This is a genomic window from Luteimonas lutimaris (assembly GCF_039537065.1).
In the GTDB taxonomy this organism is placed as follows: Bacteria; Pseudomonadota; Gammaproteobacteria; order Xanthomonadales; family Xanthomonadaceae; genus Luteimonas; species Luteimonas lutimaris.
The window spans coordinates 51,433-107,018 of sequence record NZ_BAAAZU010000029.1; the positions used below are offsets into that span (position 1 = coordinate 51,433).

53 protein-coding genes (1 of these 53 running past the window's edge) are annotated in these 55,586 nt (G+C 70.2%); 28 read left to right on the top strand and 25 right to left on the bottom strand.

Going from position 1 to position 55,586, the window contains the following annotated elements:
• Positions 1-27 precede the first annotated feature (27 nt).
• From phbB (ABD679_RS12795) to epmB, 6 genes are all read right to left on the bottom strand, one after another.
• A complete protein-coding gene (gene phbB / locus ABD679_RS12795) occupies positions 28-768 on the bottom strand; it encodes an acetoacetyl-CoA reductase (RefSeq protein WP_344760378.1) in 741 nt (246 codons plus the stop codon).
• A gap of 13 nt (positions 769-781) precedes the next feature.
• Complete coding sequence (gene phaR / locus ABD679_RS12800; protein ID WP_344760379.1) at positions 782-1,294, bottom strand: polyhydroxyalkanoate synthesis repressor PhaR; 513 nt, start codon at positions 1,292-1,294, stop codon at positions 782-784.
• A gap of 309 nt (positions 1,295-1,603) precedes the next feature.
• Positions 1,604-2,344 carry a beta-ketoacyl-ACP reductase gene (phbB, locus tag ABD679_RS12805; RefSeq protein WP_344760380.1) on the bottom strand — a complete coding sequence of 247 codons (741 nt, stop codon included), beginning with the start codon at positions 2,342-2,344 and terminating at the stop codon, positions 1,604-1,606.
• A gap of 54 nt (positions 2,345-2,398) precedes the next feature.
• Positions 2,399-3,304 (bottom strand): tRNA glutamyl-Q(34) synthetase GluQRS, encoded by a 906-nt coding sequence (gluQRS, locus tag ABD679_RS12810; protein WP_344760381.1) that lies wholly within the window; start codon positions 3,302-3,304, stop codon positions 2,399-2,401.
• A gap of 138 nt (positions 3,305-3,442) precedes the next feature.
• Entirely contained in the window at positions 3,443-5,527 is a 2,085-nt protein-coding gene (locus tag ABD679_RS12815; RefSeq protein ID WP_344760382.1) for an EAL domain-containing response regulator, read from the bottom strand.
• A 47-nt stretch (positions 5,528-5,574) separates the two neighbouring features.
• Entirely contained in the window at positions 5,575-6,609 is a 1,035-nt protein-coding gene (gene epmB / locus ABD679_RS12820) for an EF-P beta-lysylation protein EpmB (protein WP_344760384.1), read from the bottom strand.
• Positions 6,610-6,735: 126 nt separating this feature from the next.
• Between epmB and efp the strand changes: the two genes are divergently transcribed.
• The 7 genes from efp (at position 6,736) to folE2 (ending at position 12,707) form a co-directional block, all read left to right on the top strand.
• Positions 6,736-7,302: an elongation factor P gene (gene efp, locus ABD679_RS12825; RefSeq protein WP_344760385.1), complete on the top strand. Its 567-nt coding sequence runs from the start codon at positions 6,736-6,738 to the stop codon at positions 7,300-7,302.
• Between the two features lie 73 nt (positions 7,303-7,375).
• Complete coding sequence (locus ABD679_RS12830) at positions 7,376-8,158, top strand: PA3715 family protein (RefSeq protein WP_344760386.1); 783 nt, start codon at positions 7,376-7,378, stop codon at positions 8,156-8,158.
• A complete protein-coding gene (locus tag ABD679_RS12835; RefSeq protein ID WP_344760387.1) occupies positions 8,155-9,501 on the top strand; it encodes a TRZ/ATZ family hydrolase in 1,347 nt (448 codons plus the stop codon). Before ABD679_RS12830 ends, ABD679_RS12835 begins: the two co-directional genes overlap by 4 nt.
• A 64-nt stretch (positions 9,502-9,565) precedes the next feature.
• A complete protein-coding gene (ubiG, locus tag ABD679_RS12840) occupies positions 9,566-10,306 on the top strand; it encodes a bifunctional 2-polyprenyl-6-hydroxyphenol methylase/3-demethylubiquinol 3-O-methyltransferase UbiG (protein ID WP_344760388.1) in 741 nt (246 codons plus the stop codon).
• On the top strand, positions 10,296-11,018 hold the full coding sequence (locus ABD679_RS12845) for a phosphoglycolate phosphatase (RefSeq protein WP_344760389.1): 723 nt from the start codon (positions 10,296-10,298) through the stop codon (positions 11,016-11,018). The genes ubiG and ABD679_RS12845 overlap by 11 nt, the downstream gene beginning before the upstream one ends.
• Entirely contained in the window at positions 11,015-11,677 is a 663-nt protein-coding gene (locus ABD679_RS12850; protein WP_344760390.1) for an isoprenoid biosynthesis enzyme family protein, read from the top strand. The genes ABD679_RS12845 and ABD679_RS12850 overlap by 4 nt, the downstream gene beginning before the upstream one ends.
• A gap of 115 nt (positions 11,678-11,792) precedes the next feature.
• A complete protein-coding gene (gene folE2 / locus ABD679_RS12855) occupies positions 11,793-12,707 on the top strand; it encodes a GTP cyclohydrolase FolE2 (RefSeq protein ID WP_344760391.1) in 915 nt (304 codons plus the stop codon).
• Positions 12,708-12,863: 156 nt separating this feature from the next.
• On the opposite strand, the gene ABD679_RS12860 is transcribed toward folE2, so the two are convergent.
• Genes ABD679_RS12860 through yidD form a run of 3 tightly spaced genes read right to left on the bottom strand, consistent with a single transcriptional unit; the run spans position 12,864 to position 15,274 of the window.
• Positions 12,864-13,694 carry a M23 family metallopeptidase gene (locus tag ABD679_RS12860; RefSeq protein WP_344760392.1) on the bottom strand — a complete coding sequence of 277 codons (831 nt, stop codon included), beginning with the start codon at positions 13,692-13,694 and terminating at the stop codon, positions 12,864-12,866.
• The gene (locus ABD679_RS12865) at positions 13,694-15,040 is read right to left on the bottom strand and encodes a dihydroorotase (RefSeq protein WP_344760393.1); all 1,347 of its coding nucleotides are present in this window, start codon (positions 15,038-15,040) and stop codon (positions 13,694-13,696) included. Before ABD679_RS12865 ends, ABD679_RS12860 begins: the two co-directional genes overlap by 1 nt.
• Before the next feature lie 9 nt (positions 15,041-15,049).
• Positions 15,050-15,274 carry a membrane protein insertion efficiency factor YidD gene (yidD, locus tag ABD679_RS12870; RefSeq protein WP_344760394.1) on the bottom strand — a complete coding sequence of 75 codons (225 nt, stop codon included), beginning with the start codon at positions 15,272-15,274 and terminating at the stop codon, positions 15,050-15,052.
• A 132-nt stretch (positions 15,275-15,406) separates the two neighbouring features.
• Between yidD and dksA the strand changes: the two genes are divergently transcribed.
• Both dksA and ABD679_RS12880 read left to right on the top strand, forming a co-directional pair.
• Positions 15,407-16,420 (top strand): RNA polymerase-binding protein DksA, encoded by a 1,014-nt coding sequence (gene dksA, locus ABD679_RS12875; protein ID WP_344760395.1) that lies wholly within the window; start codon positions 15,407-15,409, stop codon positions 16,418-16,420.
• Between the two features lie 169 nt (positions 16,421-16,589).
• A complete protein-coding gene (locus tag ABD679_RS12880) occupies positions 16,590-16,946 on the top strand; it encodes a hypothetical protein (RefSeq protein WP_344760396.1) in 357 nt (118 codons plus the stop codon).
• 26 nt (positions 16,947-16,972) lie between these two features.
• On the opposite strand, the gene ABD679_RS12885 is transcribed toward ABD679_RS12880, so the two are convergent.
• A complete protein-coding gene (locus tag ABD679_RS12885; protein WP_344760397.1) occupies positions 16,973-18,226 on the bottom strand; it encodes an MFS transporter in 1,254 nt (417 codons plus the stop codon).
• Positions 18,223-18,660: a SufE family protein gene (locus ABD679_RS12890; protein ID WP_344760398.1), complete on the bottom strand. Its 438-nt coding sequence runs from the start codon at positions 18,658-18,660 to the stop codon at positions 18,223-18,225. Before ABD679_RS12890 ends, ABD679_RS12885 begins: the two co-directional genes overlap by 4 nt.
• 150 nt (positions 18,661-18,810) lie before the next feature.
• Between ABD679_RS12890 and panD the strand changes: the two genes are divergently transcribed.
• Entirely contained in the window at positions 18,811-19,191 is a 381-nt protein-coding gene (panD, locus tag ABD679_RS12895) for an aspartate 1-decarboxylase (RefSeq protein WP_344760399.1), read from the top strand.
• A 15-nt stretch (positions 19,192-19,206) separates the two neighbouring features.
• Here panD and ABD679_RS12900 read toward each other — a convergent pair whose 3' ends face one another.
• A complete protein-coding gene (locus tag ABD679_RS12900; RefSeq protein ID WP_344760400.1) occupies positions 19,207-21,225 on the bottom strand; it encodes a DEAD/DEAH box helicase in 2,019 nt (672 codons plus the stop codon).
• 180 nt (positions 21,226-21,405) lie between these two features.
• Between ABD679_RS12900 and ABD679_RS12905 the strand changes: the two genes are divergently transcribed.
• The 3 genes from ABD679_RS12905 to ABD679_RS12915 all read left to right on the top strand — a co-directional run bounded on the left by ABD679_RS12905 (position 21,406) and on the right by ABD679_RS12915 (position 26,583).
• Complete coding sequence (locus ABD679_RS12905; RefSeq protein ID WP_344760442.1) at positions 21,406-23,010, top strand: protein adenylyltransferase SelO; 1,605 nt, start codon at positions 21,406-21,408, stop codon at positions 23,008-23,010.
• 443 nt (positions 23,011-23,453) lie between these two features.
• Positions 23,454-25,343, top strand: a complete 1,890-nt coding sequence (locus ABD679_RS12910; RefSeq protein WP_344760401.1) for an ATP-binding cassette domain-containing protein — start codon at positions 23,454-23,456, stop codon at positions 25,341-25,343.
• A gap of 247 nt (positions 25,344-25,590) precedes the next feature.
• Positions 25,591-26,583, top strand: a complete 993-nt coding sequence (locus tag ABD679_RS12915) for a sensor domain-containing diguanylate cyclase (RefSeq protein WP_344760402.1) — start codon at positions 25,591-25,593, stop codon at positions 26,581-26,583.
• On the opposite strand, the gene ABD679_RS12920 is transcribed toward ABD679_RS12915, so the two are convergent.
• Positions 26,570-27,454, bottom strand: coding sequence for an endonuclease/exonuclease/phosphatase family protein (locus ABD679_RS12920; protein ID WP_344760403.1), 885 nt, complete (start codon positions 27,452-27,454; stop codon positions 26,570-26,572). The two genes, ABD679_RS12915 and ABD679_RS12920, sit on opposite strands and share 14 nt — an antisense overlap.
• 227 nt (positions 27,455-27,681) lie before the next feature.
• Between ABD679_RS12920 and ABD679_RS12925 the strand changes: the two genes are divergently transcribed.
• The 3 genes from ABD679_RS12925 (at position 27,682) to ABD679_RS12935 (ending at position 30,660) form a co-directional block, all read left to right on the top strand.
• On the top strand, positions 27,682-28,281 hold the full coding sequence (locus ABD679_RS12925) for a hypothetical protein (protein WP_344760404.1): 600 nt from the start codon (positions 27,682-27,684) through the stop codon (positions 28,279-28,281).
• Positions 28,282-28,450: 169 nt separating this feature from the next.
• The gene (locus ABD679_RS12930; RefSeq protein ID WP_344760405.1) at positions 28,451-30,040 is read left to right on the top strand and encodes a POT-type proton-dependent oligopeptide transporter; all 1,590 of its coding nucleotides are present in this window, start codon (positions 28,451-28,453) and stop codon (positions 30,038-30,040) included.
• Positions 30,040-30,660 carry a rhomboid family intramembrane serine protease gene (locus ABD679_RS12935; RefSeq protein ID WP_344760406.1) on the top strand — a complete coding sequence of 207 codons (621 nt, stop codon included), beginning with the start codon at positions 30,040-30,042 and terminating at the stop codon, positions 30,658-30,660. Before ABD679_RS12930 ends, ABD679_RS12935 begins: the two co-directional genes overlap by 1 nt.
• A 52-nt stretch (positions 30,661-30,712) precedes the next feature.
• On the opposite strand, the gene ABD679_RS12940 is transcribed toward ABD679_RS12935, so the two are convergent.
• The gene (locus ABD679_RS12940) at positions 30,713-30,910 is read right to left on the bottom strand and encodes a hypothetical protein (protein ID WP_344760407.1); all 198 of its coding nucleotides are present in this window, start codon (positions 30,908-30,910) and stop codon (positions 30,713-30,715) included.
• Between the two features lie 210 nt (positions 30,911-31,120).
• Here ABD679_RS12940 and ABD679_RS12945 point away from each other — a divergent pair, with 210 nt between their 5' ends.
• Positions 31,121-31,996, top strand: coding sequence for a histone H1-like repetitive region-containing protein (locus ABD679_RS12945; RefSeq protein WP_344760408.1), 876 nt, complete (start codon positions 31,121-31,123; stop codon positions 31,994-31,996).
• A gap of 23 nt (positions 31,997-32,019) precedes the next feature.
• On the top strand, positions 32,020-32,304 hold the full coding sequence (locus ABD679_RS12950; protein ID WP_344760409.1) for a GNAT family N-acetyltransferase: 285 nt from the start codon (positions 32,020-32,022) through the stop codon (positions 32,302-32,304).
• A gap of 51 nt (positions 32,305-32,355) precedes the next feature.
• Here ABD679_RS12950 and ABD679_RS12955 read toward each other — a convergent pair whose 3' ends face one another.
• Genes ABD679_RS12955 through ABD679_RS12965 form a run of 3 tightly spaced genes read right to left on the bottom strand, consistent with a single transcriptional unit; the run spans position 32,356 to position 34,379 of the window.
• The gene (locus ABD679_RS12955; RefSeq protein WP_344760410.1) at positions 32,356-33,408 is read right to left on the bottom strand and encodes a M23 family metallopeptidase; all 1,053 of its coding nucleotides are present in this window, start codon (positions 33,406-33,408) and stop codon (positions 32,356-32,358) included.
• A gap of 12 nt (positions 33,409-33,420) precedes the next feature.
• Positions 33,421-33,750 (bottom strand): transcriptional regulator, encoded by a 330-nt coding sequence (locus ABD679_RS12960; RefSeq protein ID WP_344760411.1) that lies wholly within the window; start codon positions 33,748-33,750, stop codon positions 33,421-33,423.
• Positions 33,747-34,379 (bottom strand): hypothetical protein, encoded by a 633-nt coding sequence (locus ABD679_RS12965; protein ID WP_344760412.1) that lies wholly within the window; start codon positions 34,377-34,379, stop codon positions 33,747-33,749. The genes ABD679_RS12960 and ABD679_RS12965 overlap by 4 nt, the downstream gene beginning before the upstream one ends.
• Positions 34,380-34,536: 157 nt before the next feature.
• Here ABD679_RS12965 and ABD679_RS12970 point away from each other — a divergent pair, with 157 nt between their 5' ends.
• The 8 genes from ABD679_RS12970 to ABD679_RS13005 all read left to right on the top strand — a co-directional run bounded on the left by ABD679_RS12970 (position 34,537) and on the right by ABD679_RS13005 (position 42,322).
• Positions 34,537-35,250, top strand: coding sequence for a pseudouridine synthase (locus ABD679_RS12970; RefSeq protein ID WP_344760413.1), 714 nt, complete (start codon positions 34,537-34,539; stop codon positions 35,248-35,250).
• 308 nt (positions 35,251-35,558) lie between these two features.
• Entirely contained in the window at positions 35,559-35,768 is a 210-nt protein-coding gene (locus ABD679_RS12975; RefSeq protein WP_344760414.1) for a cold-shock protein, read from the top strand.
• A gap of 349 nt (positions 35,769-36,117) precedes the next feature.
• The gene (locus ABD679_RS12980) at positions 36,118-36,957 is read left to right on the top strand and encodes a DUF3298 and DUF4163 domain-containing protein (RefSeq protein WP_344760415.1); all 840 of its coding nucleotides are present in this window, start codon (positions 36,118-36,120) and stop codon (positions 36,955-36,957) included.
• Positions 36,958-37,047: 90 nt separating this feature from the next.
• On the top strand, positions 37,048-38,169 hold the full coding sequence (gene cfa / locus ABD679_RS12985) for a cyclopropane fatty acyl phospholipid synthase (protein ID WP_344760416.1): 1,122 nt from the start codon (positions 37,048-37,050) through the stop codon (positions 38,167-38,169).
• An 81-nt stretch (positions 38,170-38,250) separates the two neighbouring features.
• Positions 38,251-39,009 carry an S-methyl-5'-thioinosine phosphorylase gene (locus tag ABD679_RS12990; protein ID WP_344760417.1) on the top strand — a complete coding sequence of 253 codons (759 nt, stop codon included), beginning with the start codon at positions 38,251-38,253 and terminating at the stop codon, positions 39,007-39,009.
• Between the two features lie 96 nt (positions 39,010-39,105).
• Positions 39,106-39,315, top strand: a complete 210-nt coding sequence (locus ABD679_RS12995) for a cold-shock protein (protein WP_344760419.1) — start codon at positions 39,106-39,108, stop codon at positions 39,313-39,315.
• Positions 39,316-39,415: 100 nt separating this feature from the next.
• On the top strand, positions 39,416-40,645 hold the full coding sequence (locus ABD679_RS13000) for an FAD-dependent oxidoreductase (RefSeq protein ID WP_344760420.1): 1,230 nt from the start codon (positions 39,416-39,418) through the stop codon (positions 40,643-40,645).
• 54 nt (positions 40,646-40,699) lie between these two features.
• A complete protein-coding gene (locus ABD679_RS13005; protein ID WP_344760421.1) occupies positions 40,700-42,322 on the top strand; it encodes an isovaleryl-CoA dehydrogenase in 1,623 nt (540 codons plus the stop codon).
• A 14-nt stretch (positions 42,323-42,336) separates the two neighbouring features.
• Here the strand turns inward: ABD679_RS13005 and ABD679_RS13010 are convergent, their stop codons facing one another.
• From ABD679_RS13010 to ABD679_RS13030, 5 genes are all read right to left on the bottom strand, one after another.
• The gene (locus tag ABD679_RS13010; RefSeq protein WP_344760422.1) at positions 42,337-42,819 is read right to left on the bottom strand and encodes a GFA family protein; all 483 of its coding nucleotides are present in this window, start codon (positions 42,817-42,819) and stop codon (positions 42,337-42,339) included.
• 70 nt (positions 42,820-42,889) lie between these two features.
• Positions 42,890-44,689, bottom strand: coding sequence for an ABC transporter transmembrane domain-containing protein (locus tag ABD679_RS13015; RefSeq protein WP_344760423.1), 1,800 nt, complete (start codon positions 44,687-44,689; stop codon positions 42,890-42,892).
• On the bottom strand, positions 44,689-45,279 hold the full coding sequence (locus tag ABD679_RS13020; RefSeq protein WP_344760424.1) for an IMPACT family protein: 591 nt from the start codon (positions 45,277-45,279) through the stop codon (positions 44,689-44,691). The genes ABD679_RS13015 and ABD679_RS13020 overlap by 1 nt, the downstream gene beginning before the upstream one ends.
• A gap of 9 nt (positions 45,280-45,288) precedes the next feature.
• Positions 45,289-46,434, bottom strand: coding sequence for an outer membrane protein assembly factor BamD (locus ABD679_RS13025; RefSeq protein WP_344760425.1), 1,146 nt, complete (start codon positions 46,432-46,434; stop codon positions 45,289-45,291).
• Entirely contained in the window at positions 46,431-47,015 is a 585-nt protein-coding gene (locus ABD679_RS13030; protein WP_344760426.1) for an RNA polymerase sigma factor, read from the bottom strand. Before ABD679_RS13030 ends, ABD679_RS13025 begins: the two co-directional genes overlap by 4 nt.
• A gap of 208 nt (positions 47,016-47,223) precedes the next feature.
• Between ABD679_RS13030 and ABD679_RS13035 the strand changes: the two genes are divergently transcribed.
• Complete coding sequence (locus ABD679_RS13035) at positions 47,224-50,106, top strand: EAL domain-containing protein (RefSeq protein ID WP_344760427.1); 2,883 nt, start codon at positions 47,224-47,226, stop codon at positions 50,104-50,106.
• A 529-nt stretch (positions 50,107-50,635) separates the two neighbouring features.
• Here ABD679_RS13035 and ABD679_RS13040 read toward each other — a convergent pair.
• Positions 50,636-52,330, bottom strand: a complete 1,695-nt coding sequence (locus ABD679_RS13040; RefSeq protein WP_344760428.1) for a vWA domain-containing protein — start codon at positions 52,328-52,330, stop codon at positions 50,636-50,638.
• A 150-nt stretch (positions 52,331-52,480) separates the two neighbouring features.
• Between ABD679_RS13040 and ABD679_RS13045 the strand changes: the two genes are divergently transcribed.
• A complete protein-coding gene (locus ABD679_RS13045; protein ID WP_344760429.1) occupies positions 52,481-53,014 on the top strand; it encodes a hypothetical protein in 534 nt (177 codons plus the stop codon).
• A gap of 16 nt (positions 53,015-53,030) precedes the next feature.
• On the opposite strand, the gene ABD679_RS13050 is transcribed toward ABD679_RS13045, so the two are convergent.
• Both ABD679_RS13050 and xseA read right to left on the bottom strand, forming a co-directional pair.
• Positions 53,031-54,461: an aldehyde dehydrogenase family protein gene (locus ABD679_RS13050; protein ID WP_344760430.1), complete on the bottom strand. Its 1,431-nt coding sequence runs from the start codon at positions 54,459-54,461 to the stop codon at positions 53,031-53,033.
• A gap of 179 nt (positions 54,462-54,640) precedes the next feature.
• Positions 54,641-55,586, bottom strand: the 3' portion of a protein-coding gene (gene xseA, locus ABD679_RS13055; protein WP_344760443.1) for an exodeoxyribonuclease VII large subunit. Its footprint extends 398 nt past the window's final position; 946 of the gene's 1,344 nt are visible here — the last part of the coding sequence; its start codon lies off the right edge, out of view; the stop codon is at positions 54,641-54,643.

The window sequence follows — 55,586 nt, forward strand, 5'->3', positions numbered from 1 at the left end:
TACCAGGGCCGGGTATGCCGGGCCGCCTCAGAACGACATGAACATCCCGCCGTTGACCGGGATGTTGGCGCCGGTGATGAAGCCGGCGTCGTCCGCGGTGAGGAACGCCACGGTGCGTGCGATCTCCCCGGGTTGGCCGAGCCGGCCGACCGGCACGTCGGCGACGATGCGGTCGCGGATCTCCTGCGACATCGCCATCACCAGCGCGGTTTCGCAGTAGCCGGGCGATATTGAGTTGACGGTGACGCCCTTGCGCGCGACCTCGCGCGCCAGCGCCATGGTGAAGCCGTGCATGCCGGCCTTGGCCGCGGCGTAGTTGGTCTGCCCGAACTGCCCGGTCTGGCCGTTCACCGAGCTGATGTTGACGATCCGCCCGAAGCCGCGCGTGGCCATGCCATCGACCACGTGCCGGCACAGGTTGAACACGCCGTCCAGGTTGATCCGCAGCACCGCGTCCCACTGTTCGCGCTGCATCTTGCGCAGGGTGGTGTCGCGGGTGATGCCGGCGGCGTTGACCAGCACGTCGAGGCTGCCGTGCGCGGCGACGATGTCGTCGACCAGCCGGCCGCAGGCGTCGAAATCGGAGACGTCGCCAGCGGCGAAATGGATGTCCAGGCCGTCGGTCTCGCGCGCGAACGCCTCGATGCGTTCGGCGCGGTCGCCCAGGTCGATCGCGACCACGGTGCGGCCCTGCGCGGCCAGTGATTTGCAGATCGCGGTGCCGAGCCCGCCAATGCCGCCGGTGACGGCAGCGATGCGCTTGTCCAAGATGATCCCCCTGCTACTTGCCGCGCCTGGCGGTGTCCTTGTCCTTCGCGGCGGCCTTGTCGGGATCGGCCTGCTGCGTGCGGCCCATGCCGGCGACCAGGTTTTCCTGGAAGTCCTTCCAAATTTCCATGTTGCGCTCGGTGAGCTGGTTCATCATCGACCAGGGCGTGGTCTGCCCGAGCACGTCGCCCATCTGCTTGCGGAACTGCGCCTGCTGATCCATGAAGGTCTGCATGGAGCGGTCCAGGTAGCTGCCCATGAAACCCTGCAGCGAATCGCCGTAAAGGCGGATGATCTGGCTCAGCATCTTCGTCGAGAGCATCGGCTGCCCGTTCTGCTCGTGTTCGGCGATGATCTGCAGCAGTACCTGCCGGGTCAGGTCCTCGCCGCTCTTGGCGTCGCGGACCTCGAAATCCTCGCCATCGACGATCAGCTGGCGGACGTCCTCGATGGTGATGTAGCTCGAAATGTCGGTGTCGTAGAGGCGACGGTTCGGATACTTCTTGATGACGCGCGTCTTGGTCATGGAGCAAAGGCTCTAACAATGCGTCCCTGCAGCATGGCGCAGTGCAGCACGGGTTGCAAGAAGGCCGGGTGTGGCTGGGACTGCGGTGGGGCGGGACCGGCTGAGACTGCGGCTGGTGACTGGGGGCTGGGCTGGCGAAGCACCAGCCAACCGCATTGTCATTCCGAGCGCAGCGAGGGATCTGCTTCATGCGCCTGCCGGAAAAGCAGATCCCTCGCTGCGCTCGGGATGACAGCTCAAGAGACCGGCGTGCACGCTTTCCCGAGTCCCGAGTCCCGAGACCCGGGTCCCGGGTCCCCGGCCCCAGCCCTACCACCCCATGTACTGTCCGCCATTCGCCGCCAGGTTCGCCCCGGTGATCCAGCTCGCCTCGTCGGGCAGGAAGAACGACACCGCGTAGGCGATTTCATCCGGCGTGCCCAGGCGGCCCGTGGGAATCTGGGCGACGATCTTGTTGCGCACCTCTTCGGGTACGGCCATCACCATGTCGGTGCCGATGTAGCCCGGCGAAACGGTGTTGACGGTGATGCCGAACTTCGCGTTCTCCTGCGCCAGCGAGATCGTGAAGCCGTGCATGCCGGCCTTGGCCGCGGCGTAGTTGGCCTGGCCGTACTGGCCTTTCTGGCCGTTGATCGAGCTGATCTGGATGATCCGCCCCCACTTGCGCGCGCGCATGCCCTCGATCACCGGGCGGGTGACGTTGAATACCGAGTTGAGGTTGGTGTTGATGACCTCCTGCCACTGCTGCGCGTGCATCTTGTGGAAGGTGCCGTCGCGGGTGATGCCGGCGTTGTTGACCAGGATGTCGACCGGACCGAGCTGCCGTTCGACCTCGCGCACCATCGACTCGGCGTCCTCGGGGGTGGAGACGTCGCCCTTCGCGAGCGCCACGTCGAAGCCGTCGGCCTGCATCCGATCCTGCCACGCGCGCGCCTTGTCCTCGTTCCGGTAGTTGGTGGCGACCCGGTGGCCGCCCGCGGCCAGCCGCTTGCAGATTGCCGTGCCGATCCCGCCCGTCCCGCCCGTTACCAACGCCACGCGTGCGCCCATGTCCAAGTCTCCTGTCGAACTCCGACGGGGAGCCATTTCCCCATCACGGTGATTCTAGGCACCGTCGATGACGGGAGCGTTGTGCAGCGCGGCGAGGGGCGGCAGGGTGCGCGGGATGCGCGACGGTTCGAAGGCGGCTGCGGCGGCAGCCAGCCGGCGGTGCAGCGCGCCCGAATCCAGCCAGCCTTCGGGTGCCTGGCCCAGCGCAAGCCACGCCGCGCGCAGCGCCGGCAGCGGGTCGCCGTCGTCCACGGGCAGCGCCGCCAATGACTTCGACAGCTTGCGGCCGTCGCCATCGACCACCAGCGGCAGGTGCGCATGGCCGGGCGTCGGCAGGCCGAGCCGGCGCTGCAGGAACACCTGGCGCGCGGTGGAGTCGAGCAGGTCGGCGCCGCGCACGACTTCGGTGATGCCCTGCGCGGCGTCGTCGACGACCACCGCCAGCTGGTAGGCCCACGGGCCATCCGCGCGCCGGAGGACGAAGTCGCCGACCTCGCGTGCGACGTCCTGTTCGACCGCGCCCTGCACGCGGTCGTCGAAGGCGACGACGGTGCCGTCGGGTACGCGCAGCCGGATCGCGGGATCGGGCCGCCGCGCGCCCGCCACGCAGGCGCGGTGCACGCCGCCGCTGCCGGCCAGGTCGGCGCGGCTGCAGTGACATTCGAAGGCGTCGCCGCTGGCGAGCAGGCGGTCGAGCGCCGCGCGGTACGCGGCGTCGCGTTCGCTCTGGCGCAGCACCGGGCCGTCGGGCATGAGGCCGTACCGCTCCAGCGTGCGCAGTTGCGTGTCGGCCGCGCCGGGTACTTCGCGCGGCGGGTCGATGTCCTCGATCCGCACCCGCCATTCGCCGCCGGCGTGGCGCGCCATCAGCCAGCTGCCGAACGCCGCCAGCAGCGAGCCGAAGTGCAGCGGCCCGGTGGGCGAAGGAGCGAAGCGGCCGCGGTAGGGCGAAGGAAGCATGGTGGGATTGTCATCCCGAGCGTAGCGGGGGATCTGCTTCATGGGATCTGCCAAGCAAAGCAGATCCCTCGCTGCGCTCGGGATGACAATTCAAGGTCTGGCGCACACGCTTTCCCGAATCCAGAATCCCCAACCCCGTCACTCGAAGTCGTAGTTCATCTCCGGCCCGGACCCTGCCAGGAACTCGCCCTCGACATAGTCCACGCCCGCCGAGAACAGGATCGACATGCTGGCCGCGTCGCTGACGAATTCGGCGATCGTGCGGATGCCCAGTTCGCGCGCCTTGGTGGCGATTTCGCGGATGCGATCCTGGTTGGCAGCATTCTTCGGCAGGTCTTCCATGAAGCTGCGGTCGATCTTGAGCAGGTTCGGCTTCAGGTGGGTCAGCAGCTGGAACGAGTCCAGGCCGGCGCCGAACTGCTCCAGCGCGATCCGGCAATCGAGCTTGCCGATCGCCGCGGCGAAGTCCTGCGCGGCCTTGAGGTGGGTGAACACCTTGGCCTCGGGCAACTGCAGCACCAGGTACTCGCCCGGCACGCCGTGCGCGTTGAGCTGCTCGCCGATGTAGCGCACCAGGCTGTCGTCGTCGAGCGAGGCCTGGCTGACCTTGACCAGCAGCGCGGTCGGCTTGCCGGCGCTGATGCGCTGGCCAATCGCGGCGATGGTGTGGCCGACCACGTAGCGGTCGATCTCCCACAGCAGGCCGTGCTCCTCGGCGATCTGCAGGAAGCTCAGGGGCTTGACCAGTTCGCCGTCGCCGGCGTCCAGGCGCAGGAAGGTCTCGTAGACCGCGCCGGTGTCGCCCTGCAGGCTGATCACCGGCTGGTAGTGCAGCACGAAGCCCTCCTGGTCGAGCGCGTCGCGCAGCCGGGTGACCCAGGCCTGGACGTGCTCTTCCTCGGCGCGGTCGACCGCGCTGGGGTCGAAGATCTCGAAGCGGTTGCCGCCGACGCCGATGGACGACTGCACGCCCTGGTTGGCCTTGGCCAGCACCTGGGTGACGCTGGCGATCTTCTCGCCGATCTGCACGCCACCGATGCTGGCGGTGATCACGCTGGAACGGTTGCCGATCTGGAACACGTGCGAGGCGAAGGCCTCGCGGATGCGCTCGGCCAGCGCGGTGGTCCGGGCATAGTCGCTGCCGCGCATCAGCACGGCGAGGCTGTGCTCGGCGAAGCGCGCGGCCACCGCGTCCTCGCCGATCGCCGCCTGCAGGCGTTCGGCCATCGCGGCCAGCATGGCGTCGGCCGCGTCCAGGCCGATTTCGTGCAGCAGGCGCTGGTAATGGTCCGGTTCGAGCAGCAGCAGGCCGTGCTGGGCCTTGTTCTGCGCCGCGTCGGCGACCGTGTCCTCCAGCATGTGCAGGAAGGTGGGGCGGTTGAGCAGCCCGGTGACCTGGTCGCGCTGGCGCAGTTCCTCCAGCTCCTGCGCCAGGTCGGCGTCGATTTCGTGCTCCTGGCGGCGGAAGATCACCTGCTGGCAGGCCTCGCCCTCGTACATCGCCGGCGCGAATTCCATCGACGCAGGGAAGCCGGTGCCGTCGGCATCGCGCGCTTCGAGGTCGTAGCGGGCGGGCGGCGGTTCGCCCTTCGCCAGGTCCTTGAGCAGCTCGCGGAAACCGTTGACGTGCTGCGGCGCGACCAGGTCGAGCAGCGACATGCCCTCCAGGTCCTCGAACGACTCGTAGCCGAACATTTCAAGGTACGCGCTGTTGGCGCGGATATGCATGCCCTGGTGCACGTAGGCGATCGGGTCGCGCGAGGATTCGATCAGCGTGTCGCAGCGGCGCTCGGTCTCGCGCACGCGGGCCTCCAGCCGGCGCAGGGCGCGGCGGCCCTCGAGGTCCTCCCATTCGCGTTTCACCGTCGCCAGCAGTTGCTGCGGCTTGTGGCGCAGGGCGATATTGCGTGCGCCGGCGCTCTGGACTTCGTGCAGGCCGGCATCGTCGATGCCATTGCTGACCGCCACCACCGGGATGTCCTTGCCGCTGGCGGCGACCGCCTGCATCGCGTCGGCGAAGGGGATGTCCCGGGCCTGCTGCGCGGCGAGGACCAGGTCGATCTTCTGCTCGCCGAGCATGCCCGCCAGCTCCTGGGCGGAGGCCGGGCGCAGCGGTCGCACGGCCACCCCGGAGTTGCGCAGGGCGCTGACGATGGCCTCGGCATCCTCGACGCTGTCGTCGACGATCATCAGGCGCAGGGCTTGTTCCGGGTTCTTCGACATGCGGGCGTTTATGCCACGGGGCGAGGGGCTAGTCTACGTCGACGCGGTCACAGCGCACGCTTGGAAGCATCCCCGGCGACCTCGCGCACCAGCTTCGGCACGAGGTAGCCCGACAGCCGCGCGACCAGCGCCGCGTGCAGTTCCAGCGCGCGCGCATCGGACACCTCGAAGTGCGCGGCGCCGGCCACGCGGTCGAGTTGGTGCAGGTAGTAGGGCAGCACGCCGGCGGCGAAGCTGCGCTCGGACAGCGCGGCAAGGGCGTCGACCGAATCGTTGACCCCGCGCAGCAGCACGGCCTGGTTGAGCACCGTGGCGCCGGCGTCGCGCAGGCGCGCCATGGCTGCGTCGATGGCATCGTCGAACTCGCGCGCGTGGTTGGCATGCACCACCACCGCGACCGGCCACGGCAGCGAACGCAGCCAGCCGGTGAACTCGTCGTCCACGCGCTCGGGCAGCACCACCGGCAGGCGGGTGTGGATGCGCAGGCGGCGCAGCTGCGGCAGGCCGCCCAGCAGGCCGGTGAGCTCGGCCAGCTTCGGGGTAGCCAGCGACAGCGGGTCGCCGCCGGACAGGATCACCTCGTGGATCGAGGCATCGGCGCGGATCGTCGCCACCGCCTCGCGCCAGCCGCCGGCCGCCGCGGTCTCCTCGGCATAGGGGAAGTGGCGGCGGAAGCAGTAGCGGCAGTTCACCGCGCAGCTGCCGGTGGCGACCAGCAGCGCCCGGCCTGCGTACTTGTGGATCACCCCGTGCCCGGCGCGTGCGGCGCCGTCGCCCACCGCGTCCAGCGAGAAGCCCGGCACCGGCTGCAGCTCCTCGTCCAGCGGCAGCACCTGGCGCAGCAGTGGGTCGTGCGGGTCGCCATGGCGCATGCGGGCGACGAACCCGCGCGGCACCCGCAGCGGGAACTGCGCCGCTGCGGCGACGGACAGCCCCGGCACCCGGCCTTCGAGGCCGAGCAGGGCCAGCAGCTCGCGCGGATCGCGCACGGCCTCGCGCCACAGGCGCTTCCAGCCGGCGGCGTCGCGGAGGCCCGCGCCGGCCGGGGCAGGCTGCAGGGCAGGGGAGGCAGCAGGTATCATTCCGGATCTGTTCCCGGGCTCTGTTCCGGGGCCGTCCCGGCCGCGCCGGAGCCCAATCCCTTCCATTCTAGCCGCTGCCGCGGCTCGACCCGCCCAACGCGATCCACAGCGATCACAGGAGTACCGATGGCCAGCTACGGCATGAACGACGTCAAGAACGGGATGAAGATCCTCGTCAACGCGGAACCCGCGATCATCACCGACACCGAGTACGTCAAGCCGGGCAAGGGCCAGGCCTTCACCCGCGTCAAGTACCGCCTGATCAAGTCCGGCCGGGTGCAGGAAGTCACCATGAAGAGCACCGACTCGCTCGACGCCGCGGACGTGGTCGACACCGACATGCAGTACCTGTATGCCGACGGCGAGTACTGGCACTTCATGAACCCGGAAAGCTTCGAGCAGGTGCAGGCCGACAAGACCGGCATGGGTGGCGCCGAGAAGTGGCTCAAGGGCGAGGAAGAGTGCGTGGTCACGCTGTGGAACGGCACCCCGATCGCCGTGCAGCCGCCGAACTTCGTCGAACTCAAGATCGTCGAGACCGACCCCGGCGTGAAGGGCGACACCGCCGGCACCGGCGGCAAGCCGGCCACGCTGGAAACCGGCGCGGTGGTGCGCGTGCCGCTGTTCGTCGGCCAGGACGAGGTGATCAAGGTCGATACCCGTTCGGGCGAGTATGTCTCGAGGGTGAAGTAGGGCCGTGATTGCCCGGCTTCGTCCGACGAAGCGTGCCCGGAGTTGTGTCGCCTGGACTCTGGCTGCCGCGTTCGTGGCGGCCACCTTGCCCGCATCGGCCGCCGCGGGCGACTGCCCGGATGGCGTGGTCGAATCGCTGCGGGTGTCCGACGCATTCGGTGAAATCCCGCCGCCCGACTATCCGATGAATGTCGTGGCGGAGACTTGCAAGGTCTGGCCCTACGATACAGACCGATTGCTTGTGGCAGTGGCTTACTCGAATGACGAAAGCTTCGGGAACAGAAGCGTGCAGGTCCGCGTGGCGATGCTCGATGCTCGGGACCAACGCTTGCTCGCCGGCTACGTGATGGACAAAGAGGAGGACGCGGGCTTCGAGTTGTCGAAAGAAGGCCTCGCACTGGATACGGCCCGGTATGACCTCGCCCCCGGCGTTCGCGCATTCGGCGTGGTGGTCGACAACGAAGCCCACAACGGCTGCCCCGACTACAGTTACGACCGGGAGTTGACCCTCCTCGTCGTTGACGGGACGAACCTGCGACCCGTGTTGCGCCAGGACCTGTTTGCGTGGATGCGGGTGGAAGGCGAGCCTTGCAGCATGTCGATGGGCAAAGTGGTCACGGATAACGCCAACGTCTTCCTGGCGATGGCCGGCGAGTCCCATGCCGGCTACCGGGACATGCGCCTGACAGCGAAAATCACCCGCTACACGAACGAACCCGATCGTGATGGCACGGAACGCACGCGCAGCGAGCACCGGCTGCTGCGCTACGACGGCCGCCGGTACCGGCCGGTCGGCGACGACGATGTGTTCTGGCTCGGCCCGCCGGGCTCGCCCGAATGGAGAGATGTCCAATGAGTTCAAACGCCCCCGAACCCTGCGACCTGCTGATCGAAGCCGGCTTCGTCGTCCCGGTCGAGCCGCACGGCGTGGTGCTGGAAAACCACGCGGTGGCCGTGCGCGACGGCGCGATCGTTGCCGTGCTGCCCGTGGCCGAGGCGCGGACGCGGTTCGCGGCGGCGGAGACGGTCAGCCGGCCCGAGGGCGCGCTGGTCCCGGGCTTCGTCAACGCCCACACCCACAACCCGATGACGCTGCTGCGCGGCGTCGCCGACGACCTGCCGCTCAAGGTCTGGCTGCAGCAGCACATCTGGCCGATCGAGGGCGCGGTGATCGGCCCGGACTTCGTCGCCGACGGCATCACCCTGGCGATCGCCGAGATGCTCCGCGGCGGCACCACCTGCATCAACGAGAATTATTTCTTTCCCGACGTGCAGGCCTCGGTCTACAAGCGCCACGGCTTTCGCGCGCGCGTCGGCCTGCCGGTGATCGACTTCCCCACCGCGTGGGCGAAATCCGACGACGAGTACTTCGACAAGGCCGGCGAGGTCCACGACCAGTGGCGCGACGATCCGCTGATCGCCACGGCCTTCGCGCCGCATGCGCCGTACACCGTCAACGACGCCAATTTCGAGCGCATCCGCATGCTGGCCGACCAGCTCGACGTGCCGGTGCACCTGCACCTGCACGAGACCGCGCAGGAAGTGGAGCAGTCGCAGGCCGAGCACGGTCAGCGGCCGATCGCGCGTCTCGACCGGCTCGGCCTGGTCAATGATCGCCTGATCGCCGTGCACATGACCCAGCTGACCGAAGCCGAGATCCACCTGTGCGTGGAGCGCGGGGTCAGCGTGGTGCACTGCCCCGAATCCAACCTCAAGCTGGCCTCCGGCTTCTGCCCGGCCTGCGCGCTGGAGCGCGCGGGGGTGAACCTGGCCATCGGCACCGACGGCTGCGCCAGCAACAACGACCTGGACATGGTCGGCGAGACCCGCACCGCCGCGATCATGGCCAAGGCCGTGGCGCAGGACGCAGCGGCGTTCGACGCCTTCAGCGCGCTGCGTGCGGCCACGCTCGGCGGCGCGAAGGCGATGGGCTTCGACCACCTGGTCGGCTCGATCGAGCCGGGCAAGCAGGCCGACCTGGTGCTGCTCGACCTGTCCGTGCTCGAGGCGCAGCCGCTGTACCACGTGGTATCGCAGCTGGTGTACGCCACCGGCCGCCACCAGGTCAGCGACGTGTGGATCGCCGGCAAGCCGAAGCTGCGCGAACGCGAACTGGTCGGCATGGACGTCGACGCGATCATCGCCAACGCGAAGCAGTGGCGCACCCGCATCGCGGCCATCGACCGCGCCGCGCTGTAACCGTCACGGCCCCTGCAGGAGCGGCTGAAAACCGCTCCTGCGCGAACCAATGCAGGAACACGCCATGAACGCGCCATCCGCGGCACCGCAGACGCCCAACTTCCGCCAGTCCGAGCTCGACAAGTTCTCCGCGCTCGCCAACCGCTGGTGGGACCCGAAGGGCCCGCAGAAGGCGCTGCATGCGCTCAACCCGGTGCGACTGGCTTACGTTGCCGATCGTGTCGGGCTGCGCGGCGCGAAGGTGCTGGACGTGGGCTGCGGCGGGGGCCTGCTCAGCGAGGCATTGGCGCGCGCGGGCGCGGACGTGACCGCGATCGACCTGGCCGACGACCTGGTCAGGGTCGCGCGCCTGCACGGGCGCGAATCCGGGGTGGAAGTCGATTACCGGGTGCAGTCGGTGGAAGACCTCGCGGCCGACCAGCCGGGCGCGTTCGATGCCATCACCTGCATGGAGATGCTCGAGCACGTGCCCGATCCCGGCGCGATCCTGTCGGCCTGCGCCACGCTGCTCAGGCCCGGCGGGCAGCTGTTCGTGTCCACCCTCAACCGCACGCCGGCGGCGTTCGCGCTGGCGATCGTGGGCGCCGAATACGTCGCGCGGCTGCTGCCCAGGGGCACGCACCAGTACCGCGACTTCATCCGGCCGTCCGAGCTGGGCGCCTGGCTGCGCGAATCCGGCCTGCAGCTGGAGGACGTCAGCGGGCTGGTCTACGAGCCGTGGCGCGCTGCCGCCCGGCTGTCCCGGCGCACCGAAGTGAACTACCTCGCCTGCGCGCTGAAGCCGGAAGGCGACGATGGCCGGTAGCGAGCCGGCGCGGTCGGCCGCGGGCGCACGCTTTCCCCGGCTGGTGCTGTTCGACCTGGACGGCACCCTGCTCGACAGCGCACCCGACATGCTGGCTGCCGTCAACGCGCTGCGCAGCGGCCGCGGCGAAGATGCGGTGACGCTCGCGCAACTGCGCCCGCATGTATCGCGTGGCGCGCGCGCGATGCTCGCGGCCAGCTTCCCGGCGCTCGACGACGCCGGCCGCGAGGCGCTGGTGCAGCCGTTCCTCGACGCCTACGAGCGCGAGATCGGCCTGCATGGCCGGCCGTTCGACGGCGTCGAAGACATGCTCGCCACGCTCGAGGCCGACGGCGCGCGCTGGGGCATCGTCACCAACAAGCCCGAGTACCTCGCGCGGCAAGTGCTGCCGGCCCTCGGCTGGGAGTCGCGCAGCGCGATCCTCGTTGGCGGCGACACGCTTGCCGAGCGCAAGCCGCATCCGCTGCCGCTGCTGCACTCGGCGCAGGTGTTGGGGTTCGAGCCGTCGCGGTGCGCGTACGTGGGCGACGACGAACGCGACATCGTTGCCGCGCGCGCGGCCGGGATGCCGTCGGTGGTCGCGCTGTGGGGATACCGCCTGCGCGACGACGACCCGGTCGCGTGGCAGGGTGATGTGATGGCCGGGGCGCCGCGCGACCTGCTCGATCCCTCGGTGTGGCCGGTGCCGGCGCGGGCAGCGGCTTCGCCATGAGCGGCAACGCCGACGAATTCATCGCCAAGTGGCAGGCGCGCTGGCCGGAGTGGGGCATCGCCACGGCGTTCGTGCCGGCGGCGCAGCGCGACACCGCGTTCGCCTGGTTCGCGCTGCTGCAGGAACTGACCGATGCCGCCTGGGGCGGTGCCGATCCGACGCCCGGCCTGGCCAAGCTGGCCTGGTGGAACGAGGAACTGCGCGGCTGGGCGAAAGGCGGCCGCCGGCATCCGCTGGGCGAAGTGCTGCAGGCACGACCCGCGCCCTGGGACGCGCTCGCCGCGGCCCTGCTGCCGCTGCAGGCCAGCCGCGAACTGCCGCCGTCGGCAGATCCGGCGCAGGCGGGGCTGGACGCCATCGCGCTGGCCGTCGCCGGCTGCGAGGAAGCATTGTTCGGGACGGGGGCCGATGCAGGAGCGAACGCGGATGCGATCGCCTTCGATCTCCTTGCCGAACGCCGGCTGACGTGGAGCGATGCCGGCGAAGCGGGCCGTCTGCCCGGAGTCGTCCCCGCGCCGGGCACGGGAACCCGTCCGCGCCGGCTGCAGTCGGCCTTCATCCGCGAGCGTCTGCGTCGCGCATCGGCGGGGCAGGACCTCGCCGCGCCGCCGCTGCGCAGCCTGTGGCTGGCCTGGCGCGCGGCACGCGGTACGCGTTGAGCCCGCGGGGTCATGCAGGCGCTCCGCGGGCGCCGCATCCGCAGAAACGCAGCGTTGCGCGGCCGTTTGGACGCCAGCCGTTAAACTGTGCGCCTGTCTTCAACCCCCGCATGCCGTGAATCCTTCCAGCCCCAACCCCCTGCCGGACGTCGCCGGCGACCTGGCCATCGCCGCGCGCCCGCTCGACTGGGTGGGCATGGAGCACATCGACCTGCCGCTGGCGATCCCCGGCGCGAACGGTGTGCCGCTGCAGGTGGCCGCGTCCGCGGACGTCTTCGTCAACCTCGTCGAACCCGAGGCGCGCGGCATCCACATGTCGCGGCTGTACCTGCGCCTGCAGGACGCGCTGGTGACCGAGGCGATCACGCCCGCCGGCCTGCGCCGCGTGCTGCAGGACTGCATCGACTCGCAGGCCGGGCTGTCGACGGCCGCGCGGCTGGTGCTGCGCTACGACCAGCTCCTGCTGCGTCCCGCGCTGGCCAGCGACAATGCCGGCTGGAAGCGCTATCCGGTCGAAATCGACGCGACGCTGGCCGACGGCCACCTCGCGCTGGTGCTGGCGTTCTCGGTCGAGTATTCGAGCACCTGTCCGGCATCGGCCGCGCTGTCGCGCCAGCTCAACGCCGAGCGCTTCGCCGACGACTTCGCCGCCGCGCGGCCGCTGTCCACCGCCGTGGTGCGCGACTGGCTGGCCTCCGAACGCGGCCTGGCAGCGACCCCGCACGCCCAGCGCAGCCGCGCCGACGTGCGCATCCGCCTGCAGCCCTCGTTCGGGCAACTGACGATCGAGGGCCTGGTCGACGCGATCGAGTCCGCGCTCGGCACGCCGGTGCAGACCGCGGTCAAGCGCGAGGACGAACAGGCCTTCGCGCGCCTGAACGCCGAAAACCTGATGTTCTGCGAGGACGCCGCCCGCCGCGTCGCCGCCGCGCTGTCGGCGGACGCACGCATCGAACGCTTCGACGCCACCGTGTCGCATTTCGAGAGCCTGCACGCGCATGACGCGGTGGCGCGGGTGAGCGGCCCGTAACGGGAACGAGGTTCCTGCAGGAGCGGCGGAAGCCGCGATTCCCCGCGTGTCGCGGCTTCCGCCGTTCCTGCGGGAGGCGTGTTGCGTGTGGCCTTTCGACTCTGGCGATGCGAACCGCGCCGCCGCGCGTTCCGACAATGAATTGCCGCGCTTTGTTTACTGCGTGCGCTCAAGGACGAGTAGTGGATCCACGCGCACGTCGAACCAGCTCATTCCCCAATGCAGATGCGGCCCCGTCGCCCGGCCGGTCGCACCGACCGCGCCAATCACCTGGCCTTGCGCCACCCGGTCGCCCACCTTCACGTCCAGCCGCGACAGGTGCAGGAAATTCGAGCTCACCCCGTGGCCGTGGTCGAGCAGGATCGTGCCGCCGGTGAGGTAGAGGTCCGGATCGGCGAACGTCACCACGCCCGCGGCCGGCGCCTTCACCGGCGTGCCGCTGGGCACGGCGATGTCCATGCCCGAATGCCCCGAGCCCGGCTGGCCGTTGTACACGCGGCCGCTGCCGAAGCGGCCGCTGATGCGGCCCTTGACCGGCCAGGTGAACGGCGCGGCGAAATCGGCGCGGGCGTCGTCGCGGGAGCGCGCGGCGGTGACCCGTGCCTGCTCGCGGCGGATGCGTTCGGCGATCGCCGGCGGCGGGTTGACGGTCTTCGGCGGGACGCCGTTGACGTGCTCCAGCGGCCAGTCGCGCGGGGTGACCGCGATGTTCTCGCTCACGCGCGTGCCGTCGGCATGCACCACCACCGGATGCAGCGGCCCCTGTTCGCGGCGGTCGACGCCGAACACCACCGTGCCGTACGGCGTCGGCCGCAGCGTGTGGCCCGCGTACTCGACCACGCTGCCGGCCGGCACCCGGCCGAACACCAGCGCGCCCTGCGACACACTGGCCGGGAACGTGATGCGGTTGTCGCCGTCATCCTGTGCAGGCGCGCCACTGGCCACGAACAATCCCAGCAGGCACGCGAATGCGAGCAGCCGGCGCATCAGCGGTCGAACTCCAGCCGCCGGCCCTGCGGCTCGCCGACGATGCGTTCGCCGTCCCACGCCAGCTCGCCGTTGACCCAGGTCGCGGCGATGCGCGAGTGGAAGGTGGTGCCCTCGAACGGCGACCACGCGCACTTGGACAGCACGTCCTCGCGGCGCACGGTGAAAGGGGTGTCGTCGATGAGCGCCAGGTCCGCCCAGTAGCCCTCGCGCAGGAAGCCGCGCTGCTTGACGTCGAACAGCTGCGCCGGTGCGTGCGCCAGTTTCTGCACCACCTGCGCGTTGCTCAGCCGGCCTTCGCGCACCAGTTCCAGCGCCGCGACCAGCGCGTACTGCACCAGCGGCAGGCCGCTGGGCGCGCGCACGTAGGGATTGTGCTTCTCCTCCCAGGTGTGCGGCGCGTGGTCGGTGGCGAGTACGTCGATCACGTCGGAGGCCAGCGCGTTGATCAGCGCCTCGCGGTCGCTGGCGTCCTTGATCGCCGGGTTGCACTTGATCAGGTGCCCCAGGCGCGCGTAGTCGTCGCGGTCGAAGCGCAGGAAGTGGATGCAGGTCTCGGCGGTGATACGCTTGCGCACGCCGTTTCCGTCGATCAGCGGGCCGGGCGTGAACAGCGCCAGCTCGTCGGCGGTGGAAATGTGCAGCACGTGCAGGCGAGTGCCGTGCGTGTTCGCCAGTTCCAGCGCCAGCTTCGTCGACTTGATGCAGGCCTCGCGCGAGCGGATGTCCGGATGGCAGGCGGCCGGGATGTCGTCGCCGTACTCGGCGCGATACTTCGCCTGCATCGCCTCGATCATCGGCGTGTCTTCGCAGTGGGTGATGATCGGCGTCGGCGCCTCGCGGAAGATGCCGGCCAGCGTGTCCGGGTCGTCGACCAGCATGTTGCCGGTGGAGGCGCCCATGAACACCTTGATGCCGGGCGCGGCCAGCGGGTCGAGGGTGCGGATCGCCTCCAGGTTGTCGTTGCTGGCGCCCATGTAGAAGCCGTAGTTGGCGCGGGCGCGGCCGGCGGCGCGCTGGTACTTGTTCTCCAGCGCCCCGGCGGACAGCGTCGGCGGGCTGGTATTGGGCATGTCCATGAAGCTGGTGGTGCCGCCGGCGACCGCCGCGGTGGACTCGGTGGCCATGTCGGCCTTGTATTCCATGCCCGGTTCGCGCAGGTGCACCTGGTCGTCGATCATGCCCGGCAGCAACCTGCGGCCGTTGGCGTCGACGACCTTTTCGCCTTCGCGCGCGGCCAGGCCGCTGCCGATGGCGTCGATGCGGCCGCCGGAAATGCGCAGGTCGGCGTCGAATTCGCGTCCTTCGTTGACCAGGCGGGCATTGACGATCAGCGTGTCGGACATGAATGGTTCCTAATGGGAAGTGGGCGGGACCGGATCGTGGCCGCCCGGGTGCAGGGGGTGGCAGCGGCCGATGCGGCGGATCGCCAGCCAGCCGCCGCGCAGCGCACCGTGGCGCGCGATGGCCTGCATGGCGTATTCCGAACAGGTCGGCACGAACCGGCATCGCGGGCCGAGCAGCGGGCTCAGCCAGCGCTTGTAGCCGCGCAGGAGGGCGATGAGGAGGCGATCGATCACGTGGGGTTGCACGGCGGCCCGGGAAAAGGTCCCGTGCGGTTGCCGCTGTAGTCAGGGCAGGGTATAACAGCGCGCTTTCCCATCCAAGGGAACCACATCCCCCACGCAGGGGGATCAGAAGGATTGCAACAAGTGGCTGTCAAGAAAACCGTGAAGAAGGCCGCCAAGGCCGCCAAGAAGGCCGCAAGGCCTGCCGCCGCGAAGAAGTCCGCTGCGAAGCCCGCCGCCAGGAAAGCCGTCGCGAAGAAGTCTGCGCCGAAGAAGGCCGCGCCCGCGAAGAAGAAGCCGGCAGTGAAGAAGGCCGCCACCAAGGCCCCGGTGAAGAAGAAGACCGCCGCAAAGCCCGTGAAGAAGGCCGCGCCGAAGAAGGCGGCGCCGGCGAAGGCCGCCACGAAGAAGGCCGCCACGAAGAAGGCCGCCACGAAGGCCCCGGCAAAGAAGGCCGCGCCGGCGAAGGTCGCCGCAAAGAAGGCCCCGGCCGCGAAGGCGCCGGCAAAGAAGGCCGCCAAGCCGGTCGCCAAGGCCGCGCCGGTCGCGAAGAAGGTCGCCAAGGCGCCCGCGGCGAAGAAGAAGCCCGCGCCCGCGAAGCCCGAAGCCACCCGTCCGGCGACCCGTTCGCCGTTCGCGCCGCGTCCGGTGGGCAAGGTCGCCGTGGCCGTGGTGTCGCGTACGCCAGCGCCTGCGCCGAAGACCAAGTACAAGGTCGTGCCGTACAAGACCGACGAGGCCACGGGCCGCCCGATCCTGCCGAAGGATTACCGCCCGGGTGCGGACGAGGAGTACATGAGCCCGCTGCAGCTCGAATACTTCCGCCAGCGCCTGCTGCAGTGGCGCGCCGACCTGGTCGAGGAATCCAAGCAGACCATCGAGAACCTCAAGGACGAAGTGCGCGACGTCGGCGACGAGGCCGAGCGCGCCACCCGCGAAACCGAGAACTCGCTGGAGCTGCGCACCCGCGACCGCTACCGCAAGCTGATCGGCAAAATCGACAGCACGCTCAAGCGCGTGGATTCGGGCGAGTACGGCTTCAGCGTCGACTCGGGCGAGGAGATCGGCCTCGAACGCCTGGAGGCCCGCCTGACCGCCGAGCGCACCATCGACGAGCAGGAGCGCTGGGAACACCTGCAGAAGCAGATCGGCGACTGACCGGTCCGCGCAGTCGCAACCAGAAAAAGCCCGGCTCCGGCCGGGCTTTTTCGTGGCGCCGGCGGAACGGGCAGGGCGTTGCCGGCATCGCGGCGCCGCGGCCACGGATGACAGCCGCGGTGCGCCGGGTGCATGCTCCCTGCCTGCGCGTGGGGAGCACGAGGGTGCCATGAAGCAGGATCCGGACAGGCGCGGCTACGCCTTCGCGATCGGCGGCGGCGTGCTGCTGTGGCTGGCGGCGATGGCGGTCGGCGGCAGGCGCGAGGCCTGGGATGCCGGCGTGTACTGGGTGGCGGCCTATCCGCTCGCGATCGTGCTGGCCGGCTGGCTGGGCTACGAGTTCCCGCGCAGGGCCTGGCGCTGGGGGCTGGCGATCATGCTGGCGCAGGCGATGACCCTGGCCGTGACCGCGCTCGACTTCAGCCTGTTGCCGCTGGGGCTGATCGTGTTCGCGGTCCTGTCGCTGCCGCTGATGGCGGCGGCCGTACTGGTGGCACGCTGGACCCGGCGCAGCCAGGCGGATTGAACAGCGGCCCGGTGCCCCGCCCGCGGCTATTGCAGTTCGCGCAGGTCCAGCCGCCGCAGCTTCGGCGCGCGCCAGCTGGTGATGCTGACCACGCCCAGGGTCACGCAGCCGCCGACGACCACCGCCGGCACCAGCCCGAGCAGGCGCGCCATCACGCCGTCGTAGAACGCGCCAAGCTCGTTCGACGAGCCGATGAAGATGCCGTTGATCGACGACACGCGTCCGCGCATCTCGTCGGGCGTGACCAGCTGCATGATCGTCGAGCGCATCACCACCGACACGCCGTCGCACATGCCGTAGGCGACCAGGATCGCAGCCGACAGCCAGAAATGCCGCGACAGCGCGAACGCGATCGTGCACAGCCCGAAGCACGCCACCGCGAACAGCAGCACCCGCCCGGCGTGCTTCTGCAGTGGACGCCGCGCCAGCCACAGCGCCACGCAGATCGACCCCAGCGCTGGCGCGCCGCGCAGGATCCCGAGGCCTTCCGGCCCGTAGTGCAGGATGTCCTTGATGAAGGCCGGCAACATCGACACCGCGCCGCCCAGCAGCACGCAGAACATGTCCAGCGCCATCGCGCCGAGCATGATCTGGTTGCCGAACACGAACTGAAGCCCCTCGCGGACGCTGGAAAACACCGGCGCGCGCTGCAGCAGCTGCGGCGGCTCGGTCACGCGCAGCGTGCCGATCGCCGTCGCCGCCAGCAGCACGATGCCGCCGGCGGTGGCGTAGGCGATGTCCTTGCCGCCCCAGCCGACCAGCACGCCGCCCAGCGCCGGGCCGATGACCATGCCGCTCTGGAAGATCACGCTGCCCAGGCTGGCGCCGTTGACGAACTGAGTGCGCGGCAGCACCCGTGCGAACAGTGCGTTGTAGACCGGGCCGAGGAAGCTGCGTGCAATGCCCGTCAATGCGATTGCCGCGTAGATCGGCCACACGTGCGTGGTCGGCAGCCATCCGCGCGTGACCGCCACCAGCGCCAGCGCGGTCACCAGCAGCCCGCAGCATGCGGCCACGCCCAGCTTGCGCCGCGGCAGGTGGTCGACCAGATAGCCGGCGAACGGGGCGATGCAGAAATAGGGCAGCACCTCGGCCAGGCCGATCAGGCCCAGCGCGAACGGGCTGCGGGTGATCTCGTAGACGTGCCAGCCGACGGTGACCGCGACGATCTGGTAGGACAGGATCGTGCAGATCCTGAACGCCATCAGTGCCCGGAAACCGGGATTGCGCATCGGCGAGGAAGGCGACTCCTCCGCGGACGGCGACCAGGATGCGTTCACACAGCGCGCTGGGCGGTATCGCGGATGAAGGCGAGCAGCGCGGCCAGGCCGTTGCTGCGGGTCGGCGACAGGTGCCTGGCCAGGCCGATGTCGGCGATGTAGTCGGCCCGGGTGTCGAGGATCTCGTGCGCGCTGCGGCCCGAGTACACGCGCAGGGCGAGATAGACCAGGCCCGAGACGATGGCCGAATCGCTGACCGCGGCGAAGTCCAGCCGCGCCGCGTCACCCGACGGCACGATCCACACCATCGACTGGCAGCCATGCAGGCGATGCTCCTCGGTCTTCCACTCTTCGGGGAAGGCAGGCAGCTTGCGGCCCAAGTCGATCAGGTACTGGTAGCGCTCGGACCAGTCGCCGAAGAAGCCGAACTCCTCCTTGATGGCCTGCTGCGCGGCGGTTGCGGTGGGTTCGAGCGGAAAAGGGGAATCGGTCACGGGCGGGCGCCGGGCGGCGCGGGGTGCAGGGCGGGGCGCCATTGTCGCAAACATGGCCGTGCGGGATGGCGCAGGCGCCGGCCTTGGCTGCGGGCGGTTTGCCCCCATCCTGTAAAATCAGCTCCTTGCCCGCCTCCCCACGGCCCGAACATGCAACTGACCCTGCTCAAAGCCAAGATCCACCGCGCCACGATCACCCACGCCGAACTGCACTACGAAGGCTCGTGCGCGATCGACGGACGCCTGCTCGACATCTCCGGCATCCGCGAGTACGAGCGCATCGAGATCTACAACGTCAACAACGGCCAGCGCTTCGCAACCTATGCGATCCGCGCCGAAGAAGGCAGCGGCATCATCTCGGTCAACGGCGCCGCCGCGCACCGTGCGCAGCCGGGGGACCTGGTGATCATCTGCGCCTACGGCGCCTGCGACGAGGCCGAAGCGGCGCAGTTCAAGCCGACCCTGGTCTACGTCGACCGCCAGAACGCGCTGACCCACACCAACGATTCGATCCCGGCGCAGGCCGCCTGACGCCGGCGCGCGGCTTCAGCGCCGCGGATGCTTCGGCCCGGGGCGGCGCGCCGCCTGCGGGCGTGCACGCGGCTTGCCGGCGAACGGGCGCTTGCCGCGCGGCAGCGGCGCACCGGTGTCGGCTTCGTCGGCGCGGCGCATCTTCAGCGACTGGCCGGCGACGTAGACGCGCTTGAGGTGTTCGAGCAGTTCCCGCGGCATGCCTTCGGGCAGGTCGACCAGGCTGTAGTCGTCGCGGATGTCGATGCGGCCGATGTAGCGGCTTTCCAGGTCCGCCTCGTTGGCGATCGCGCCGACGATGTTGCCCGGCTTGACGCCGTGCACGTGGCCGACCTCGATGCGGAAGGTCTCCATCGGGAATTCCTCGCCGCCGCGCGGCGGGCGCGGCTCGCGCTCGTTGCGCGGCGGGGCGTCTTCGTCGAAGAACATGGCTTCGGCTGCGTTGGCGCGCGGGCGGGGGGCAGGGCGCCCGGAATCGTGCCGCTCCTGGCCTGCTTCGGGCGCAGGTCCCTGGTCCCGGCTTTGATCGTCATCCCCGCGGAAGCGGGGATCCTGCGGCCTGGTTGCAGCCGGTCGCGAAGCCGCAGGATGCCCGGCTGCGCGGGAATGACGATCCTGGAACGGTTGTCCCCGCTCATCGGGGCGGTCGTGTCCGTGTTCGCGTCGTTCGAAGCCCGCCGGCCGCACCCGCTCCGGCGGCGCCTTCAGCAACAGCGGCGTCTTGCCCTGCACCAGCTGTGCGAGCGCGGCAGCGATTTCCACGACCGGCACGTTGTGCTCGCGTTCGTAGCGTTCGACCAGCTCGCGGAACAGCGGCAGCTCGCTGCTCTCCAGCGCCGTGTCGATCCGGTCGAGGAACTTCGCGACCCGCTGCTCGTTGACCGCTTCGACGCTGGGCAATGCCATCTGCTCGATCGGCTGCCGCGTGGCGCGTTCGATCGCGCGCAGCATGCCGCGCTCGCGCGGGGCGACGAACAGGATCGCCTCGCCGCTGCGCCCGGCGCGGCCGGTGCGGCCGATGCGGTGGACGTAGCTCTCGGTGTCGTAGGGAATGTCGTAGTTGAGCACGTGGCTGACGCGGTCCACGTCCAGCCCGCGCGCGGCGACGTCCGTGGCCACGAGGATGTCGAGCTGGCCGTCCTTGAGCCGCTGGATGGTGCGTTCGCGCATCTTCTGCTCGACGTCGCCGTTGATCGCCGCCGCCGACAGCCCGCGCGCGGCGAGCTTTTCGGCCAGTTCCTCGGTGCCGAGCTTGGTGCGCGCGAACACGATCATCGCGTCGAACGGTTCGGCCTCCAGGATGCGCGTGAGCGCGTCGAGCTTGTTGACCCCGCTGACCATCCAGTAGCGCTGGCGGATGTTGCGCGCGGTGGAGGTCGCCGACTTGATCGCGATCTCCACCGGGTCCTTCAGGTAGGTCTGGGCGATGCGCCGGATCTGCACCGGCATCGTCGCCGAGAACAGCGCCACCTGGCGCGTGTCGGGGGTCTTCTTGAGCACGGTCTCGACGTCGTCGATGAAGCCCATGCGCAGCATCTCGTCGGCCTCGTCCAGCACTAGGCAGCGCAGTTCCGACAGGTCCAGCGATCCGCGGGTGAGATGGTCGATCACCCGCCCCGGGGTGCCGACGACCACGTGCACGCCGCGGCGCAGCGCGTGCAGCTGCGGGCCGTAGCCCTGGCCACCGTAGATCGGCAGCACCGCGAAGCCGGGGATGTGTGCGGCGTACTTCTGGAACGCCTCGGCGACCTGGATCGCCAGCTCGCGGGTCGGTGCCAGCACCAGCGCCTGCGGCTTGCCCGGCTGCGGCTTGGCCTGCGCAAGGATCGGCAGCGCGAAGGCGGCGGTCTTGCCGGTGCCGGTCTGGGCCTGGCCGAGCACGTCGCGGCCGGCCAGCAGCGGCGGGATGGTCGCGGCCTGGATCGGCGATGGCGACTCGTAGCCGACCGCCGCCAGCGCCTGCAGCAGGGTGTCGGGCAGGCCCAGGTCGGTGAATTTCGGGCCCGGGGCGGGCGTGGCGTCAGCGCTGGTCATGGGGATCTCGGGTGTCGGGTGCGTGGAAACGCGCTTGCGCGCCAGGCTCGGGGAGCAGGCGGACGGTTGCGGTCGAAGGAGGACGCGGGGCGTTCGCGGTCGACGGTGCCTGCGGCACGGGCGCGAGTGTGCAGTTTAACCGGGCAAGGGCGCGTGACCTAATAAGCTGGCGGCATGACGCTGCCTGCCATTCACTTCGACAATGCCTTCCTGCGCGAGCTTCCCGGCGACCCGGAGGCCGGGCCGGGGGTACGCCAGGTGCACGGGGCGCTATGGTCGCGGGTGGAGCCGGCGCCGGTCGCCGCGCCGCAGCTGCTGGCGCATTCGCGCGGGATCGCGCAGCGGCTGGGGTTCAGCGCCGCAGACGTGGCCTCGCCGGAATTCGCGGCGGTGTTCGGCGGCAATGCCCTGCTGCCGGGCATGGCGCCGTTCGCGGCGAACTACGGCGGGCACCAGTTCGGGCACTGGGCCGGGCAGCTGGGCGACGGCCGCGCGATCACCTTGGGGGAAGTCGTCGCGGCCGACGGCAGCCGCCACGAACTGCAGCTCAAGGGCGCCGGTCCGACGCCGTATTCGCGCCACGCCGACGGCCGCGCGGTGCTGCGCTCGTCGATCCGAGAGTTCCTGTGCAGCGAGGCGATGCACCACCTCGGCGTGCCGACCACGCGCGCGCTGTCGCTGGTGGCCACGGGCGATGACGTGGTGCGCGACATGTTCTACGACGGCCATCCGCGGCCGGAGCCGGGCGCGGTCGTGTGCCGGGTGGCGCCGTCGTTCCTGCGCTTCGGCAGCTTCGAACTGCCGGCCTCGCGCGGCGAGGTGGACGTGCTGCGGCAGCTGGCGGAGTTCTGCGTGTGGCGGGATTTTCCCGAACTGCTGCAACAGCCGCGCGCCGTTTCGCTCGAAAAGCTGCGCGCGCAGGGTGCCTTTACCCGGGCGCTGTTCGGCGACTGGTTCGCGCAGGTCTGCGAACGCACGGCGGCCACCGTCGCCGCGTGGATGCGGGTCGGCTTCGTCCACGGCGTGCTCAACACCGACAACATGTCGATCCTGGGCCTGACCATCGACTACGGCCCCTACGGCTGGATCGACGACTACGACCCGGACTGGACGCCCAACACCACCGACGCACACGGCCGCCGCTACCGCTTCGGCTGGCAGCCCAAGGTCGCGCACTGGAACCTGGCGCGGCTGGCGCAGGCGCTGTCGCCGCTGTTCGACGACGTGCAGCCGCTGCAGGACGGGCTGGACCTGTTTGCGGCCGCCCACGCGCGCCATGAGCGAGAAAATACAGCCCGCAAATTGGGCCTGGCCGAGTGCCGGGATGCCGATGTCGAACTCGTCCGTGACCTGCACGTGCTGATGCAGGACGCGGAGATCGACATGACGCTCTGGTTCCGCGCGCTGGCGGACGTCGATGTCGAGACGCCCACGGTGGCGCCGATGGAGGACGCGTTCTACGACCCCGGCAAGCGGCAGGCCGCCGAGGCGGCGCTGCTTGCCTGGCTGGCCCGCTATGCCGCGCGCCTGCGCGACGATCCGCTTTCGCCGCAGGCGCGCCGCGCGCGCATGCACGCCGCCAATCCGCGCTATGTCCTGCGCAACTACCTCGCCCAGCAGGCCATCGACCGCGCGGAGCAGGGCGACGACAGCGGCGTGGCCGAACTGCTCGACGTGATGCGCCACCCCTGCGACGAACAGCCCGGCCGCGAGGCGTTCGCGCAGAAGCGCCCGGACTGGGCACGCGATCGCGCGGGATGTTCGATGCTGTCGTGCAGCTCGTAGCCGGCGCCAGGCTTTCGCAGGAGCGGCTTCAGCCGCGAGCTCTTCGTGCCGTGGACAGCTCTTAGTCCACCGACCCGCCGGCCACTCCCGGGCAAGGGCAACCGCAGCTCGCTACGCTCGCCCCCTCATCCGCCTTCGGCACCTTTTCCCGCAAGCGGGAGAAGGGCTGGTATCAGGCCGCGGGGTCCCGCAACGAATCCCCAATCCCCAAGTCCCGAGTCCCTGCCCCAAAAGAAAACCGGCTCAATGGCCGGCTTTCTTTTCCTTCTTCGCAGCGCGCTTTTCCTTCAGCGTCTTTTCCGGTTTCTTCTTCTCTTCCTTCTTCTTGTCCATGCCCTTGGCCATGGTGGTCTCCGCTGGTTGGGTGGTGGGCACTGCGCAAATGTACGCCGGCGCGTGCCCGGCGCATAGGGCCTGGTGGCCGCGCCGCTTACACTATGCGCATGCCCCTGATTTCCCTGAACGCCGTCGACTACAGCGTCGGCGGCCCATTGCTGCTCGAGCGCGTCGACCTGGCCATCGAGTCCGGCGAGCGCATCGCCCTGATCGGCCGCAATGGCGCCGGCAAGTCCACCCTGCTGCGCCTGCTGGACGGCGAACTCCGGCCCGACGACGGCGAAATCCGTCGCGAGGGAGGGGTGCGCATCGCGCGGCTCGAGCAGGAGGTGCCCGCCGGCGCCGAAGGCAGCGTGTTCGACGTCGTGGCGGCCGGGCTGGGCGGGCTTGGCGCGGACCTGGCCGAGTACCACCACCTGGCCCATGCCGCCGAAGTCGACATGGACGCCCTGGCCGCGGTGCAGGGCCGGATCGAAGCCGCCGACGGCTGGCGCCTGGACCAGCGCGTGGTCGAAACCCTGGAGCGGCTGGAACTCGACGGCGACGCCGCCTTCGCCCGCCTGTCCGGCGGCATGAAACGGCGCGTGCTGCTGGCCCGCGCGCTGGTGTCGGCGCCCGACGTGCTGCTGCTCGACGAGCCCACCAACCACCTGGACATCGCGGCGATCGACTGGCTGGAGGGCTTCCTCAAGGGCTGGAGCGGCGCGCTGGTGTTCATCACCCATGACCGTCGCTTCCTGCGCGCGCTGGCGACGCGGATTGTCGAGATCGATCGTGGCCAGGTCACCAGCTGGCCCGGCGACTGGGACAACTACCTGCGCCGCAAGGAAGAGCGGCTCAACGCCGAGGCGCAGGAAAACGCGCGCTTCGACAAGATGCTGGCGCAGGAGGAAGTCTGGATCCGCCAGGGCATCAAGGCCCGCCGCACCCGCGACGAAGGCCGCGTGCGCCGGCTCAAGGCGATGCGCGCCGAGCGTGCGCAGCGGCGCGAGCAGGTTGGCAACGTGCGCATGGACACCGCCCAGGCAGGTGCTTCGGGCAAAAAGGTGGTGGAGGCGAAGGACGTGTCGTTCTCCTTCGGCGACCGCGCGCTGGTGCGCGATTTCTCCACCACCATCCTGCGCGGCGACCGCATCGGCCTGATCGGCCCCAACGGCAGTGGCAAGACCACCCTGCTCAAGCTGCTGCTGGGCGACCTGCAGCCGCAGGCCGGCGAGATCCGCGTCGGCACCCAGCTGCAGGTCGCCTATTTCGACCAGTACCGCGCGACGCTGCGCGAGGACTGGAACGCGCTGGAAAACGTCGCCGAGGGGCTGGAGTTCGTCGAGGTCGGCGGTAAGCGCAAGCACGTGATCGGCTACCTGCAGGACTTCCTGTTCACGCCCGAGCGCGCGCGCGCGCCGATCACCCGGCTGTCGGGCGGCGAGCGCAACAGGCTGCTGCTGGCCAAGCTGTTCGCGCAACCGTCCAACCTGCTGGTGATGGACGAACCGACCAACGACCTGGACGTGGAAACGCTGGAACTGCTGGAGGAACTGCTGGCCGAGTACCCGGGCACGCTGCTGCTGGTCAGCCACGACCGCGACTTCCTCGACAACGTGGTGACGTCGACCCTGGTGATGCAGGACGGCGGCGAAGGACGCATCGGCGAATACGTGGGCGGCTACAGCGATTGGCTCCGGCAAAGCCGGCGGGCCGCGGCGCCGCAGGGCCAGCCGCCGGCGCCGGCGCCCGCGCCCGCAGCCGAGGTCCCGGCCGTGGCCGTCCCCGCGAAGGAAAAGCGCAAGCTCGGCTTCAAGGAAGCCCGCGAGCTGGAACAGCTCCCGGCGCGCATCGAGGCGCTGGAGGCGCGGATCGCGGAACTGACCGCGCTGATGAACGATCCCGCCTTCTACCAGCGCGACAGCGCCGCGATCACCGCGCACAACGTGACCGTGGCCGAGACGCAGGCGGAACTCGAACAGGCCTATGCGCGCTGGGAGGCACTCGAGGGGTGAGGCCGGCCGCGTGCGCGGTGGTCGCGCGCGCCATCGAATGGCTGGCGAGGGCAGGACCCGCAACCGGAAATACGCCGGACGCTGAATGCCCGCCACCGGAACGGCAGGCCGTGACGCGGTGCCGTCCCGCGCCTGCGGTGCACGGGTATGCTGCAGCCGGAACGGCTGTCTGACAGGGGGCAACGACCGCATGGGCTTCATCGAGTCCCGGCAATCGGAGGCACGCGATCGCGCATTCGTCGGTCGCATGTACCGCATGCGCATGCTCGGGCTGGTGTTGTCGGGGCTGGCCGTGGCCGCGGTGCTGCACGAGAACGGCACCGGGCCGCTGGCGTGGGCCCTGCTGCTGCTCAATGTCGCGGCCTGGCCGCACCTGGCCCTGTGGCGGGCCAGGCGCAGCCGCATGCCGCGCGAGGCTGAATTGCGCAACCTCGTCCTCGACTCCGCGCTGGGCGGTGCGTGGGTGGCGGTAATGCAGTTCAACCTGCTGCCCAGCGTGCTGCTGATGGCGCTGCTGACGGTCGACAAGGTCGGGGTGGGCGGCTGGCGCTTCCTCGGGCGGACGCTGCCGCCGCAGTTCGGAGCCTGCCTGCTGGTCTCCGCGCTGCTCGGGTTTCCCGTGCAGCTGGAAAGCAGCATGGCGGTCGTCGTCGCATCGTTGCCTTTCCTCGTGGGATATCCGCTGGCGCTGAGCGCGGTGATGTACGCGCTCGCGCACCGCGTGGCGCAGCAGAACCGCCAGCTCGAACGCCTCAACCGCATCGACGTGCTGACCGGCCTGCCCAACCGGCGCCACTGGGACGAGGTCGCCGGCAGCGAACTGGCGCGCTACCTGCGCTCGCGACGCCCCGCGGTGGTGATGCTGATCGACCTGGACAACTTCAAGGAAGTCAACGACGCCCACGGCCACGCGGCCGGGGACGAAGTGCTGCGCCGCGTGGCGCAGGTGCTGCGCGAGTCGGTGCGCGAGATCGACACGCCGGCGCGCTACGGCGGCGACGAATTCGTGGTGCTGCTGACCGAAGCCGACGTGCGCGGCGCGCGCGACGTGGCCGAGCGCGTGCGCACCCGCTTCCTCGAGATACGCGGCGAGGCTGCCGTCTCCGAACACTGCACGCTGAGCATCGGCCTGGCCCAGGCCGATCGCCTGCTGGTGAACGCCGACGACTGGGTCCGCCGCGCCGACGCGGCCATGTACGGCGCCAAGGCCGGGGGCCGCGACCGGGTCAACGTGGCCTGAGCGGCGGCGGGCGCGCAGGCGCGGCGAACCGGAACTCCACCCGCACCCCGTAATGGTCCGATGCCAGGGTGCCGCCAGCGTCCGGCCGGTCGAGGATAATGTCCGCCCGCAGCGGGACGAAGGCGTCGCGCTGCAGCAGCACCTGGTCGATGTGCCGCGGCGGGTACTGGGCGAGGTCGAGCGTGGCGTGTGCGCGGTCGCCGGGCTGCATGTCCGGGTGCATCGCCGCGTAGGCGTCGGCGAACGGCTGCAGCAGCGGCTGCAGCTCCGGCGCGTCCATCGACGTGTTGAGGTCGCCGGCCAGCACCGACGGTGCGCCACCGGCCGTGGCGTCGATGTAGGCCAGCGCGTCGGCCACCTGTTCGGCGCGGATCGCGCCGCCTTGCTCCGTCCAGTGCAGGTGGGTGTCGTAGACGTTCATTTCGCGCCCGTCGATGGCGATGCGGACGTGGACGATGTTGCGGTAGTCGTCCAGTGGTTCCAGCGCCTTCCAGTCGTGGGCGAGGATCGGGTGCCGGCTGAGGATCGCGTTGCCGAAACGCCTGGGAGCGTCGGGTGCATCGACCGAAGCGAACACGTAGTCGTAGCCCAGCGCGTCGGCCAGCGTCTTCGCCTGGTTGGGCAGGCCGTCGTGCTGGAAGACTTCCTGCAACGTGACCACGTCCGGGCGGATTTCGCGCAGCCTGTCGACGATCAGCCGCTCGCGCCTGGGCCAGTCGCCCTTGTCGTGCCACAGGTTGAGGGTGACCAGGGTGATGTCCGGTGTTTCCGCGTCCGGTGCGCCGGTGGCGGGCGCGGTGGCGCAGGCCGCGAGCGCCAGTACTGCCGCGGGTGCCAGGACGCGGAGCAGGACGGGGAGGGTGGAACGCATGCGGCCTCCGGCGGGTCGGCGTTTGCAGGCCGCGATTGTCGCGCCGGCGATGCGAACGTGGCGTGGGCACGGTTCGTCGCCGCCCATGGTGCAGGCGCGGCTTCCAGCGCTGCTGGCCGCCTGAAGACCCTGTCTCCGTTTCTGGCGCTGTATGGGCGTGGCCGGCGGGTGGTTCGAGGCCCGGTCGCGCATCGATACGCCGACGAACATCGCGATGGAGAGTGGACATGCACGGACACCGGATCCTGGGGATCATGCTGCTGGGCCTGGCCGGATGCGGCGGAGCGGGGCACGACGCCACCGGCGCCGCGGCAGCCGAGCGCATGGAGACTGTGGCGCCCGCACCGGCCGGGGCCGCGGCGACGGACGTGGCAGCATCGGAGGAAGACGCGAATCCCGCGTCGCAGCCGCTGCACGCTGGCGACGTCGACGCCTACGCGCGCGGCATGGCCAGGGAGATCGAACTGCTGCAGGCCGGTTACGACAGGTTCGTGCAGGCAGGCGAGCAGCACGACGAGGATGCGCAGATGACGGCGCTGATGGAACTGTCCAGCCCGGACGTCGACGCGGCCGGGGCGAAGGCGGCCGGACTCGACGTGGCCCGCTACGGCTTCGTCAAGAACGCCATCGACACCGTGCTGGGCAAGCTGGACCTCAAGCAGGGGCTCGAAGGCAGCGAGGGCAGCGGGGACCTGCTCGCACAGCTGGGCGACCCCTACGCCGGCCTTGCCGACGAAGTGCGCGCGGCGATGGAAACGCACCGCCAGGAGCTGGCGAGGCTGCGCGCCGATGCGCTGGGGATACGGATGAAGGCTGCCGGCAGCTGAGCCGGCAGGCCCGGGTTCCCGGAGCGGCCACGCAGCCACTGCACCCGGGCCTGCCGCGCGTCCCGCGCCGGCACACGCCGTTGCCCGCCATCGGGCGCGCGGCCGCAGCGCTGTAGCCGCGGCATCCCTATCGGTTAGGCTTGCCGCTGGCCCAGACCAGGCACACCGGATGACCGCACCCGACGCGCCCGTCGACCGCGACGCAAGACTGCCCCGGCAGATCCCCTACATCATCGGCAACGAAGGCTGCGAGCGCTTCAGCTTCTACGGGATGCGCAACATCCTGGTGCCGTTCCTGGTCAGCAGCCTGCTGCTGGCCTACCTGCCCGAATCCGAGCGCGACGGTGCGGCGAAGGACATCTTCCACACCTTCGTCATCGGCGTGTACTTCTTCCCGCTGCTGGGCGGCTGGATCTCCGACCGCTGGTTCGGCAAGTACAACACCGTGTTCTGGCTGTCGCTGGTGTACTGCGCCGGCCACGCGTGCTTGGCGCTGTTCGAGGACAGCCGCGGCGGCTTCTACACCGGCCTGTTCCTGATCGCGCTGGGGTCGGGCGGCATCAAGCCGCTGGTCTCGGCGTTCGTGGGCGACCAGTTCGACCGCAGCAACAAGCACCTGGCCAAGGTCGTCTACGACGCGTTCTACTGGATCATCAACTTCGGCTCGTTCTTCGCCTCGCTGCTGATGCCGCTGTTCCTGCGCGAGTACGGGCCGAGCGTGGCCTTCGGCATCCCCGGCGTGCTGATGTTCATCGCCACGGTGGTGTTCTGGAGCGGCCGCAACAAGTACGTGCACGTGCCGCCGGCGCCGCCGGACCCGCACTCGTTCCTGCGCGTGGTGCGCACGGCGCTGTTCGCGCACGCGCCGGGGCAGGGGCGCGGCGGACTGGTGGTGTTCGGCCTCAGCGTGGTGCTGGCCGCCGCCGCGCTGGCCTGGCTGGTGCGCGACGACTTCGTGATCGCGGTGCTGCTGGCGCTGGGACTGCTGATGGCCGGCGGCGGCATCGGTGCCTCGATGCAGCTTGAACGCGCGCGCGGCGTGCACCCGGCGCAGGCAGTGGAAGGCGTGCGCGCGGTGCTGCGGGTGCTGATCGTGTTCGCGCTGGTCACGCCGTTCTGGTCGCTGTTCGACCAGAAGGCCTCGACCTGGGTCATCCAGGGCGGGGCGATGACCATGCCGCACGACCAGTGGTGGTGGCCGAGCTGGCTGGTCAAGGCGCCGGCGCAGATGCAGGCCCTCAACCCGCTGCTGGTGATGCTGCTGATCCCGTTCAACAACATGGTGCTGTTCCCGCTGCTGCGCAGGATGGGCATCGCGGTGACCTCGCTGCGGCGGATGGGCGCGGGCATCGGGTTCTCCGGCCTGGCCTGGATCGTGGCGGGCCTGCTGCAGCTGGCGATCGACGGCGGCGACGCGGTGTCGATCGCCTGGCAGATCGCGCCGTACGCGCTGCTGACGCTGGGCGAGGTACTGGTCTCGGCGACCGGCCTGGAGTTCGCCTACAGCCAGGCGCCACCGTCGATGAAGGGCGCGATCATGAGCTTCTGGATGCTGTCGGTGTCCTACGGCAACCTGTGGGTGCTGATCACCAACGCCGCGGTGCGCAACGACGCCGTGACCGCGCGCATCGCCGAGACCGGGATGACCGAGAACGCCTTCCTGATGTTCTTCTTCGCCGCGTTCGCGCTCGTGGTCACGCTGGTATTCGCCTGGTACGCCCGGCGCTACCCGATGCAGGAACACTACCGGACCGCCTGATGACCTTCTCGATCACGCTCGTCATCGTCATCGCCACCTGCGTCGTCTCGTGGCTGGCCTTCAACAACCGCCAGCTGCTGGACCGGCTGATCCTGTGGCCGCCGGCGATCGACCGCTCGAAGCAGTACGACCGGCTGGTCACGCACGGCTTCATCCATGCCGACATCGGCCACCTGGCCTTCAACATGATCACGCTGTTCTTCTTCGGGCGGCCGGTGGAGCAGGTGTTCGTGGAGCGGATCGGTGTGCCCGGCTTCGTGCTGTTCTACCTGTCGGCGATCGTGGTCGCGATCCTGCCGACCTACCTGCGCCACCGGCATGATGCGCAGTACCGCAGCCTGGGGGCTTCGGGCGCGGTGTCGGCGGTGCTGTTCGCGTTCATCCTGATGGCGCCGTGGACCGGGATCTACATCTTCTTCATCCCGATCCCGATTCCCGCGATCTTCTACGCGGTGCTCTACGTCGGCTACAGCATCTGGATGGACCGGCGCGGCACCGACAACGTCAATCACAGCGCGCACCTGTGGGGCGCCGGCTACGGCGTGCTGTTTGCGCTGGTGATGGAGCCGCGGCTGTTCCAGCACTTCCTGGCCGAACTGGCCAACCCGGCGTTCGGATAGCCACCGGGCCGCCGCACCGGCGTTGCGCCGGTGCCAGGGCTGGCCCGTCGGGTCAGCTGGCGGCCGTCTGGACCTGGATCGCGCCGGACGGGCGGTGGCCGGTGTCGTCGCTGCCGTAGGCCTGTTCCAGGCGGTCGTAGATCATCGAATCGAGCTGGTTGTACTCGCAGTTGCCGGTGTCACCGCTGCGGGTGAGCTCGAACAGGCGGGTCACGGCTTCGTGCTCGGCGTTGTCGTCGTGGTCGTACATGGTCTTCCTCCCCTTTCGCATTTAAGGGGAAGCAGCAAGCGTGCCAATGTCTCCGGCGGAGGGAGGCCGGCGGACGTGACGCAACGTGTCAGCAATCCACGTCCCGCGCCGCTGAATGACACCGGAAGGCGGCGTGGTTCGCTCACCCGGCGTGAATGGAGGCGATGCTATTGCTGCCTGCACTCACCCAACACCGGACACGGAGGCGAAATGGCGACCACGCGCAAGGCAGTCAGGAACAGGGCCACGGCAAGGAAGGCAAAGGTGGCCAAAAAGAAGACCGCCGCGAAACGGGCGCCGGCGCGCAAGGCGGCCCCGAAGAAGGCCACCGGCAAGGCGGTGAAGAGGACGGCTGCAAAAAAGGTAGCCACGAAAAAGACGGCCGCGAAGAAGAAGACAGTGGCCCGGAGAGTCTCTGCAAAGAAGGCTGTCGCGAAAAAAACGGCCGCCAGGAAGACGGTCGCGAAGAAGTCCACCCGCAAGACAGTGAAGAAGGCTGCTGCGAAGAAGGCGACGGCGAAGAAGACCACTGCCAGGAAGGCTGCGACGAAGAAATCTGCGGTGAAGAAGCCCGCCGCGAAGAAGGTCGCTGCGAAGAAGACCACCGCAAAGAGGGTGGTGGGCAAGAAGCCTGCTGCCAGGAAGGCGACGGCGAAGAAGTCCGTCGCCCGCAAGGTCGTGCGCAAGGCATCGAAGAAGGTCGTCGCCAGGAAGTCTGCCGCACGCAAGGCGCCTGCAGGAAAGACGGCCCGGAAGGCGGCGAAGAAGAGCGTCGCGAAGAAGACGGTTGCGAAAAAGGCCACCGGGAAGAAGGCCGCGACCCGGTCGCGCCGCCGCATCACCCCGGAGCAGGCGCTGGAGAACACGCGCAAGCTTCTCGAGGCCAAGCAGGAACACGACCGCCAGCCGCAGCCCTGGCAGCAGCTCGGTGACGCACACCCGTCGCCGACGCCGGACGGCTTCCAGTCGGAGCAGGCGGCAGCCAGGGCGGAGGAACTCCACGCCGCCGAGAGCCGGCTGCAGGCCACCCAGGGCAGCATCGGCACGCAGGGTCGCCACGACCAGGGCAAGCGCGACAACCGTTGAACACGACTGACAGGAGAACGTCCTTGGACAGCCCCGCAATCGACCACCAGGAAGACCGCAAGCGTTTCGCCACGCAGGTGGACGGCCATGAAGGCTTCGTCGAATACGAGCGCGCCGGCGACGTGCTCGTGATCACCCACACCATCGTGCCGCCGGAGATCGGCGGCCGCGGCATCGCCGGACAATTGGTGAAGGCCGCGCTCGACCACGCCCGCGCCGAAGGACTGAAGGTGCGGCCGGACTGCTCCTACGCCGACAGCTACATGCAGCGGCACGCGGAGTACGCGGACCTGCGGGCAGCGGGCTGACGCGGCGGCATCCCGGCGCCGCGACCGGCGCCGGGGACCTCCGGCGTGCCGCTATCGCGGCGTGGTACCGCCGGTCGGTGCGATTACCTGCCCCTGCACCGGCTCGCCGCGCTCGACGGCCTTGCCGTCCGCCGTGTAGTGCTCGAAGAACGCCGGCAGGCCGTTGCCCTGGCCGAAGACCGGGGCGTCCTGCAGGTGGAAATGCAGGTGCGGCTCGCTGGTGTTGCCGCTGTTGCCGCAGCGTCCGAGTTCGTCGCCGGGGTTGACCTTGTCGCCCGCCTTGACCACCACGCTGCCCTGGCGCATGTGCGCAAGCAGGGCGTATTCCCCGTTGCCCAGGTCGAGCATGACGTGGTTGCCGGCGATGTGGCTGGTATCGCGCGAGCCGATCGCCTGGTCGGGCAGGCCGTCCACCGCTTCCAGCACGGTGCCGGCTGCCGGCGCGAGGATCGTCTCGTTCCAGCAGTAGTAGTCCTCCAGCGCGCGGCCGTCGCCACGGTGGCTGCTGCCGTCGACGCGCTTGACCAGATCGTAGGCGAAGCGCTGGCCGGGCGAGGCGGCGTGGTAGTTCTGTTCGATGTCGTGGCCGCCCCAGAACACGTACCACTGGCCGTCGAACGGCAGCCGCAGGTGGCTCCTGGTCTGGTAGTCGAGGTAGGGCGAGGGCGCGGCCTCGGGCCTGGGCTGCACGAGGAAGCCGGCGACCTTGCCGGCATCGTCCACCGCCCACTGCATCAGGACCGGCACGGGCAGCTTGCTCCAGCGCGAGGTGCGCACGTAGACGTGGGCACCCTCGGCCTGCGCGGCCGATTCGTCGAGGACGGCTTCCTCTTCGCCGAGGTCGCCGGTCACCTGCGCACGGAACTTCGCCAGCGCCGCGGCATCGCCCATCGCGGCCTGCATCGACGGCGCCATCCGTGCCCACACGGCATCGGTGTCGCCCTGCAGGAACAGTTGCGACAGCTCGCGGCCCTCGCGCAGTGCGATTTCGTCGGTGGCGGTGGCGGTCGCTTCGGGCGCAGGAGCAGGCGCCGGTTGCTGTGCCGCCGCAGGCAGCGAAGCGAGCAGCAGCGCGAGCGCGGCGGACAGGGGGCGGATGGACATGGCGGGGTCTCCTCAGCTGCGGGGCGGGGCGGATTCGATCAGGGCGGCGATCTGCGCGCGATAGCGTTCCAGCGCGTCGCGGCCGGCGTCGGTGAGTGACGCGCGCGTCAGCGGGCGCTTGCCGCGGAAGCTCTTGTCGATCGACACCAGGCCGGCGGCTTCGAGCTTCGACAGGTGGCTGGACAGGTTGCCCTTGCTCAGCCGGCACACGGTTTCGAGGAAGCCGAATTCGACCAGCTCGGCGCCTCCGAGCACGGTGAGGATCGCCAGCCGCGCCGGCTCGTGGACCAGGCGGTCGACGGCGAGGACCGCGTCGATGGCATCCTGCGCCTGGTGCTTCATGCGCCGGCGGCCTCGTCGCGCAGGCCCAGTTCGTCGCGCAGCCGCAGGTAGTCGCGGTGTTCGCGCCAACCGGTGGGAATGGCGATGGCGGCGTACAGCCCGGCGACCAGGATCCAGTACCAGGGGTAGTGGAGGCCGACGATCACCACCGCTGCCTGGCAGACCAGCAACACGCCGACCAGGAAGTCACCCGTCGACCAGAACCAGCGCGCCGCGACCAGCGGCATCGCCGCCACGATCGCGATGTAGGCAATGCCGGGCCATTGCCAGGCGCGCGCGCCCGCTGTCCAGGCCACGCCGCCGATGATCAGCAATGCCATCACGGCCAGGTAGGCCACCATCCAGAAATGCCCGCGGCGCTGCCGGTCGGACAGTCGCTCGCGCACCGCGCCGGCGCGCTGGTAGTAGAAGGCGCGCAGCAGCTCCTTGGAAGCCAGCCACAGCAGCGGCGCGGCGACCAGCGCATACCGCCAGGCGGGTGTCAGCTCGACCGTGGCGCCGACGGTGAAGGCCGCCAGGCACAGGATCCCGCCGATCACCAGGCTCAGGCCGCCCGCGCTGCGGGAGTAGCGGGCGTAGCGGCCGGTGTTCTCGGCCAGGCGGGTCAGGGGATCGGTCGTGGTCTGCATGTCGGCTGCGGTTTGTTGGGCTGCAAATATGTTTGCAGTACAAACCATGCTTGTCAAGACCTGTTCCGGCACGGGGGACAGGCGGCGCCCGCAGCCGGTGCGTGCCGCGGCCCGGTCGATCTGCCAGACTGCGCGCCCGCCGCCACGCCCGATACGGATGCGACTCAACAAGCACATCAGCGACACCGGCTTCTGCTCGCGTCGCGAAGCCGACCGCCTGATCGGCGAAGGCCGGGTGACCGTCAACGGCTTGCACGCGCGCATCGGTGCCGAAGTCGGCGAGGGCGACGAGGTCAAGGTCGATGGCCAGGCACTGCGCGTGCGCAGCGCCGGCAAGGGCCAGCGCCGGCACGTCTACATCGCGCTGAACAAGCCGGTGGGCGTCACCTGCACCACCGAGTCGGCGGTGAAGGGCAACATCGTCGACTTCGTCGGCCACGAGCAGCGGATTTTCCCGATCGGGCGCCTGGACAAGGATTCGGAAGGCCTGATCCTGCTGACCAGCAACGGCGACATCGTCAACGCGATCCTGCGCGCGGAAAACAAGCTGGAGAAGGAATACCTGGTCGCCGTGAACCATCCGGTCACCGACGAGTTCCTGCGCGGCATGGCGCGCGGCGTGCCGGTCCACGGCCAGGCCACGCTGCCGTGCCGGACCGGGAAGCTGGGCCGCTTCGGCTTTCGCGTGGTGCTGGTGCAGGGGTTGAACCGGCAGGTCCGGCTGATGGCGGCGTTCTTCAAGTATCGGGTCAAGCAGCTGGTCCGGGTGCGGATCGGCAACGTGAAGCTTGGGCACCTGAAGCCGGGCCAGTGGCGCAACCTCACCGACGCCGAGCTGCGCGGCCTGCTGCCGCGCCACGAAGACTGGTAGCGCCTTGTGGGAGCTGGGGGAGCGGCCATGGCCGCTCCTGCAGGGGTGGTTGCGCCGGCACCGGCGGGCCGGGAACCCGGCCCGGACGATGCCCGCCGACCTCGGGTAAACCCCATTCACACTTCTCGCGGAAAGTGCGGTAAGGTGCGCCCACTGTTCTAGCCGGGATCACGGTACATCGTGGTTTCGATGCGGTAGATCTGCCGATCCGCTCCATCGCTTCGCGTTACCCCTTGCTGACACAGTCGCGGATCCGCTCGAAGCGGACCGTGTAAACCTCAAAAAACTGTTCCAAGGAGTAACACATCATGTCCGATCGTCAGACCGGTATCGTCAAGTGGTTCAACGACGCCAAGGGCTTCGGCTTCATCACCCCGGAAAGCGGCCAGGACCTGTTCGTCCACTTCCGCTCGATCCAGGGCAGCGGCTTCAAGTCGCTGCAGGAAGGCCAGAAGGTCTCGTTCAAGGTCGTGCAGGGCCAGAAGGGCCTGCAGGCCGACGAAGTGCAGGCCGAGTAATCCCGCACAGCGTCAGTCGCAACACCGAGCCCCGGGCGGAAACGCCCGGGGCTTTTTTTTGTTCTTCGGCCGCGTCCGGGAGGGCAATGCCGGCTGACGGTCCACTCGCAGGCCGGACGGCAACCCGACGGGCCCCGCTGCAGTCGGCAGGCCTTCGGGTGACGCGCCAGGGCCATCCGCACCCGTGCCTCTGCCATCGAACCAATGCAGCCTCTTTGCTCAGGCAGCCAAAGAACCGTTTCCCGGCGAGTCCCGCGCGCGCCATGTCAATCCGGGCATCACGCGGGGACTCCTAGACTGCCGGCATCCGGAATGCCCGGACTCCGTTGCCGAAGGGGAGCCGATCGCCATGAAACGCCTGACCGCCTGCTGCCTGCTGTTCCTGCTTGCCGCCTGCCAGCGCGAGGCGCCTGCGCCCGAGGCGCCGGCACCGGCACCGGCGCAGCCGGGGACGCCGGCTGCCGGGGCACCCGCCACCGCCGCGCCGGACGCACCGGTCAAGCTGGAAGACCGCATCGAGCGCGGCGACCACTACGTCATCGGCATCAGCTATCCGCCCGGCGTCGACAAGTACCCCGGCCTGGCCGCCGAGCTGCAGCGCTATTCCCAGGCCGCGCTCGACGAGCTGATGCAGGCGGTCGACGGCCTTGGCGGCGAAAAGCCCACCGCGCCCTACGACCTGTCGCTGGCCTACGACATGCTGGCCGACACCCCGCAGATCGTCGCCGTCGCCGCCAACGGCAGCAGCTACACCGGCGGCGCGCACGGCAACCCGCTGATCGCACGCTTCGTCTGGCTGCCGCAGCACAACGAACTGCTGACGGCGGACCGGCTGATCACCGGCAAGGACGGCTGGCAGGCCGTGTCCCGCGCCGTGCGCGAGCAGCTGCACGCGGCGCTCTCGCAGCGCATCGACGGTGACGACATCGAACCGGACGACCGCGCGGAGATGCTCAAGTCCGGCCTGAAGATGATCGACGAAGGCTCGGGCGCGGATCCGGACAACTTCAGCCAGTTCGAACCGGTGCTGGACGCGGCCGGGCGCATCACCGCGCTGCGCTTCGTGTTCCCGCCGTACCAGGTCGGCCCTTACTCCGACGGCGTGCAGGTGGCCGAAGTGCCGGCCAGCGTCCTGCTGCCCCACGTCGCCGAGGCCTATCGCGGACTGTTCGCCTCGCCGGGCGCGTAGCCGCCGTGCCGTGTTGCGGCCGGGACGGTGACGGCGACCGCGGCGCGGCGTTACCCTGTCGCGCGACCGCTCCCGAGTTGCCCGGAAGGCATGTCCGCATCCCATCCGTTCCGCGACCGACTGCAGGCCCTGCTGGCCGATGCCGATGTCCGCATCGACGGTGATCGTCCCTGGGACCTGCAGGTCCATGATCCGCACCTGCCGGCGCGGCTGGTCGCCGGTGGCTCGCTCAAGCTGGGCGAAAGCTACATGGACGGCTGGTGGGACGCCGAATCGCTCGACGGTTTCCTGGTCCACCTGCTCGATGCGCGCCTCGACGAACGCGCGCATGGCCCGGCCGACATCCGCGATGCGCTGCGCGCGCGCCTGTTCAACCTGCAGGCCGGGCGGCGCAGCTACGAAGTGGGCAAGCGCCACTACGACCTGGGCAACGACCTGTACCGTGCGATGCTCGGCAAGCGCCTGGTCTACAGCTGTGGCTACTGGCGCAACGCCGGCAACCTCGACGACGCGCAGGAAGCCAAGCTCGACCTGATCTGCCGCAAGCTCGGCCTGCGCGCGGGCATGCGCGTGCTCGACATCGGCTGCGGCTGGGGCGAGGCGCTGAAGTTCGCCGCGGAGCGCTACGGGGTCAGCGGCGTGGGGGTCACGATCTCGGAGGAGCAGGCCGCATTCGCGCGCGAACTGTGCGCCGGGCTGCCGATCGAGATCCGCGTGCAGGATTACCGCGAGGTCGACGAGCACTTCGACCGGATCCTGTCGGTGGGCATGTTCGAACACGTGGGCTTCCGCAACTACCGCCGCTTCTTCGAGGTCGCGCAGCGCTGCATGGACGATGACGGCCTGTTTTTGCTGCACTGCATCGGCAGCAACCGCTCGGTCACCCACACCGACCCGTGGATCGCGAAGTACATCTTCCCCAACTCGATGCTGCCGTCGGCCGCGCAGATCGCCACCGCCACCGAAGGCCTGTTCGTGACCGAGGACTGGCACAACTTCGGCGCCGACTACGACCGCACCCTGCAGGCCTGGCGCAGCAACGTCGAGGCCGCGTGGGACTCGCTGCCCGCCCGCTACGACGAGCGCTTCCGGCGCATGTGGCGCTACTACCTGGCCGCGTCGATGGCCAGCTTCCGCGTCCGCCGGATCCAGCTGTGGCAGCTGGTGCTGTCGCCGCACGGCGTGCCGGGCGGTTATGTCGCACCGCGCTGAAGGCCGCGCATCGCGCGGCTTTGCGCGGCGGGCCGGCATTGGGGATGATCGACGGCCTTCGTTTGCAATACCGGGACCGCAATGAGCCAGCCAGACATCGCCCTCGCCATCATCGGCGGCACCGGCGTCTACCGATTCGACGGCCTGCAGGACATCGAGGCGCACCAGCCGGTCACGCGCTACGGCGCACTGCCGGGACCGGTGCGCGTGGGCACGCTGGCCGGCCGGCGGGTGGCCTTTCTCGCCCGCCACGGCGAAGGCCATTCGGTGCCGCCGCACAAGGTCAACTACCGCGCCAACCTCGCCGCGCTGCAGTCGCTGGGCGCGACCCGGGTGCTGGCGCTCAATACCGTCGGCGGCATCACCGAGGGCTTCGGCCCGCGCGTGCTGGCCTGCCCGGACCAGCTGATCGACTACACCTGGGGCCGCATCTCGACGCTGTGCGAGGAGGAGGGCAGCAAGGTGCTGCACGTGGATTTCGGCGAGCCGTACACGCCGTCGCTGCGCCGGCAGGTGCTCGATGCCGCGCGTGCGGCGGGCGTGGCGCTGGTCGACGGCGGCTGCTACGGCGCCACGCAGGGGCCGCGGCTGGAAACCCGGGCCGAGATCGCGCGGATGCGCCGCGACGGCTGCGACCTGGTCGGCATGACCGGCATGCCGGAGGCCGGCCTGGCGCGTGAACTCGGCCTGGACTACGCCTGCCTGGCCATCGTCGCCAACTGGGCGGCGGGCGCGGGACCCGACGCCAGCGAGGTGATCACGCTCGACGACGTGCTCGCCAACGTCGAGGCGGCCTCGTCCGGTTTGCCGGCGTTGGTCACGGAAATGCTGTCGGGGTGATTGCAACCGCCGGGCATGCTTTGCATACTCGCGAGCGTGCGCCGGGGGACCGCAAGGGGCGTACGCACATCGTATCCAGACGAGGTAGGGAGAAACATGCAATACGGCACAGTAAAATGGTTCAACGACGCCAAGGGGTTCGGCTTCATCGCGCCCGAGGACGGTAGCGCGGATGTTTTCGTGCACTTCTCGGCCATCGAGGCCAAGGGCTTCCGCACGCTGCAGGAAGGCCAGCGCGTCAGCTACGAGGTGACCCAGGGGCCGAAGGGAGCCCAGGCCGCCGGCGTGCAGCCGGCCGACGCCTGAAACACGCCCACCGCGATTTCTTGAGCCCCGCTTCATTGCGGGGCTTTTTTTTGATGATGGCCGGAGCAGTTGAAGCCGCCTGCACGGGGGAAGGGATGCAATGACGCCGCACCATGTCGCCATCGTCGGCTATGGCACCGCTGGCCAGGCCGCCGCACTGCTGTTGTCGCGCGACGGGCACCGGGTCGAGGTGTTCGAACAGGCGGCCGAACCGGGTCCGGTCGGTGCCGGCTTCCTGCTGCAGCCGACCGGCCTGCAAGTACTGTGGTCGATGGGCTTGCTTGGGGAGGCGCTCGCGCACGGTGCGCCGGTGCGGCGCCTGTATGGCGAGACGCCATTCGGCCGGGCGGTGATGGACATGCGCTATGCCGGGCTCGATGCGCGGCTGCATGGGCTGGGCATGCAGCGCGGCGCGCTGTTCTCGCTGCTGGCGCGGGCCTGGCCGGGTTTCGGCGCGATGCACCGGGGGACGCGGATCACGGCGGTCGACCATGATGCGCGCCGCATCCGCGACGCGGCCGGGCATTGGCACGGGCCGTTCGACATGATCGTGCTGGCCGATGGCTCGGCATCGCGGCTGCGCGGCCACGTAGCGGATGGAGGTCTCGACCGGCCGTATCCCTGGGGCGCGCTGTGGTGCCTGGTCCCGCGCGGCGACTGGCCGTGGGGCGATGAACTGCGGCAGCGCTATGTCGCCGCGCGACGGATGATCGGGCTGCTGCCGGTCGGGACGCGGCCCGGCGACGAAATCCCGAGACTGAGTTTCTTCTGGAGCCTGCGCGGCGACGGTTTCGACGCCTGGCAGGCGGGCGGCATGGAGGCGTGGCGCGAGGAAGTGCGTGCGATCTGGCCGGACGCGCTCGGCTGCCTCGGCGAGGTGCAGGCGACGTCCCTCGCACGTGCCAGTTACCGGGATGCCGTCCCGCGCCGCTGGCGCCGCGGGCGCGTGGTGCTGGCGGGCGACGCCGCGCACGCGATGAGCCCGCAGCTGGGGCAGGGCGTGAACATGGCGCTGCTGGACGCGCTTTCGCTGCGCGACGCGCTGCGCGCGAACAACGGGGTCGAGGATGCGCTCGGGTGCTATGAGCGCGAGCGCCGTCGCCACGTACGGATCTACCAGTTCTGGAGTCGATGGCTGACGCCGCTGTTCCAGTCCGACCGGGACCTGGTGGCCAAGCTGCGCGACTTGGCCTTCCTGCCGCTGGGGCGGCTGCCGGGCGGGCGTGGCCACATGCTGCGCGTCCTCAGTGGCACGCAGCGCGGGCTGTTCGGTCGGCTCGGGCTGCGCGACGACTTTGTCGATGCACTTGCGGGCAAGGACGGCGCATGACGACGCAGGATCGCGGATTGCGCCAGAATCGGGGCACAGCAGGGAGCTTCGATCATGCAGCGTTTCCAGACCCATGTCATCGACAACCAGCCTCCGGAGTTCGCGCCGCGCGACTTGTGGAATGACGACATCGCCTTGCGCGGGGCGCTGGCGCGCGAGGGAGGCGACAGTCATGCCGACGGCGTCGCGCGTTACGGCGCGCTGGCGGGTGACGAGCTGTACAAGCTGTCGTTCGACGCCCACCGCGACCGCCCGCGGCTGCGCACGCACGACCGCTTCGGGCATCGCATCGACCTGGTGGAATTCCACCCCAATTACCACCGCGTCATGGCCGCGGCGATCGAGCACGGTGTCGCCGGGCTGTCGTGGGCCGAAGCGTCGCCCGGCGCGCACGTCGCGCGCGCGGCGCTGTGCTACCTGCACGGGCAGGTCGAACCGGGCAGCAGTTGCCCGCTGACCATGACCCACGCCGCCGTGCCGGTGCTGCGTCAGGCCCCGGCGCTGCGGGAGTGGGCCGACAAGGTCGCCGCCTGCCGCTACGACCCGCGCGATGTCGCCATCGCCGACAAGCCCGGCGTAACCCTGGGCATGGGCATGACCGAGAAGCAGGGCGGCAGCGACGTGCGCACCAACACCACGACCGCCACGCCGCTGGGCGGCAACAGGGACGAGTACGCGCTGGTCGGGCACAAGTGGTTCTTCTCCGCGCCGATGTCCGACGGCTTCCTTGTGCTGGCGCAGGCGCCCGGCGGGTTGACCTGTTTCCTGCTGCCGCGGCGGCTGCCGGACGGTACCAGGAACGCCTTTGCGCTGATGCGGTTGAAGGACAAGCTCGGCGACTGGAGCAATGCATCCGGCGAGGTCGAGTTCATGGAGGCCCGCGCCTGGCGCGTCGGCGAGGAGGGGCGCGGGGTGGCGAACATCCTGCAGATGGTGATGCTCACGCGCCTGGACTGCATGCTCGGATCGGCGGCGCAGATGCGCATGGCGCTGGCGCAGGCGCTGCACCATGCGACGCATCGGCAGGTGTTCGGCAAGCGGCTGGTCGAACAGCCGCTGATGCGCAACGTGCTGGCGGACCTGGCCATCGAGTCCGAGGCCGCGCTTGCATTGTCGATGCGGGTGGCGCGTGCCGTCGACGCCGCGGCAGTCGACCCGCGCGAGGCGGCGCTTGCGCGCATCGCCACCGCGATCGGCAAGTACTGGATCTGCAAGCGCGCACCGGCCTTCGTCAACGAGGCGCAGGAGTGCCTGGGTGGCGCCGGCTACATCGAGGAATCGATCCTGCCGCGGCTGTACCGGCAGGCGCCGCTGAACTCGATCTGGGAGGGCAGCGGCAACATCCAGTGCCTGGACGTGCTGCGCGCGCTGGCGCGCGAACCGGCATCGGTGGATGCGCTGCTGGCCGACCTGGACGCGGCGTCTGGCATCGACCGCGACTACGATGCCACGCTGTCCGCGCTGCGCGGCGCGTTGCACGATGCCGACGAAGCGGGCGCGCGGAGGCTGGTCGAGCGGCTGGCGTTGGCGCTGCAGGCGGGCGTGCTGCTGCGCGCCGGCAGCCCGATGGCCGGCGCGTTCTGCCGCAGCCGCCTCGGCCGTGAACATGGCCTGGCGTTCGGCACGCTGCCGGTGGAGCTCGATTTCGCCGCGATCCTCCGCCGCGCCTGGCCGTAGCCGGGGCGGCGGCCTCAGCGCCCGCGCAGCGCGCGGCGCCGCGCCAGGCTCGCTTCCGGCCACTGCCGGTCGCGGTCGTAGTACGCCGCCATCGCCGGCACGCCTTCGGGGATGGCCACCCACGGCTGCTTCGACGCCGTGAAGATGTGGATGTCGGGCGGGAACGCGTCCGGATCGTCCAGCGTGCCCACGCGCACGAACGCGATCGCCTTGCCGGCGCCGGCGTAGTGGCTCCACAGCGCGACGCGGCAGCGTGGGCAGCGCACGACCTGCTGGCCCTTGCCGCTGTTGGACGGCGTGTCGACGGTCTCCGGATCGCCGCACAGCAGTTCGACCCGGCCGGTCTCGATCATCGCGTTGAGCGCGAACGCGCTGCCGGTCTCGCGCTGGCACCAGCGGCAGTGGCAGCAGTGCACGAACAGCGGCGCGTCGGTAAGCCGGTAGCGCACGGCGCGGCAGGTGCAGCCGCCTTCATGCGCGGTGGTCTGGTCGGTCATGTGCAGCCTCCTGCGTCCGTCGCGGGGCCTGCATGCTAGCGCGCCGCCGCCGCCGCGCGCGCCCCGCGGCTCAGTCGAGGAACTGCAGCCGCGCCAGCTCCGCGTACAGCCCGTCCTGCGCGAGCAGCTCGGCGTGCGTGCCCTGGGCGACGATGCGGCCGCGGTCCATCACCACGATGCGGTCGGCCTTGAGTACGGTCGCCAGGCGGTGGGCGATCACCAGCGTGGTGCGGCCCTCCATCAGCCGCTCCAGCGCCTGCTGCACGGCGCGCTCGCTCTGTGCGTCGAGCGCGGAGGTCGCTTCGTCGAGCAGCAGCACCGGCGCGTCCTTGAGCAGGGCGCGGGCGATGGCGATGCGCTGCTGCTGGCCGCCGGACAGGCGCGCGCCGCGTTCGCCCAGTTGCGCGTCGTAACCGTCGGGCAGGGAGGCGAGGAAATCGTGCGCCTCGGCCGAGCGCGCCGCGGCTTCCAGTTCGGCGTCCGTTGCCTCCAGCCGGCCGTAGCGGATGTTCTCGCGCGCGCTGCTGGCGAAGATCGTCGGCTGCTGCGGCACCAGCGCGATGGCGTCGCGCAGCGTGGCCGGGTCCAGCGTGCGGATGTCCACGCCATCGAGGTCGATGCGGCCGCGCTGCGGGTCGTGGAAGCGCAGCAGCATCGAGAACACGGTGCTCTTGCCGGCGCCGGAGGGGCCGACCAGCGCCACCGTTTCGCCCGGCGTGACCTGCAGGTTGAAGTCTTCCAGCGCGGGCGCGTCGGGGCGCGAGGGGTAGTGGAAGGTGACGCCGTCGAAGCGCAGCCCGCCGCGCACGTTCGCCGGCAGTGCGTTCGGTTGCGCGGGGGCGACGATCCCGGGGCGTTCGTCCAACAGCTCGCCGATGCGGCCCATGCCGCCGGCGGCCTTCTGCAATTCGTTCCAGGTTTCGGCCAGGGCGCCGACCGAGCCGCCGCCGAGCACCGCGTACAGCACGAACTGGCTCAGCGTGCCCACCGTCAGGCGCCCGTCGATCACGTCGTGCGCGCCCGACCACAGCACCAGGGTGATCGCGCCGAACACCAGCGAGATCGCCATCGCCGTGACCAGCGCCTGCCAGCCGATGCGCCTGCGCGCGGTGGCGACCGATGCGGCGATGGCGGCGGAAAAGCGGCCGCGCTCGTACGGCTCGCGCGCGTGCGCCTGCACGGTGGGGATGGCGCCAAGTGTTTCGGCGGCCAGCGAGTTGGCATCGGCCACGCGGTCCTGGCTCTGCCGCGAGATCCGGCCCAGCTTGCGCCCGCCGATCACCAGCGGCAGCACGCACAGCGGGATGCCGACCAGCGTGTACGCCGCCAGCCGCGGGCTGGTCGCGACCAGCATCGCCAGGCTGCCGATCACCATCACCACGCTGCGCAGCGCCACCGAGACCGTCGAGCCGACCACGCTGCGCAGCAGCTCGGTGTCGGCGGTCAGGCGCGAGACCAGCTCGCCGCTGCGGCTGCGTTCGAAGAACGCCTGGTCCAGGCCGACCAGGTGCGAGTACAGGCGCTCACGCAGGTCGGCGACGACGCGTTCGCCCAGCAGCGAGACGAAGAAAAAGCGCGCGGCGGTGGCCAGCGCCAGCGCCAGCGCGACCGCGAACACCAGCAGGAAGGTGGCATTGATGTTGCTGTCGCCCGAGAACCCGTGGTCGATCATCCGCCGCACCACCAGCGGCAGGCTCAGCGTGGCGGTGCTGGACGCCGCCAGCGACACCAGCCAGGCCACCAGCAGGCCCTTCTGGCGCATGACGAACGGCCACAGCGCGCGCAGGCTGCCCATGCGCGGTTTCGGCTTGGCGGCGGCAGTGCCCGCGTCGGGCGTGGATGCGGGGTCCGGTTCGGGAATGTCAGCCATCAGCCATTGTCGTCGATCGTCACCCGGTTACGGGTGGCGTCGCGCAGGCGCAGTTTCAAGGCGTCGACGCCGTCTTCGGGCAGGCGCAGGACCAGCCGCACGCCGCTGGCGTCGAAGGTTTCCGAGAGTTTTTCGGCGGACGCAGCCGCAAGCGCGGCGTGGACGGTGCCCAGGTCGTCGAACGGTGCGCGCAGGATGACGTCGAGCATGGCCACCAGTTCGACGCGTTCGGCGCGGCGCAGGCATTCGGCCGCGGTGCCACCGTAGGCGCGGACCAGGCCGCCGGCGCCGAGCTTGATGCCGCCGAACCAGCGCGTGACCACGACCACGACGCGGTCGATGCCCTGGCCGTCGATGGCAGCGAGGATCGGGCGGCCCGCGGTGCCGGCCGGCTCGCCGTCGTCGCTGGAACGGTAGTCGTCGCCGATGCGCCAGGCCCAGCAGTTGTGGGTAGCGTCGGCGACGGACACACCGGCCAGTGCGCGCAGCGCCTGTTCGGTGCCTTCGACCGGGATGGCATTGGCGACGAAGCGGCTGTGTTTCACCTCGAGGGCATGGGTGGCGGCGGCCGCCAGCGTGTGCAGGGCCATGGCGGAACGTCAGTCGGCCAGCAGCGCGCGCAGGTCTTCGGGCAGCGTGGCCTTCGGGTAGCGGTGCTGGTATTCGCGCAGGCTTTCGCGCGCGTCTTCGAGCCTGCCTTCGGACACGAGCTGGCGTACGCGCCGCAGCCAGGCGTCCTGGACCCGGGGCGAATCGGCGGAGGCGGGTGGCTGGTCGTCGATGGGCTGGTCGGTGAATCCGTCGACGCGGCGCGTGCCCGTGACCACGACGCTGTCGAGCTCGTCGGCGTCTGCCCCGGCGCTGGCCGCAGCCGGTTCGACGGCATGCGCGGTCGTGCCGCTGGCGACAGCCGGCTGCGGTGCGCGGCGGGCAGGCGTCACTTCTGCCCGCTGCAGTCGGGCCTTCTCCGTGCCGGCTTTTGCCGCCCGGGCTTCCGCCGCGCGAGCGGAAGCCGCGTCCGTGGCCGGCGCCGGGGCGGGCGAGGCGACCGGGCTTGCTTCGGGCGGCTGCGCGGGCGCGACGGGAGCTGCCGGCGCCGGCGGGGCGGGCGGGGCCGGTGGTGGCGCGGGCGTGTCCATCGGCGAGGGCTCGTCGAAGACCACGGGCGGTTCGGGCGGCGGCGATGGCTGCGGGAAGGCCGTCGGGACGCGCTGCTGTTCGCGTTGCGTATCGGATGCGTCGGCGGCATCGTCGGCGGGCTTCGGTGCCGGCACGGGTGCCGGAGCAGCTCCGGCATCCGCGGCCGGCGGCTGTGATGCGGTTTTGGCCACGGCCGGCGCCGTGGTTTTGGCAGGCGCCGGTGCGGCTTCCCGCTGCCTGGCAACGGGTGCGACGGCGTTCGCGGACGGACCGGACGCCGCGCGCGGCGCCTCCGAATACGCGACCTGCATGTCGTCGACCGGGCGCAGCTGCCAGGCCAGCCCGCCGACGATGACGAGCGTGGCCGCCGCGCCGAAGGCGACCGGCCAGCGTCGGCGCGGGTGCCGGCGCGCGGTTGGCGTGCGGTGCGCGGATGCGGGCGCGCCCGCGCCAGCCGCGGCGCGCGCGGCCTCCAGGATGCGGGCGTCGAGCGCGGGCGAGGGCCCGCCCTGCGGGCCGGAGCGGGCAAGCCGGTCGGCCAGCGCGCGTTCTTCCGGCATGAGCGGGTCGCGATCGTCGCCGGGAAGTCGGGGATCGTGGCTCATCCGGCTTCTCCCAGCCGCAGGCGCAGCTTGTCCATCGCGTAGCGCAGGCGCGACTTCACCGTTTCCCGGCCCACGCCGGTGATGTCACCGATCTGTTCCAGCGTCAGCTCCTGTTCCAGGCGCAGCATGATCACTTCGCGCTGCTCCTCGGGCAGTTCGTCCAGCGCCAGCTGCAGGCCGCGGCGCTGCTCGAACTCCGACAGCGTGCGCTCGGGCGTGTCGGGATCGGGGATGCGCGCGGTGCGCTCGTCGGCGTTCTCCGGCGCGGGCGGCCGGTACTGCTGCGCGCGCCAGTGGTCGGCGATGCGGTTGTGCGCGATCCGGTACAGCCAGCTGGCGAACGACGCCTCCGGCGTCCAGCCGGCGCTTGCGGCGATCACCCGCTGCCAGATGTCCTGGAACAGGTCGTCCGCCAGCGCGCCGTCGCGCAGTTGGCCCAGCAGGTAGCGGTACAGGCGCAGCCGGTGGCGCGCGTAGAGCTGCTCGAAAGCGTCCATCCGGCCGGCCGCGTACGCGAGCATCAGCGTTTCGTCGCTGGCCTCATCGCTGGCCGCGGCCTCCGGGATGGCGACATCGTTCATTGGCGGCAGGTTAAGCGTTGCCGCGGCGCGGGAAAAGCCCGCCGCCGGCCGCCACGCCGTCAGCGGCACTGCCGGTATCGCCAGCGCGTTCATGTCCTGTCGCCTTCCATGACGTGGCAAACGTGCGTCGGCGCGCCGCGGGGTTGCGGTTTTATGGAAAAAGGCGGCATTTTGCTGAATGATGTCGCCCCGGGGGGAACCAGATGGCATGCGGACCTTGGCGCACACAATCACAACCCGGGCGCCGGAGGGCGGACCGGCCGGGCTGGCCGACCTTTTGGCGGCCACGTTGCCGACCGAGTCCAGGCTCGCCGTCGCCTGGAGCGACGTGCGCATCGATGGCGGCGTGTCGTACACCGGCAACGCGCCCCATGCGCTGATCGACCGCGCTCGCGACTCGCTCGAACACCTGGTGCCCAGCGGCGCCGACGCCGAGATCGTCGACGCCTGGAGCGACGCGGGCACGCACATCGCGCTGGCCGCGCGCCTGTCGCAGCCGCTGGCGCCGGGGTCGCACGTCGCGTGGCTGGAGCTCGCGCGCCGCACCATCGGCGCCACCCTGGCCGCGGCGCAGGCGCAGGCGCGCATCGAATCGCTGCAGAAGTCCGAGCGCCTGCAGCAGGCGCTGTACGAGATCGCCGACCTGGCCGGCTCGGGGCTCGAGATGCAGGAGATGCTCGGCCGCATCCACGAGGTCGTCGGCGGCCTGATGCAGGCCGAGAACTTCTACATCGTGCTGTACGACGACATCCGCGAAACCATCCGCTTCCTGTATTTCGCCGACCAGCGCGACCCCTACGTCGCCGATCCGGCGCAGGAACTGGGCCTGGACGAGATGGGCAACAGCGTGACCGTGGCGCTGCTGCGGCACGGGCAGCCGATCTTCGGCTCGTCCGAACACGTCCGCGAACGCCTCAACGTGCCGAACGACCCCTCGCACGGGCCCGACAGCGACGACTGGCTGGGCGTGCCGATGCGGCGCGAGGGACGCGTCAGCGGCGCGATCGTGGTGCAGAACTACGTGCAGGCCGCGCGCTACACGCACGAGGACCGCACGCTGCTGGAGTACGTCGCCCAGCACATCCTCACGGCGCTCGACCGCCGCCAGGCGCGCGAGCAGCTCGAACGTCGCGTCCACGAGCGCACGTACGAACTGCAGCAGGCCAACATGGTGCTGCAGGCGGAGATCATCGAGCGCCAGCGCGCCGAGAAGCTGCAGCGCGCGCTGTACCGCATCACCGCGCTTTCGGTCACCGCCGGCAGCCTGGAGCGTTTCTACGCCGACGTGCACTCGATCGTCGGCGAGCTGCTGTACGCGCGCAATTTCTACATCGCGCTGCTGTCGGCCGACGGCGCGCAGATCGAGTTTCCGTATTCGGTCGACGAGCGCGACCTGACCCGCGAGTCGCGCCGCCTGGCCCGCGGCCTGACCGAGTACGTGCTGTCGACCGGCACCGCGCTGCGGGCCGACCGCGCGGCCATCACCGAGCTCGAGAGCACCGGCGCGGTGCGCAGTTTCGGGCCGCTGGCGCACTGCTGGATGGGCGTGCCGCTCAAACGCGACGGCACCGTCGTCGGCGCGATCGTGGTGCAGAGCTACACCCCCGAGATCAGCTTCGAGCAGCGCGACCAGGAGCTGCTGACCTTCGTTGCCCACCACATCGACAGCGCGCTGGCGCGCAAGCGCGCACAGGAACACCTGAAGGCCGCGCACGCCGAGCTGGAGTTCCGCGTCGAGGCGCGCACGCGCGAGCTGGAAGGCGCCAACCGCGAGCTGCGCGCGCAGATCGGCGAGCGCGTGCGCGCCGAGCAGAAGCTGACCCACCAGACGCGCCACGACGGCCTGACCGGCCTGCCCAACCGCGTCCTGCTGCTCGAACGCCTGGACGCCGCGATCGCGCGGATGGGCGAGCCCGGGCGGCCGGGATTCGCGGTGCTGTTCCTCGATCTGGACCGGTTCAAGCTGGTCAACGACAGCGCAGGCCACGCGGCCGGAGACGAGATGCTGGTCGAGGCCGGGCGCCGCATCACCGCCACCCTGGGCGAGCACACCCTGGTCGCGCGCCTGGGCGGGGACGAGTTCGCTGCGCTGGTCGAGGGTGTCGACGGTCATGCGGCGGTCGAGTCGCTGGCGGCGATGCTGCTGGAAGAGCTCGGCAAGCCGATGTGGGTCGCCGGGCGGGAGCTGTTCCCCTCGGCCAGCATCGGCATCGCGCTGTGGGAGCCGCGCTACCGGCAGGGCGAGGAGATGCTGCGCGACGCGGACGCGGCCATGTACCGCGCCAAGGCGCACGGGCGCGACCGCAGCGCGCTGTTCGACGAGGAAATGCGCGCCGAGGCCACGCGCCTGCTCGACCTGGAGGCCGACCTGCGCCGCGCGATCTTCGCCGATGCGTTCGTGCCGCATTTCCAGCCCATCGTGCGCCTGGACGACGGCGCGGTCGTCGGCCACGAGGCGTTGCTGCGCTGGAACCACGAACTGCACGGGCCGCTGCCGCCCGCTGAGTTCATCGGCGTGGGAGAGGACAGCGGCCTGATCGAGCAGGTCGACTGGCTGATGTACCGCCGCGTGTTCGACTGGATGACGCGCAACCGCGAAGGCTACGTGTCGATCAATGTTTCGCCGCGCCACTTCCACTCCGAGACCTTTGCCGACCGGCTGCTGCAGATGCTCGACGATGCCGGCGCCGACCCGCGCCGGCTGCGCATCGAAATCACCGAAGTGGCCCTGCTGGAAGACGCGCCGCGCATCCTGCGCATGCTCAACGTGCTGCGCGGACGCGGGGTACTCGCGCTGCTGGACGACTTCGGCACCGGGTTCTCGGCGCTGTCGTACCTGCACCGGTTCCCGATCCAGGCGTTGAAGATCGACCAGAGCTTCGTCGCGGGCCTGGGCGGCGAGATGCATGCCGAAAGCCTGGCGCTGGTGCGCGCGATCCTGGCGCTGGCCGGCACCCTCGGGATCGACACGATCGGCGAGGGCATCGAGACCGGGGGGCAGCGCGACATCCTGCGGCAGCTGGGCTGCGAGTACGGGCAGGGGTTCCTGTATGGGCGGCCCGAGCCGGAGCCGCCCGTCGGCGACGCGTAGGGACGAAGCACCCCGGCCCTTCTCCAGGGTGCATGAGAAGGTGCCCGGAGGGCGGATGCGGATGCGGATGCGGATGCGAGCGCGAGCGCAGCGAGCTGCTCCTGCTGTTTCCGCGAATAACAAGATCAAGTCCAAGTACAAGATCAAAAGCGTTTCGCGCTGAGCGCGCGAGCCACCTTTCTTTGCTTGTGCAAAGAAACCTGGCGCAAAGAAACACACCCCGCCTGCGCGCCCGCCGCTGCGCGCCGGGTCCGCGGAGCCGGCGGGATTTTCCGAGGGGGCATCCTGCCCCCGCGGAAAACGCCGCACATCCATGTGCGGCGCCCCTGCGGGGTCTTGTCCGCCGGCTCCGCCGCTTCGGAGGGGCCCCGGAGGTCAAGAGCAAGATCAAAGGCAACAGCAACAGCAAAAAAACCTTGTGGGAGCGGCTATAGCCGCTCCCACGACAGCGGCAGGTCGGGGCCGTGCCCCTGACGCACGGTTCCATCCCTTGAACCCTGCCGGCGCGCCCGTTTTTCCCGCCGACCCGCTAATCCGCCACCGCCGCCTCGCGGCGATCGCCATCCACCAGTGCCTGCGCGGTTTCGACCAGGCTGGTGAATTCGGCCCGCTGCGGGTTGCCGTCCTGGGCCAGTTTCGCGCTGCGCAGGATGTCGTCCCAGTCCCAGCCGCTGATGCGGGTGCCGCCGCGCAGCGCGTCGGCGTAGGCCGCGACGGTGGCGGCGAAGCGCAGGGTGGGGCTCGGCGTGGGGCGCAGCGACGTGCGGGCGATGGGGGTGGTGATCAGGCGGCTGGCGTCCTCGCCGGGGCGCTTGTAGCGCAGGCGCAGGTGCGCGGTTTCATCCGTGCGCGCATCCGCCGGGGCCGGCGCGTTGCCGTAGCGCAGCGGCGGCAGCTGTTCGGCGCCGGAGCCGACCGGGGTGATCTCGTACAGCGCGGTCACCTCGTGGCCGGCGCCGATGTCGCCCGCGTCGACCTTGTCGTTGGCGAAGTCCTCGTTGCGCAGCACGCGGTTCTCGTAGCCGACCAAGCGGTACTCGGACACCAGCGCGGGATTGAATTCGACCTGGATCTTCACGTCGCGGGCGATGGTCAGCAGGGTCGAACCCATTTCCTGCACCAGCACCTTGCGCGCCTCGGCGAGGCTGTCGATGTAGGCGTGGTTGCCGTCGCCGATGTCGGCCAGCTGTTCGGCCAGCGCATCGTTGTAGTTGCCGCGGCCGAAGCCGAGCGTGGTCAACGCGATGCCGGACTTGCGCTGGTCGGACACCAGCGTTTCCAGCGCGCCCTGGTCGACGGTGCCGACGTTGAAGTCGCCGTCGGTGGCGAGGATGACGCGGTTGACGCCGCCTTCGACGTAGCCCTGCTTCGCCATTGCGTAGGCCAGGCGGATGCCGTCGCCGCCATTGGTGGAACCACCGGCCTGCAGGCGTTCGAGCGCGGCCAGGATCTCGCCGCGACGGTCGCCGGGCGTGGGCGGCAGCACCAGGCCGGCGGAACCGGCGTAGACGACGATCGACACGCGGTCCTGGGGGCGCAACTGGTCCACGAGCTGCTTCATCGACTGCTTGAGCAGCGGCAGCTTGTCGGGCGAATACATCGATCCGGACGTGTCGATCAACAGCACCAGGTTGGCTGGCGGCAGCGTCGCGGCCGGCACGTCATAGCCCTTGATACCGATCATCAGCAGCTGGCGTTTGCCGTTCCACGGCGCCGGCGCAAGTTCGGTGGTGACCCGGAACGGGACATCGGGCGACGCCGGTGCCGGATGGCCGTAGCGGAAATAGTTGATCATCTCCTCGGCGCGCACCGCGTCGGCCGGCGGACGCATGCCGTCGTGCAGCATGCGGCGCACGTTGGCGTAGCTGCCGGTGTCCACGTCGATGGAGAACGTGGAGACCGGCTGCTCGCTGGCCCGATGCACGGGATTGTCCTCGTGCGCGGCGTAATTCTCGGTGTTGGCGGGCTGCCAGCCCGGCGCGGGGGGCGCAGGCGGCGGTGCCATGGCATAGGCCTCCAGCGCCATTGCGTGGCGCGTGCCGGTCACCTGGACGCGGTCGAGGCTGGCCTGCTTCCCGGCCTCCGCCGGGGCGACAACCGCTGGCGCGGGCGCCGCCTGTGCGACATCGGCCACCGCGGCCGGCTGGGTGTCGTTGCCGACCGTGCTGCAGGCGGACAGGGCGATCGCAAGGATCAGGGCGGAAGCAAGAGCGTGGCGTTGCATGCTGGCATCTCCGGGCTGGGGTGCCGATGCGAACGGGCCGGAGGCGGGAACGGGGTTGGCGGGCCGCCGCGGACCTGCAGGGGGCGGGGCGGCAGGCGCAGGCGTCGTACGATGTCCGTCGGCGAACGGGGCGGGCAGGGGATGGGGCGGATGGCAGGCAGGAAGGTCTGGTCGAAGTCGATACGGTTGGTACCGGGTGCAACTGCCAGTGGGTCGACGCAGAAGGTCGCTGAGGCCTTCCCGAAGGCCTTCATCTACCCGTTCTTCCTGTTCCACATGCTGATGTTCGGCGTCGCCGGCTTTCTCCTGGCTTACGGCGCGCAGGACGCGGCGTTCGTATACCTGCACGGCGGCATCGCGATCATCGTCTACGTGGTGTTCTACCTGGTGATCTTCGGCCGCGACCAGGTGCAGTGGATGTTCATCAACGCCGCGCTCGGGATCGTGGGCATCTACAGCCAGATCGACTGGATCCTCGGCCTGTCCGGGCGCCATGCGCGCGACTATCCGTGGTACCTGCACGTGGTCCCGGTGATCTACTACGTGCTGTACACCTTCCTGCTCCGGCAGTTGGTGCTCGACCTTACCCGCTCGCGCAGTGATCCGGCGCGCAGGCGGCTGGTGGAGGCCGCCTACGTGGTGGTCTCGCTGGCGGTCTACGGACTGGCGCTGTGGAAACGCTGACGGCGTGGCGTCGCGATCACGGATCGCGGATCACCAGCAGCCGCTGTTCGGTCATGTCCTCGATCGCGTAGCGCACGCCCTCGCGGCCCAGGCCCGAGCCCTTGACCCCGCCGTAAGGCATGTTGTCGACGCGGAAGCTCGGCACGTCGCCGACGACCACGCCGCCGACATCCAGCCGGTCCCAGGCGCGCATCGCGTGGGCGAGGCGGCCGGTGAACACGCCGGCCTGCAGGCCGAAATCGCTGTCGTTGACGCGGTCGAGCGCATCGTCGAAGTCGTCGAACGACTCCATTCCCGCAACCGGCCCGAAGGCTTCCTGGCGGTACAGGTCGGAATCGTGCGGCACGTTCTCCAGCAGCGTCGCCGGCAGCATGTTGCCTTCGCGCGCGCCGCCTGCGAGCAGCTTCGCGCCGCCTTTCCGCGCGGCCTTGATCCAGGCTTCCACGCGTTTGGCGGCGTCCTCGTCGATCATCGGGCCGATGAAGGTCTTCTCGTTGCGCGGGTCGCCCATCTCCAGCTTGGCCACCGCCGCCTTGAGCTTGCGTCGCAGCAATGGATAGACATCGGCGTGGGCGAAGATGCGCTGCACGCCGATGCAGCTCTGGCCGGACTGGTAGTAGGCGCCGAAGACGATGCGCTCGACCACGGCGTCCAGGTCCAGCCCCGGGTCGTCGTCGACGATGCACGCCGCGTTGCCGCCCAGTTCCAGCACTACCTTCTTGCGGCCCGCGCGGGCCTTGAGGTCCCAGCCGACCAGGCCGCCGGTGAAGCTGAGCAGGCGGATGCGTTCGTCCTCGACCAGCAGGCCGGCGTCGTCGTTGCTGCAGGGCAGGATCGAGAACGCGCCCTTCGGCAGGTTGGTCTCGGCCAGCACCGCGCCGATGATCAGCGCGCCGACCGGCGTCTTCGCCGCCGGCTTGAGCACGAACGGGCAGCCGGCGGCAATCGCGGGCGCCACTTTGTGCGCGACCAGGTTGAGCGGGAAGTTGAACGGGGTGATGAACGCGCATGGACCCACCGGCACGCGCTTGACCATGCCGCGGTAGCCGCGCGTGCGCTTCGAGATTTCCATGTCGACCACCTCGCCGCCCAGGCGCGTGGCTTCGCCGGCGGCGATGCGGAAGGTGTCGACCAAGCGGGTGACCTCGCCGCGCGCGTCGTGGATCGGCTTGCCGGCCTCGATGCACAGGGCCAGCGCCAGTTCCTCGTGACGTTCGGTGAAGCGGGCGACGCAGTGCTCGAGCACGTCGCGGCGTGCATCGTGGGGGAAGGCGGCCATCGCCGGCGCGGCCTTCGTTGCCGCGGCGATCGCCTTGCGTATCGCGGTCGAATCCGCAAACGCCACGCGCGTGGCGCGCTTGCCCGAGTACTTGTCGAATACCTCGAGGTCGGTATTGGCCGCGACCGGCTTGCCGGCGAGGTAGTAGGGGTAGGTCTTGTTGAGCATCGCGGTCTCCTTGTGCCCACCAGCATCCCGCGCGCGGCGTTAACGCGTCGTGGCAACCCAAGTCTCTCGCAGGAGCGGCGGAAGCCGCGAGGCCTTGCCCGCGCGCCTTCCGTTGCAGCTGCGGAGCCGAGGCAAAAGCTCGCGGCTTCCGCCGCTCCTGCAAAGCAAATACAGGAACGTCAGGACGCGTCGCTGCCTTCGACGCGCACGCGCAGGGCACCGTTGGCCAGCCGCGCCTGGAGGCGGTCGCCAACCCGTGCATCGCCAACGCCGCGCACCACGCGGCCGTCCTCGTGCTGCACGATCGCGTAGCCGCGGGCCACGGTCGCCAGTGGGCTGACCGCTTCCAGCGAGCGTGCCAGTCCGCGCAGGCGCAGCGCGTCGCGCTGCAATTGCCGCGCGACGGCGGCCTGCGGCCGCGGGCGCAAGGTCGCCAGCCGGTCGCGCAGCGCGGCCAGGCGACGCCCCGGCTGCATCGCGCGCAGCACCGCCTCGGCGTGGCGCAGGCGCGCGGTGCGGGCGTCGCTGCGTGCGCGCAGGGCGCGGTCCAGACGCTGCATCGCCGCCTGCTGGCGCGTGCGCAGCTGCTGCAACCGCGCCTGCGGCCGCAGCGCGTTGAGCCGCAGTGCCGTGCGATCGGTGCGCTGCATGGCATCGCGCAGCCCGCGCGCGTGCAGGGCTTGCAGGCGCTGTTGCTGGCCGTGCAGGCGCGTGCGCAGGTCGCTGCGCTCGGGCACCAGCAGTTCGGCGGCCACCGACGGCGTCGGCGCGCGCAGGTCGGCGGCGAAGTCGGCGAGGGTGAAGTCGGTCTCGTGGCCGACCGCCGACACCACCGGCACCGGAGAAGCGGCAATCGCGCGCGCCAACGCTTCGTCGTTGAACGCCCACAGGTCTTCCAGCGAGCCGCCGCCGCGCGCCAGCAGCAGGGCGTCGTAGCGGCCGCTGGCGCCGGCGCGCTGCAGCATCGCCGTGATCTGCGCGGCGGCCGCGTCGCCCTGCACGGGCACGGGCAGTACGTCCACGTCCAGCAGCGGGAAGCGCCGCGCCAGCACGCTGAGCACGTCGCGCACGGCCGCGCCGGACGGCGAGGTCAGTACGCCCAGCCGCCGTACCCAGGCGGGCAGC

What these genes read in the sequence shown, in the direction of transcription:
- ABD679_RS12945 (WP_344760408.1), top strand. Translation starts at nt 31,121, where the DNA reads ATGGCGACCACGCGCAAGGCAGTCAGGAACAGGGCCACGGCAAGGAAG.
- ABD679_RS12925 (WP_344760404.1), top strand. Translation starts at nt 27,682, where the DNA reads ATGCACGGACACCGGATCCTGGGGATCATGCTGCTGGGCCTGGCCGGA.
- ABD679_RS12965 (WP_344760412.1), bottom strand. Translation starts at nt 34,379, where the DNA reads ATGCAGACCACGACCGATCCCCTGACCCGCCTGGCCGAGAACACCGGC.
- epmB (WP_344760384.1), bottom strand. Translation starts at nt 6,609, where the DNA reads ATGATACCTGCTGCCTCCCCTGCCCTGCAGCCTGCCCCGGCCGGCGCG.
- ABD679_RS12900 (WP_344760400.1), bottom strand. Translation starts at nt 21,225, where the DNA reads ATGACCAGCGCTGACGCCACGCCCGCCCCGGGCCCGAAATTCACCGAC.
- ubiG (WP_344760388.1), top strand. Translation starts at nt 9,566, where the DNA reads ATGAACGCGCCATCCGCGGCACCGCAGACGCCCAACTTCCGCCAGTCC.
- ABD679_RS12865 (WP_344760393.1), bottom strand. Translation starts at nt 15,040, where the DNA reads ATGTCCGACACGCTGATCGTCAATGCCCGCCTGGTCAACGAAGGACGC.
- ABD679_RS12835 (WP_344760387.1), top strand. Translation starts at nt 8,155, where the DNA reads ATGAGTTCAAACGCCCCCGAACCCTGCGACCTGCTGATCGAAGCCGGC.
- ABD679_RS13030 (WP_344760426.1), bottom strand. Translation starts at nt 47,015, where the DNA reads ATGAACGATGTCGCCATCCCGGAGGCCGCGGCCAGCGATGAGGCCAGC.
- ABD679_RS12975 (WP_344760414.1), top strand. Translation starts at nt 35,559, where the DNA reads ATGTCCGATCGTCAGACCGGTATCGTCAAGTGGTTCAACGACGCCAAG.
- ABD679_RS13005 (WP_344760421.1), top strand. Translation starts at nt 40,700, where the DNA reads ATGCAGCGTTTCCAGACCCATGTCATCGACAACCAGCCTCCGGAGTTC.
- ABD679_RS12850 (WP_344760390.1), top strand. Translation starts at nt 11,015, where the DNA reads ATGAGCGGCAACGCCGACGAATTCATCGCCAAGTGGCAGGCGCGCTGG.
- ABD679_RS12860 (WP_344760392.1), bottom strand. Translation starts at nt 13,694, where the DNA reads ATGCGCCGGCTGCTCGCATTCGCGTGCCTGCTGGGATTGTTCGTGGCC.
- efp (WP_344760385.1), top strand. Translation starts at nt 6,736, where the DNA reads ATGGCCAGCTACGGCATGAACGACGTCAAGAACGGGATGAAGATCCTC.
- ABD679_RS12955 (WP_344760410.1), bottom strand. Translation starts at nt 33,408, where the DNA reads ATGTCCATCCGCCCCCTGTCCGCCGCGCTCGCGCTGCTGCTCGCTTCG.
- ABD679_RS13025 (WP_344760425.1), bottom strand. Translation starts at nt 46,434, where the DNA reads ATGAGCCACGATCCCCGACTTCCCGGCGACGATCGCGACCCGCTCATG.
- ABD679_RS13015 (WP_344760423.1), bottom strand. Translation starts at nt 44,689, where the DNA reads ATGGCTGACATTCCCGAACCGGACCCCGCATCCACGCCCGACGCGGGC.
- ABD679_RS13035 (WP_344760427.1), top strand. Translation starts at nt 47,224, where the DNA reads ATGCGGACCTTGGCGCACACAATCACAACCCGGGCGCCGGAGGGCGGA.
- phaR (WP_344760379.1), bottom strand. Translation starts at nt 1,294, where the DNA reads ATGACCAAGACGCGCGTCATCAAGAAGTATCCGAACCGTCGCCTCTAC.
- ABD679_RS12980 (WP_344760415.1), top strand. Translation starts at nt 36,118, where the DNA reads ATGAAACGCCTGACCGCCTGCTGCCTGCTGTTCCTGCTTGCCGCCTGC.
- ABD679_RS12880 (WP_344760396.1), top strand. Translation starts at nt 16,590, where the DNA reads ATGAAGCAGGATCCGGACAGGCGCGGCTACGCCTTCGCGATCGGCGGC.
- ABD679_RS12930 (WP_344760405.1), top strand. Translation starts at nt 28,451, where the DNA reads ATGACCGCACCCGACGCGCCCGTCGACCGCGACGCAAGACTGCCCCGG.
- ABD679_RS12970 (WP_344760413.1), top strand. Translation starts at nt 34,537, where the DNA reads ATGCGACTCAACAAGCACATCAGCGACACCGGCTTCTGCTCGCGTCGC.
- ABD679_RS12940 (WP_344760407.1), bottom strand. Translation starts at nt 30,910, where the DNA reads ATGTACGACCACGACGACAACGCCGAGCACGAAGCCGTGACCCGCCTG.
- ABD679_RS13010 (WP_344760422.1), bottom strand. Translation starts at nt 42,819, where the DNA reads ATGACCGACCAGACCACCGCGCATGAAGGCGGCTGCACCTGCCGCGCC.
- ABD679_RS12935 (WP_344760406.1), top strand. Translation starts at nt 30,040, where the DNA reads ATGACCTTCTCGATCACGCTCGTCATCGTCATCGCCACCTGCGTCGTC.
- phbB (WP_344760380.1), bottom strand. Translation starts at nt 2,344, where the DNA reads ATGGGCGCACGCGTGGCGTTGGTAACGGGCGGGACGGGCGGGATCGGC.
- ABD679_RS12915 (WP_344760402.1), top strand. Translation starts at nt 25,591, where the DNA reads ATGTACCGCATGCGCATGCTCGGGCTGGTGTTGTCGGGGCTGGCCGTG.
- ABD679_RS13020 (WP_344760424.1), bottom strand. Translation starts at nt 45,279, where the DNA reads ATGGCCCTGCACACGCTGGCGGCCGCCGCCACCCATGCCCTCGAGGTG.
- ABD679_RS12920 (WP_344760403.1), bottom strand. Translation starts at nt 27,454, where the DNA reads ATGCGTTCCACCCTCCCCGTCCTGCTCCGCGTCCTGGCACCCGCGGCA.
- ABD679_RS13040 (WP_344760428.1), bottom strand. Translation starts at nt 52,330, where the DNA reads ATGCAACGCCACGCTCTTGCTTCCGCCCTGATCCTTGCGATCGCCCTG.
- cfa (WP_344760416.1), top strand. Translation starts at nt 37,048, where the DNA reads ATGTCCGCATCCCATCCGTTCCGCGACCGACTGCAGGCCCTGCTGGCC.
- ABD679_RS12990 (WP_344760417.1), top strand. Translation starts at nt 38,251, where the DNA reads ATGAGCCAGCCAGACATCGCCCTCGCCATCATCGGCGGCACCGGCGTC.
- ABD679_RS13000 (WP_344760420.1), top strand. Translation starts at nt 39,416, where the DNA reads ATGACGCCGCACCATGTCGCCATCGTCGGCTATGGCACCGCTGGCCAG.
- ABD679_RS12960 (WP_344760411.1), bottom strand. Translation starts at nt 33,750, where the DNA reads ATGAAGCACCAGGCGCAGGATGCCATCGACGCGGTCCTCGCCGTCGAC.
- ABD679_RS13045 (WP_344760429.1), top strand. Translation starts at nt 52,481, where the DNA reads ATGGCAGGCAGGAAGGTCTGGTCGAAGTCGATACGGTTGGTACCGGGT.
- ABD679_RS12910 (WP_344760401.1), top strand. Translation starts at nt 23,454, where the DNA reads ATGCCCCTGATTTCCCTGAACGCCGTCGACTACAGCGTCGGCGGCCCA.
- ABD679_RS12815 (WP_344760382.1), bottom strand. Translation starts at nt 5,527, where the DNA reads ATGTCGAAGAACCCGGAACAAGCCCTGCGCCTGATGATCGTCGACGAC.
- ABD679_RS12995 (WP_344760419.1), top strand. Translation starts at nt 39,106, where the DNA reads ATGCAATACGGCACAGTAAAATGGTTCAACGACGCCAAGGGGTTCGGC.
- ABD679_RS12845 (WP_344760389.1), top strand. Translation starts at nt 10,296, where the DNA reads ATGGCCGGTAGCGAGCCGGCGCGGTCGGCCGCGGGCGCACGCTTTCCC.
- ABD679_RS13050 (WP_344760430.1), bottom strand. Translation starts at nt 54,461, where the DNA reads ATGCTCAACAAGACCTACCCCTACTACCTCGCCGGCAAGCCGGTCGCG.
- panD (WP_344760399.1), top strand. Translation starts at nt 18,811, where the DNA reads ATGCAACTGACCCTGCTCAAAGCCAAGATCCACCGCGCCACGATCACC.
- gluQRS (WP_344760381.1), bottom strand. Translation starts at nt 3,304, where the DNA reads ATGCTTCCTTCGCCCTACCGCGGCCGCTTCGCTCCTTCGCCCACCGGG.